Origin of the sequence: Burkholderia sp. BCC0398 (assembly GCF_902833245.1) — a bacterium.
In the GTDB taxonomy this organism is placed as follows: domain Bacteria; phylum Pseudomonadota; class Gammaproteobacteria; order Burkholderiales; family Burkholderiaceae; genus Burkholderia; species Burkholderia sola.
The window spans coordinates 514,534-572,204 of record NZ_CADFEM010000001.1 but is presented as its reverse complement, the minus strand read 5'-3'; the positions used below and the strand labels follow the sequence as shown (position 1 = coordinate 572,204).

At 67.3% G+C, this 57,671-nt stretch carries 44 protein-coding genes and 1 tRNA gene (1 of these 45 running past the window's edge); 26 read left to right on the top strand and 19 right to left on the bottom strand.

What is annotated here, in order from left to right; translation table 11 throughout:
• Both dxs and folE2 read left to right on the top strand, forming a co-directional pair.
• Positions 1-261, top strand: the 3' portion of a protein-coding gene (gene dxs / locus HWX76_RS02500) for a 1-deoxy-D-xylulose-5-phosphate synthase (protein WP_176015435.1). Its footprint begins 1,644 nt before the window's first position; 261 of the gene's 1,905 nt are visible here — the last part of the coding sequence; its start codon lies beyond the left edge, outside the window; its stop codon occupies positions 259-261.
• A 153-nt stretch (positions 262-414) separates the two neighbouring features.
• Positions 415-1,224 carry a GTP cyclohydrolase FolE2 gene (gene folE2 / locus HWX76_RS02495; protein ID WP_050011334.1) on the top strand — a complete coding sequence of 270 codons (810 nt, stop codon included), beginning with the start codon at positions 415-417 and terminating at the stop codon, positions 1,222-1,224.
• An 89-nt stretch (positions 1,225-1,313) separates the two neighbouring features.
• Here folE2 and tsaD read toward each other — a convergent pair whose 3' ends face one another.
• Positions 1,314-2,354 carry a tRNA (adenosine(37)-N6)-threonylcarbamoyltransferase complex transferase subunit TsaD gene (gene tsaD / locus HWX76_RS02490; RefSeq protein ID WP_050011333.1) on the bottom strand — a complete coding sequence of 347 codons (1,041 nt, stop codon included), beginning with the start codon at positions 2,352-2,354 and terminating at the stop codon, positions 1,314-1,316.
• A 121-nt stretch (positions 2,355-2,475) separates the two neighbouring features.
• Here tsaD and HWX76_RS02485 point away from each other — a divergent pair, with 121 nt between their 5' ends.
• From HWX76_RS02485 to HWX76_RS02455, 7 genes are all read left to right on the top strand, one after another.
• The gene (locus HWX76_RS02485) at positions 2,476-3,705 is read left to right on the top strand and encodes an NAD(P)/FAD-dependent oxidoreductase (RefSeq protein WP_279612882.1); all 1,230 of its coding nucleotides are present in this window, start codon (positions 2,476-2,478) and stop codon (positions 3,703-3,705) included.
• 105 nt (positions 3,706-3,810) lie between these two features.
• Positions 3,811-4,023: a 30S ribosomal protein S21 gene (gene rpsU, locus HWX76_RS02480; protein WP_006479415.1), complete on the top strand. Its 213-nt coding sequence runs from the start codon at positions 3,811-3,813 to the stop codon at positions 4,021-4,023.
• Between the two features lie 194 nt (positions 4,024-4,217).
• A complete protein-coding gene (locus tag HWX76_RS02475; protein WP_050011331.1) occupies positions 4,218-4,664 on the top strand; it encodes a GatB/YqeY domain-containing protein in 447 nt (148 codons plus the stop codon).
• Positions 4,665-4,734: 70 nt separating this feature from the next.
• The gene (dnaG, locus tag HWX76_RS02470) at positions 4,735-6,609 is read left to right on the top strand and encodes a DNA primase (RefSeq protein ID WP_124553982.1); all 1,875 of its coding nucleotides are present in this window, start codon (positions 4,735-4,737) and stop codon (positions 6,607-6,609) included.
• Between the two features lie 88 nt (positions 6,610-6,697).
• Positions 6,698-9,115: an RNA polymerase sigma factor RpoD gene (gene rpoD, locus HWX76_RS02465; protein WP_080334133.1), complete on the top strand. Its 2,418-nt coding sequence runs from the start codon at positions 6,698-6,700 to the stop codon at positions 9,113-9,115.
• Between the two features lie 138 nt (positions 9,116-9,253).
• A tRNA-Ile gene (locus HWX76_RS02460) sits at positions 9,254-9,332 on the top strand.
• Positions 9,333-9,640: 308 nt separating this feature from the next.
• Positions 9,641-11,191 (top strand): phospholipase D family protein, encoded by a 1,551-nt coding sequence (locus HWX76_RS02455; protein WP_176015433.1) that lies wholly within the window; start codon positions 9,641-9,643, stop codon positions 11,189-11,191.
• 7 nt (positions 11,192-11,198) lie between these two features.
• On the opposite strand, the gene HWX76_RS02450 is transcribed toward HWX76_RS02455, so the two are convergent.
• Positions 11,199-12,680 carry a PLP-dependent aminotransferase family protein gene (locus HWX76_RS02450; protein ID WP_089489140.1) on the bottom strand — a complete coding sequence of 494 codons (1,482 nt, stop codon included), beginning with the start codon at positions 12,678-12,680 and terminating at the stop codon, positions 11,199-11,201.
• Between the two features lie 237 nt (positions 12,681-12,917).
• On the opposite strand from HWX76_RS02450, the gene HWX76_RS02445 reads away from it, so the two are divergent.
• Positions 12,918-13,568: a pyridoxamine 5'-phosphate oxidase family protein gene (locus HWX76_RS02445; protein ID WP_089489141.1), complete on the top strand. Its 651-nt coding sequence runs from the start codon at positions 12,918-12,920 to the stop codon at positions 13,566-13,568.
• 142 nt (positions 13,569-13,710) lie between these two features.
• Here the strand turns inward: HWX76_RS02445 and HWX76_RS02440 are convergent, their stop codons facing one another.
• The 11 genes from HWX76_RS02440 to HWX76_RS02390 form a co-directional block, all read right to left on the bottom strand.
• On the bottom strand, positions 13,711-15,546 hold the full coding sequence (locus tag HWX76_RS02440) for a S53 family peptidase (RefSeq protein ID WP_124679689.1): 1,836 nt from the start codon (positions 15,544-15,546) through the stop codon (positions 13,711-13,713).
• Between the two features lie 628 nt (positions 15,547-16,174).
• On the bottom strand, positions 16,175-16,513 hold the full coding sequence (locus tag HWX76_RS02435) for a hypothetical protein (protein ID WP_235356134.1): 339 nt from the start codon (positions 16,511-16,513) through the stop codon (positions 16,175-16,177).
• On the bottom strand, positions 16,510-17,202 hold the full coding sequence (locus HWX76_RS02430) for a response regulator (protein ID WP_176015432.1): 693 nt from the start codon (positions 17,200-17,202) through the stop codon (positions 16,510-16,512). The genes HWX76_RS02435 and HWX76_RS02430 overlap by 4 nt, the downstream gene beginning before the upstream one ends.
• A gap of 101 nt (positions 17,203-17,303) precedes the next feature.
• Complete coding sequence (locus HWX76_RS02425; protein WP_050011323.1) at positions 17,304-18,734, bottom strand: efflux transporter outer membrane subunit; 1,431 nt, start codon at positions 18,732-18,734, stop codon at positions 17,304-17,306.
• 4 nt (positions 18,735-18,738) lie between these two features.
• Positions 18,739-21,882: an efflux RND transporter permease subunit gene (locus HWX76_RS02420; protein WP_176015431.1), complete on the bottom strand. Its 3,144-nt coding sequence runs from the start codon at positions 21,880-21,882 to the stop codon at positions 18,739-18,741.
• 20 nt (positions 21,883-21,902) lie between these two features.
• A complete protein-coding gene (locus HWX76_RS02415; protein ID WP_050011321.1) occupies positions 21,903-23,063 on the bottom strand; it encodes an efflux RND transporter periplasmic adaptor subunit in 1,161 nt (386 codons plus the stop codon).
• A 401-nt stretch (positions 23,064-23,464) separates the two neighbouring features.
• Positions 23,465-24,076 carry an ankyrin repeat domain-containing protein gene (locus HWX76_RS02410; protein WP_176015430.1) on the bottom strand — a complete coding sequence of 204 codons (612 nt, stop codon included), beginning with the start codon at positions 24,074-24,076 and terminating at the stop codon, positions 23,465-23,467.
• A gap of 79 nt (positions 24,077-24,155) precedes the next feature.
• The gene (locus HWX76_RS02405; RefSeq protein WP_124630541.1) at positions 24,156-25,691 is read right to left on the bottom strand and encodes a catalase; all 1,536 of its coding nucleotides are present in this window, start codon (positions 25,689-25,691) and stop codon (positions 24,156-24,158) included.
• Positions 25,692-25,926: 235 nt separating this feature from the next.
• Positions 25,927-27,414: an efflux transporter outer membrane subunit gene (locus HWX76_RS02400; protein WP_124630540.1), complete on the bottom strand. Its 1,488-nt coding sequence runs from the start codon at positions 27,412-27,414 to the stop codon at positions 25,927-25,929.
• 13 nt (positions 27,415-27,427) lie between these two features.
• Positions 27,428-29,017 (bottom strand): MDR family MFS transporter, encoded by a 1,590-nt coding sequence (locus HWX76_RS02395; protein ID WP_089489147.1) that lies wholly within the window; start codon positions 29,015-29,017, stop codon positions 27,428-27,430.
• Positions 29,010-30,128 carry an HlyD family secretion protein gene (locus tag HWX76_RS02390; protein WP_089489148.1) on the bottom strand — a complete coding sequence of 373 codons (1,119 nt, stop codon included), beginning with the start codon at positions 30,126-30,128 and terminating at the stop codon, positions 29,010-29,012. The genes HWX76_RS02395 and HWX76_RS02390 overlap by 8 nt, the downstream gene beginning before the upstream one ends.
• Before the next feature lie 91 nt (positions 30,129-30,219).
• Between HWX76_RS02390 and HWX76_RS02385 the strand changes: the two genes are divergently transcribed.
• The gene (locus HWX76_RS02385; RefSeq protein ID WP_050011315.1) at positions 30,220-31,056 is read left to right on the top strand and encodes a CerR family C-terminal domain-containing protein; all 837 of its coding nucleotides are present in this window, start codon (positions 30,220-30,222) and stop codon (positions 31,054-31,056) included.
• A 33-nt stretch (positions 31,057-31,089) separates the two neighbouring features.
• Here HWX76_RS02385 and HWX76_RS02380 read toward each other — a convergent pair whose 3' ends face one another.
• The gene (locus HWX76_RS02380; protein WP_176015429.1) at positions 31,090-33,480 is read right to left on the bottom strand and encodes a mechanosensitive ion channel domain-containing protein; all 2,391 of its coding nucleotides are present in this window, start codon (positions 33,478-33,480) and stop codon (positions 31,090-31,092) included.
• 339 nt (positions 33,481-33,819) lie between these two features.
• Entirely contained in the window at positions 33,820-34,779 is a 960-nt protein-coding gene (locus HWX76_RS02375) for an LLM class oxidoreductase (RefSeq protein ID WP_050011313.1), read from the bottom strand.
• 1,213 nt (positions 34,780-35,992) lie between these two features.
• Here HWX76_RS02375 and HWX76_RS02370 point away from each other — a divergent pair.
• The 4 genes from HWX76_RS02370 to HWX76_RS02355 all read left to right on the top strand — a co-directional run bounded on the left by HWX76_RS02370 (position 35,993) and on the right by HWX76_RS02355 (position 39,594).
• On the top strand, positions 35,993-36,901 hold the full coding sequence (locus tag HWX76_RS02370) for an NAD-dependent protein deacetylase (RefSeq protein ID WP_176015428.1): 909 nt from the start codon (positions 35,993-35,995) through the stop codon (positions 36,899-36,901).
• On the top strand, positions 36,898-37,539 hold the full coding sequence (locus tag HWX76_RS02365) for a DUF938 domain-containing protein (protein WP_050011311.1): 642 nt from the start codon (positions 36,898-36,900) through the stop codon (positions 37,537-37,539). The genes HWX76_RS02370 and HWX76_RS02365 overlap by 4 nt, the downstream gene beginning before the upstream one ends.
• A gap of 97 nt (positions 37,540-37,636) precedes the next feature.
• Entirely contained in the window at positions 37,637-39,049 is a 1,413-nt protein-coding gene (gndA, locus tag HWX76_RS02360) for an NADP-dependent phosphogluconate dehydrogenase (RefSeq protein WP_089489151.1), read from the top strand.
• Between the two features lie 200 nt (positions 39,050-39,249).
• Positions 39,250-39,594 carry a DUF4148 domain-containing protein gene (locus HWX76_RS02355; RefSeq protein ID WP_069618486.1) on the top strand — a complete coding sequence of 115 codons (345 nt, stop codon included), beginning with the start codon at positions 39,250-39,252 and terminating at the stop codon, positions 39,592-39,594.
• 110 nt (positions 39,595-39,704) lie between these two features.
• On the opposite strand, the gene HWX76_RS02350 is transcribed toward HWX76_RS02355, so the two are convergent.
• Entirely contained in the window at positions 39,705-40,025 is a 321-nt protein-coding gene (locus tag HWX76_RS02350) for a hypothetical protein (RefSeq protein WP_011694691.1), read from the bottom strand.
• Between the two features lie 416 nt (positions 40,026-40,441).
• On the opposite strand from HWX76_RS02350, the gene HWX76_RS02345 reads away from it, so the two are divergent.
• Entirely contained in the window at positions 40,442-41,176 is a 735-nt protein-coding gene (locus HWX76_RS02345; RefSeq protein ID WP_124553995.1) for a peptidoglycan DD-metalloendopeptidase family protein, read from the top strand.
• Between the two features lie 78 nt (positions 41,177-41,254).
• Here the strand turns inward: HWX76_RS02345 and HWX76_RS02340 are convergent, their stop codons facing one another.
• Positions 41,255-41,893 carry a Pr6Pr family membrane protein gene (locus HWX76_RS02340; RefSeq protein WP_089489725.1) on the bottom strand — a complete coding sequence of 213 codons (639 nt, stop codon included), beginning with the start codon at positions 41,891-41,893 and terminating at the stop codon, positions 41,255-41,257.
• Positions 41,894-42,121: 228 nt separating this feature from the next.
• On the opposite strand from HWX76_RS02340, the gene HWX76_RS02335 reads away from it, so the two are divergent.
• From HWX76_RS02335 to HWX76_RS02315, 5 genes are all read left to right on the top strand, one after another.
• Positions 42,122-42,658, top strand: a complete 537-nt coding sequence (locus HWX76_RS02335; RefSeq protein WP_050011307.1) for a cytochrome b — start codon at positions 42,122-42,124, stop codon at positions 42,656-42,658.
• Positions 42,659-42,815: 157 nt separating this feature from the next.
• Positions 42,816-43,184, top strand: a complete 369-nt coding sequence (locus HWX76_RS02330; protein ID WP_050011406.1) for a DUF2946 domain-containing protein — start codon at positions 42,816-42,818, stop codon at positions 43,182-43,184.
• 81 nt (positions 43,185-43,265) lie between these two features.
• Positions 43,266-45,398, top strand: a complete 2,133-nt coding sequence (locus HWX76_RS02325; protein WP_176015427.1) for a TonB-dependent copper receptor — start codon at positions 43,266-43,268, stop codon at positions 45,396-45,398.
• A 221-nt stretch (positions 45,399-45,619) separates the two neighbouring features.
• Complete coding sequence (locus tag HWX76_RS02320; protein ID WP_124553997.1) at positions 45,620-46,714, top strand: triacylglycerol lipase; 1,095 nt, start codon at positions 45,620-45,622, stop codon at positions 46,712-46,714.
• 3 nt (positions 46,715-46,717) lie between these two features.
• A complete protein-coding gene (locus HWX76_RS02315; protein ID WP_176015426.1) occupies positions 46,718-47,752 on the top strand; it encodes a lipase secretion chaperone in 1,035 nt (344 codons plus the stop codon).
• A gap of 30 nt (positions 47,753-47,782) precedes the next feature.
• Here the strand turns inward: HWX76_RS02315 and HWX76_RS02310 are convergent, their stop codons facing one another.
• Entirely contained in the window at positions 47,783-49,306 is a 1,524-nt protein-coding gene (locus HWX76_RS02310) for a PLP-dependent aminotransferase family protein (protein ID WP_050011303.1), read from the bottom strand.
• 108 nt (positions 49,307-49,414) lie between these two features.
• Here HWX76_RS02310 and HWX76_RS02305 point away from each other — a divergent pair, with 108 nt between their 5' ends.
• The 5 genes from HWX76_RS02305 (at position 49,415) to HWX76_RS02285 (ending at position 55,645) form a co-directional block, all read left to right on the top strand.
• The gene (locus tag HWX76_RS02305; RefSeq protein ID WP_050011302.1) at positions 49,415-50,527 is read left to right on the top strand and encodes an ABC transporter ATP-binding protein; all 1,113 of its coding nucleotides are present in this window, start codon (positions 49,415-49,417) and stop codon (positions 50,525-50,527) included.
• 76 nt (positions 50,528-50,603) lie between these two features.
• Positions 50,604-51,650 (top strand): ABC transporter substrate-binding protein, encoded by a 1,047-nt coding sequence (locus HWX76_RS02300; RefSeq protein WP_176015425.1) that lies wholly within the window; start codon positions 50,604-50,606, stop codon positions 51,648-51,650.
• A gap of 111 nt (positions 51,651-51,761) precedes the next feature.
• Positions 51,762-53,018 carry an ABC transporter permease gene (locus HWX76_RS02295; protein WP_176015517.1) on the top strand — a complete coding sequence of 419 codons (1,257 nt, stop codon included), beginning with the start codon at positions 51,762-51,764 and terminating at the stop codon, positions 53,016-53,018.
• A gap of 37 nt (positions 53,019-53,055) precedes the next feature.
• Entirely contained in the window at positions 53,056-53,892 is an 837-nt protein-coding gene (locus HWX76_RS02290; RefSeq protein WP_050011405.1) for an ABC transporter permease, read from the top strand.
• Positions 53,893-54,226: 334 nt separating this feature from the next.
• The gene (locus tag HWX76_RS02285) at positions 54,227-55,645 is read left to right on the top strand and encodes an MFS transporter (protein ID WP_124630533.1); all 1,419 of its coding nucleotides are present in this window, start codon (positions 54,227-54,229) and stop codon (positions 55,643-55,645) included.
• Between the two features lie 62 nt (positions 55,646-55,707).
• Here the strand turns inward: HWX76_RS02285 and HWX76_RS02280 are convergent, their stop codons facing one another.
• The gene (locus tag HWX76_RS02280; RefSeq protein WP_050011299.1) at positions 55,708-57,441 is read right to left on the bottom strand and encodes a S53 family peptidase; all 1,734 of its coding nucleotides are present in this window, start codon (positions 57,439-57,441) and stop codon (positions 55,708-55,710) included.
• Positions 57,442-57,671 lie beyond the last annotated feature (230 nt).

The window sequence follows — 57,671 nt, the reverse complement described above, 5'->3', positions numbered from 1 at the left end:
ACGCACGACTACGTCGTCACGGTCGAGGAAGGCTGCGTGATGGGTGGCGCGGGCTCGGCCTGCGTCGAAGCCCTGATGGAGAGTGGGGTTATCCGACCCGTACTACAATTGGGCCTCCCTGACCTGTTCATCGATCATGGCGACCCCGCGAAGCTGCTGTCGCAATGCGGCCTCGACGGCGCGGGCATCGCGAAATCGATTCGCGAACGCTTTCTGAATCCGGCGGCCGATGTCGCCGGTCAGGCGAAGCGCGTCGCGTAAGCTGACGCCGCCCGTGGGCGGCGTCGGTGCGACTGGCGCAACCGGTCTTCATTGATGCGGAAAACATGGGCCTGCGGGCCCATGTTGCTTTTCCGGCCGCCGCATGATGCGGCGTGCGCGTCGTCGGACGCGCGGCTTACAAGGATTGAACAAATGAACCAGATGAATCCCGCCTTCGTGATGCCCGACGTGCAGAGCACGGTGGATATCCGTCAGATCCCGATTCAGCGCGTGGGCGTGAAGGCGGTTCGGCATCCGTTGACGGTGCGTACCGAAAGCGGCGACGTGCAACCGACGGTCGGTGTCTGGAACCTCGACGTCCGTCTGCCGGCCGATCAGAAGGGCACGCACATGTCGCGCTTCGTCGCGCTGCTCGAAGAGAATCGCGCGCCGCTGACGGTCGAGCGCTTCCGCGCGATGCTCGCATCGATGCTCGTGAAGCTCGAAGCCGAGGCCGGCCGCATCGAAGTCACGTTCCCGTACTTCGTGAACAAGACGGCGCCGGTGTCCGGCGTGCAGAGCCTGCTCGACTATGAAGTGACGCTCACGGGCGAAAGCCGCAACGGCGACACGCGCGTGTTCCTGAAGGTGCTCGTGCCGGTGACGAGCCTGTGCCCGTGCTCGAAGAAGATCTCGCAGTACGGCGCGCACAACCAGCGCTCGCACGTGACGATCGATGCGGAGCTGGCCGCCGATCTGCCGGTCGAGGCGCTGATCCGCATCGCGGAAGAGGAAGCGTCGTGCGAACTGTGGGGGCTGCTGAAGCGTCCGGACGAGAAGTTCGTCACCGAGCGTGCCTACGAGAACCCGAAGTTCGTCGAGGATCTCGTGCGTGACGTCGCGCAACGTCTCGATGCGGACGAGCGCGTGATCGCGTACGTGCTCGAAGCCGAGAACTTCGAGTCGATCCACAATCACAGCGCGTATGCGCTGATCGAACGCGACAAGCGGCACGCTGCATAACGTCGCGGCGTTTTGTCGCGCCCATGACGAAGGCCGCTCGGAACCGAGCGGCCTTTTCGTTTTCTGTCTGGGGCGTCGCGTGGCGCGATTCAGCTTGCGAGCGACGCGAGATCCCAGCGCGGCTTCACCGTGAATGCGTAATCGGCATTCGCCTGTTCAGGCCAGCGGCCGAGCCGCAGCGCGCCCGCGAGCGCGATCATCGCGCCGTTGTCGGTGCACAGTGCGAGATCGGGGTAGTGCACGTCGAAGCCGCGCTTGGCCGCGGCCGCCGACAGGGCCGCGCGCAACTGGCGGTTCGCGCCGACGCCGCCCGCGACCACGAGGCGCTTGAGCTTCGTCCGCTTCAGCGCGGCGAGCGATTTCGCGACGAGCACGTCGACGGCCGCATCGACGAAGCCGCGCGCAAGATCGGCCTTCGCGCGTTCGAGTGCTTCGCCGTCGAGCTTCGCCGCTTCGAATTTCTTCATCTGCGTGAGCACGGCCGTCTTCAGGCCGCTGAAGCTGAAGTCGAGATCGCCCGAATGCAGCATCGGGCGCGGCAGCACGACCGCGCCCGGCGTGCCCGTTTCGGCGAGCTTCGATACTTCGGGGCCGCCCGGGTAGCCGAGGCCGATCAGTTTCGCGGTCTTGTCGAACGCTTCGCCGGCCGCGTCGTCGAGCGTTTCGCCGAGCGTCTCGTACACGCCGACGTCGGTCACGCGCATCAACTGCGTGTGGCCGCCGGAAACCAGCAGCGCGACGAACGGGAACGGCGGCGGCGCGTCGACCAGCAACGGCGACAGCAGGTGGCCTTCGAGATGATGGATGCCGACGGTCGGCTTGTTCCACGCGAGCGCGAGCGCATTCGCGATGCTCGCGCCGACCAGCAGCGCGCCGGCGAGGCCGGGGCCTTGCGTGAACGCGATCGCGTCGATGTCGTCGCGGCGCGTGCCGCTTTGCGCCATCACTTCCTCGAGCAGCGGCAGCGCGCGGCGGATGTGGTCGCGCGATGCGAGCTCGGGCACGACGCCGCCGTATTCGCGGTGCATCGCGATCTGCGAATGGAGCGCGTGCGCGAGCAGGCCGCGCTGCGTGTCGTAGAGCGCGAGGCCGGTTTCGTCGCAGGAGCTTTCGATGCCGAGAACGAGCATGGGTGAGGGCAGGGCGCGCCGATTCGGACGCGCCGCGGGTAGGTCGACGTAACCCGAAATTATAGCAGGCGGGGGCTCGCCGCCGCCGCGGGCGGCCCGGGCCCGAGGCCGGGCAGGTACAATCCGCGCCATGGAAACTTATGACATCGCCGTGATCGGCGCGGGCGCCGCCGGCATGATGAGCGCCGCGGTCGCCGGGCAGCTCGGCCGCCGCGTCGTGCTGATCGATCACGCGCCGCGGCTCGCCGAAAAAATCCGCATCTCGGGCGGCGGCCGCTGCAACTTCACGAACCTGTACGCAGGGCCCGACAACTACCTGTCGTCGAATCCGCATTTCGCGCGCTCGGCGTTGGCGCGCTATACGCCGCGCGACTTCCTCGGGCTGCTCAAGCGCCATCACGTGACCTGGCACGAAAAGCACAAGGGCCAGCTCTTTTGCGACCACGGCAGCGACGCGATCATCGACGTGCTGAAGCACGAGTGCGACGCGGGCGGCATCGCGTGGCGCCGGCCCGTCGTCGTCGACGCGGTGCGCCATGCGCCGGCCGACGGCTTTACGCTCGACACGCAGCAGGCCGGCCCGATCGGCGCACGCGCACTGATCGTCGCGACCGGCGGCCTGTCGATCCCGAAGATCGGCGCGACCGACTTCGGCTACCGGCTCGCGAAGCAGTTCGGCCACAAGCTCGTCGATACGCGGCCCGCGCTCGTGCCGCTGACGTTCGCGCCGCAGGACTGGGCGCCGTTCGCGCCGCTGTCCGGCGTATCGCTCGAAGTGCGCGTATCGACCGGCGGCAAAAAGCGCGGCGGCGAATTCGTCGAGGACCTGCTGCTGACCCATCGCGGGCTGTCCGGGCCCGGCATCCTGCAGATCTCGAGCTACTGGCAGCCCGGCGATCCGATCCGCGTCGACCTGCTGCCGCAGCGCGACACGGTGGCCGACCTGCTCGACGCGAAGCGCACGTCGAAGCGCCAGATCGGTTCGCTGCTCGCCGACTGGGTGCCGTCGCGCCTCGCGCATGCGTGGCTCGATACGCATCGCGTCGCGGCCGACGCGCGGCTCGCGGACCTGCCCGACAAGACGCTGCGCCAGATCGGCGACGCGCTGTCCGGCTGGACGCTGACGCCGAACGGCACCGAGGGCTACAAGAAGGCCGAAGTGACGAAGGGCGGAGTCGATACGCGCGAGCTGTCGTCGGCGACGATGATGAGCGCGCGCGTGCCGGGGCTCTTCTTCGTCGGCGAGGCGGTGGACGTGACGGGCTGGCTCGGCGGCTACAACTTCCAGTGGGCATGGGCGTCCGGCACGGCGGCCGGGCAGGCCGCGGCGGAGTATGCGCGAGGCGCCTGACGCGCCGGCCGGCACGGTTCTGGCGGGGGTGGGGTCCGTGCCTTTGACCCATCGCTCTGCTATACTCGGTAGTCTTTCCCTGCAAACCTTTATTCGTGTCGGATCATGACGATCATTCGCGTTAAAGAGAACGAGCCGTTCGAAGTTGCAATGCGTCGCTTCAAGCGCACGATCGAGAAGAATGGTCTGTTGACCGAGCTTCGTGCGCGTGAGTTTTACGAGAAGCCGACCGCAGAACGCAAGCGCAAGAAGGCCGCTGCGGTGAAGCGTCATTACAAGCGTATTCGCAGCCAGACACTGCCGAAGAAGCTGTACTGAACGATTGGGCGCCGCGCGGTTCACTGAGCGGCGCACCGGCGACTCCGTGCGATCGGGTCCGGTCGCGCAGCCGATCAGGCGGCGAGTCGCCGATGCCGGATTCGAGCAACCCGCTTGAGACACTGTCCCAAGCGGGTTTTTGTGTTGACGCCCATTTGCGGGCGTCGGTTTCACGTTTCCATCCCGGGTGAAAGATGAGTTTGAAAGAGCAGATCAGCGAAGACATGAAGGCCGCGATGCGCGCGAAGGAAAGCGAGCGCCTGGCAACGATTCGCCTGCTGATGGCCGCGATCAAGCAGCGCGAAGTCGATGACCGGGTCACGCTCGACGACGCGGGCATCACGGCCGTGATCGACAAGATGATCAAGCAGCGCAAGGATTCGATCAGCCAGTTCCAGGCGGCCGGCCGCGACGATCTGGTTGCGAAGGAGCAGGCCGAGCTGGCCGTGCTGGGCGGCTACATGCCCGCGCAACTGTCGGACGCCGAAGTGGCGGCCGAGGTCCAGGCGGCGGTCGCGCAAACCGGCGCAGCCGGCCCGCAGGACATGGGCAAGGTGATGGGCGTGCTGAAGGGCAAGCTCGCCGGCCGTGCCGACATGACGGCCGTTTCCGCGCAGGTCAAGGCCGCGCTCACGAAGTAAAACCCGTTCCCGGCGCGCCCAGCGATGCGTGCGCCGGGCGTCGTATTGTCTTTTTTCGCTCGATCCCACGGTGATTCCGCATTCGTTCCTGCAGGATTTGCTGAACCGCGTCGATATCGTCGACGTGGTGGGCCGGTACGTGCAGCTCAAGAAGGGCGGCGCCAACTTCATGGGGCTGTGCCCGTTCCATAACGAGAAGAGTCCGTCGTTTACCGTCAGCCCGACCAAGCAGTTCTATCACTGCTTCGGTTGCGGTGCGCACGGCACGGCGATCGGCTTCCTGATGGAACACGCGGGGCTCACGTTCCCGGAAGCCGTGCAGGAACTCGCGCAATCCGTCGGGCTGACCGTGCCGCACGAGCCGTCGATGCGCGGCGGTGGGGGCGGAGGCGGGGGCGGCGACTATCCGGCGCCCGTGTCGAAATCGGTGGCGACCGCGCTGTCCGACGCGATGACCGCGGCGTGCGACTACTACCGCAAGCAGTTGCGCGGCGCGACCGTCGCGATCCAGTACCTGAAGAACCGGGGCCTGACCGGCGAGATCGCCGCGCGCTTCGGTCTCGGCTATGCGCCGGACGGCTGGCAGAACCTCGAAGCCGCGTTCCCCGACTATCGCGACGAGTCGCTTGTCGAGGCGGGGCTCGTGATCGTCAGCGAGAAAACCGACGCGCAGGGTGTCGCGCGCCGCTACGACCGGTTCCGCGAGCGGATCATGTTCCCGATCCGCAACGTGAAGGGGCAGGTGATCGGTTTCGGCGGCCGCGTGCTCGGCAGCGGCGAGCCGAAGTACCTGAACTCGCCGGAAACGCCGCTGTTCAACAAGGGCAGCGAGCTGTACGGGCTGTTCGAGGCGCGGCTCGCGATTCGCGAGCGCAAGTACGTGCTGGTCGTCGAAGGCTACATGGACGTCGTCGCGCTCGCGCAGCTCGGCTTTCCGAACGCGGTCGCGACGCTCGGTACCGCGTGCACGCCGATTCACGTGCAGAAGCTGCTGCGACAGACCGACACCGTCATTTTCAGTTTCGACGGCGATTCGGCCGGGCGGCGCGCGGCCCGGCGCGCGCTCGAGGCCTGCCTGCCGCATGCGGGCGACAACCGGACGATCCGGTTCCTTTTTCTGCCGACCGAGCACGATCCGGACAGCTACGTGCGCGAGTTCGGCGCGGACGCGTTCTCCGAGCAGGTCGAACGCGCAATGCCGCTGTCGCAATTTCTGTTGAACGAAGCCATTGCCGGCAAGGCGCTCGATCAGCCGGAAGGCCGCGCGAAGGCCCTGTTCGATGCGAAGCCGCTGTTGCAGGCGCTGCCCGCGAACGCGTTGCGCGCGCAGATCATGCACATGTTCGCCGATCGCCTCGATATCCCGTTCGAGGAGGTCGCGGCGCTGTCGGACGTCGATACGCGTATCGCGGCGCCGCCGCGTCAGGCGCCCGCGCGCAGCGAGCGGCGTCGCGTGACGGACAGCGAAAAGCGCGCGCTGCGCACGCTGGTAATGCATCCGCGCATCGCATCGCAGCTCGACGACGAACAGATTGCGACCCTGCGCGCGCTGCCGCGCATCGGCGAATTGTTCGCGGAAGTTGTCGATCATGCGCGTGCGCTGGGCGACGGCGCGGAGTTCCGGCTGCTGTCGGATGTCCTGAGGACGTCCTCGAATGGGGCGACTTACGAGGAAATCTTCCGCGAAATTCTGGACTATGATGAAAACGTCCGCGATTTGCTGTTACAGAATCCGGAAGACGAGACGGTGCCCGAACGGCAGCGTGAGCAGGAGCGGATTGCGGGGGAGGAGCTGCAGGCAGCTGTGCTCAAGATGCGCTACGACGCCTGCTGCGACCGGCTGGACAGGCTGGCGCGGCAATCCACCTTCACCCCCGAGGAACTGGCCGAATTGACGGAATTGAACCAGCAGCGAACCGACATGAAGCGTCGGCTCGGGCTGTAGGCGGCCGGGGCGCTTAGAGAGGGCTCCCCAGCGTGCTATAATATAAGGTTTCCAGCGGTTTGTTTTCCAAGCAGAGGCGAGAATCGCGATGGCAAAGACGACAGGCGGAAAGAAAGCAACGGGCAAGGGCTCGACGGAGCCGACCAAAAAGGTCACAGCGGCCAAGTCTGCTTCTTCCACCAGGACAACGTCTTCAGCCACGTCAGCCCCTGCAGGAAAGAAAACCGCGGCCGGCACTGCTCAGGCTGCGCCGGCGCCGGCAGCCAGAACACGGGCTGCCGCCAGACCCGACTCCGGGCCGGCCAAGCCGGCGGCGAAGCGGGCAAGTGCGAAAAGCGCAAGGGACACGACTGCCGACGCGGACGAAACGGCAGTACGTACTACTCATGCACCCACGGTTCAACCGGCTGTCGTCCAGCAGCCGCGAGTCGATATAGCCGGTACGGCGAACTCCATGACCAAAAAGCTGAACGAAGTATCCGTCGAAGACGACGCAAATCAGAGCGACGAGCAGCCCGCAGCCGCGGCTGCACCGGGCAAGTCCAAGGTGCGCGATCGTCGCGCCAAGGAAAAGGCGCTGCTGAAGGAAGCGTTCGCGACGAGCACGCCGGGCACGGCCGAGGAGCTCGAAGAGCGCCGCGTGAAACTGCGCGCGCTGATCAAGCTCGGCAAGGAGCGCGGCTTCCTCACGTACGCCGAAATCAACGACCACCTGCCGGACAACTTCACCGAGACCGAAGCCCTCGAGGGCATCATCGGCACGTTCAACGACATGGGCGTGGCGGTTTACGAGCAGGCGCCGGACGCGGAGACGCTGCTCCTGAACGACAACGCGCCCGCCGCGTCGTCGGACGATGAAGTCGAGGAGGAAGCGGAAGTCGCGCTGTCCACCGTCGATTCGGAATTCGGCCGCACGACCGATCCGGTCCGGATGTACATGCGCGAGATGGGCACGGTCGAGCTGCTCACGCGCGAAGGCGAAATCGAGATCGCGAAGCGGATCGAGGACGGCCTGCGCCACATGGTGATGGCCATCTCCGCGTGCCCGACGACGATCGCCGACATCCTCGCGATGGCCGAACGCGTCGCGAACGAAGAGATCCGCGTCGACGAGCTCGTCGACGGCCTGCTCGATCCGAATGCTTCGGACTCCGCCGATACGGACGGCTTCTCCGCGAAGGAAGCGGAAGCCATCGAGAACGAGGATGAGGAAGCCGAAGAGGAAGAGGAAGAAGAGGAAGAGGAGGAAGACGACGGCGCCGCGCAGGCATCGGCGAACGCCGCCCAACTCGAAGCCCTCAAGCGTGCGTCGCTCGAGAAGTTCTCGCAGATCAGCGAGTGGTTCGACAAGATGCGCCGCGCGTTCGAGAAGGAAGGCTACAAGTCGAAGGCCTACCTGAAGGCGCAGGAAACGATCCAGACCGAACTGATGACGATCCGCTTCACCGCGCGTACCGTCGAGCGTCTGTGCGACACGCTGCGTGCGCAAGTGGACGAAGTGCGTCAGGTCGAGCGTCAGATCCTGCACATCGTCGTCGACAAGTGCGGCATGCCGCGTTCGGAATTCATCGCACGCTTCCCGGGCAACGAGACGGATCTCGACTGGGCGGAGAAGATCACCGCGGAAGGCCATTCGTACAGCGCGGTGCTGTCGCGTAACGTCCCGGCGATCCGCGAACAGCAGCAGCGCCTGCTCGACCTGCAGGCGCGCGTCGTGCTGCCGCTGAAGGACCTGAAGGAAACCAACCGCCAGATGGCGGCCGGCGAACTGAAGGCACGTCAGGCGAAGCGCGAAATGACCGAGGCGAACCTGCGTCTCGTGATCTCGATCGCGAAGAAGTACACGAACCGCGGCCTGCAGTTCCTCGACCTGATCCAGGAAGGCAACATCGGCCTGATGAAGGCAGTGGACAAGTTCGAATACCGTCGCGGCTACAAGTTCTCGACCTATGCGACGTGGTGGATCCGTCAGGCCATCACGCGCTCGATCGCGGACCAGGCGCGCACGATCCGTATTCCGGTTCACATGATCGAAACGATCAACAAGATGAACCGCATCTCGCGGCAGATCCTGCAGGAAACCGGTCTCGAGCCGGATCCGGCCACGCTCGCCGAGAAGATGGAGATGCCGGAAGACAAGATCCGCAAGATCATGAAGATCGCGAAGGAGCCGATCTCGATGGAAACGCCGATCGGCGACGACGACGATTCCCATCTCGGCGACTTCATCGAGGACACCAACACGGTCGCGCCGGCGGATGCCGCGCTGCATGCCAGCATGCGCGACGTCGTGAAGGACGTGCTCGATTCGCTGACGCCACGCGAGGCGAAGGTGCTGCGGATGCGTTTCGGTATCGAGATGAGCACCGATCACACGCTCGAGGAAGTCGGCAAGCAGTTCGACGTCACGCGCGAGCGGATCCGTCAGATCGAGGCCAAGGCGCTGCGCAAGCTGCGTCACCCGAGCCGTTCCGACAAGCTGAAGTCGTTCCTCGAAGGGAACTGATTTCCAGCGTCTCTGCCACGAACGCCGCCGGTGTCCGCATGATGCCGGTGGCGTTTGTTCCCTCTGTCGTCTTTGTTGTTACAATGCCGGCCCGGCCTCGTTGCCGGGGTGGCGTGTAGCACGCTTTGCTTCTCGTCTGGGCCCCTAGCTCATGCTTGGTTAGAGCAGCGAACTCATAATTCGTTGGTGCCGGGTTCGACTCCCGGGGGGCCCACCAGATTCGCTTCCACGGTTGTCCGGGGAAGCCGCGAAACCCGCGATGCCGCACGGCGTCGCGGGTTTTTCTTTGGGGTGCGGGACGCATGTGTCGACCGTATTGAACGCGTTCGCGCCGGCGCCGCCTGTCGCATCTTCGCCACCGCGGAAACACGGAAAGCGTGCGGCCCCGATATCAATCGAAGTATGCTGTGGCGCGATCCGGTCGCACGCTGCTCCGTCGCGCGCGCACCGATGACCCGCGCCGCGCTCCGTCCGGCAGCCAGAACAAACACAATCCGACTTCGCCCGACAGTGGGGGCGGCCAACATGATCATGCTGCGTTCGTGGGGTGCGATTCTGTCGTTGTTGATGCTTGTCGCGTGCGCGAGCCTGCCGCCGCAGGCCGACCGCGCGCCGACGTATGCATTCACCGATACCGACGATACGCGCCTCGGCGCGGCATTTCGCCAGCAGGCTGCCGCGCATCCGGGGCAGGACGCGTTTCATTTGCTGACCGATCCGGTCGACGCGCTGGACGCGCGCGTGCTGCTCGCCGACCGCGCCGATCGCTCGCTGGACCTTCAGTACTACATCTGGCACGACGACCTGACCGGCCACGAACTGGCCGATGCGGTCATGCGTGCGGCCGATCGCGGCGTGCGCGTGCGCGCGCTGCTCGACGATCTCGGCACCAACGCGGACGACCGCAAGCTGCTCGAGATCAGCGCGCATCCGAACATCGAGATCCGGCTGTTCAATCCAGTGGCCACGCGCCGGTTCAAGAAGATCGGCACCGTATTCGAGTTCTCGCGCGTCAACCGGCGCATGCACAACAAGGCGATGATCGCGGACAACCAGGCGGCGATCGTCGGCGGTCGCAATATCGGCGATGAATATTTCGGCGCATCGTCGATGCTGGAATTCGGCGATCTCGACGTCGTCGTTCACGGCCCGGTCGTGAAGGACATCTCGACCGAATTCGATACGTTCTGGAATTCGCCGTATGCGTATCCGGTCGATACGCTGGTCGGGCACGATGCGGCGCCGGGCGGGCTCGACCGCGAGCGCGAACGGTTGCGCGACTACCTGAGGGCGATGGAAGACAATCCGTACGTGCTCGAGGCACGCCAGCGGCTCGACCGGATCGTTCACGGGCAGGGCACCGAATTGTCGTGGGGGCATGCGACGGTGCTGTACGACGATCCGTCGAAGATCGTGCACCCGCCGAAGGACCGCGACGGGCACCTGATGCCGCAGTTGCGTGCGCTCGCGTTGCAGCCGCAGCACGACCTGCTGATCGTGTCGCCGTATTTCGTGCCGGGCAAGGATGCCGTCGAGCGGCTGCGCGCGCTCGTGGCGCGCGGCGTGCGCGTGACGGTGCTGACCAATTCGCTCGCGTCGACCGACGTGGCGGCCGTGCATGCCGGCTACCGCCGCTATCGAAGCGATCTGGTGAACGCGGGCGTGCGGCTTTACGAGCGCCGGCCATCGGGCGACAAGAGCATTTCGAAGCAGGTCATCATCGGCTCGTCGCGTGCGTCGCTGCATGCGAAGACCTACGTGTTCGATCACACGAGCATTTTCATCGGGTCGATGAATCTCGATCCACGCTCGCTGAACCTCAATACGGAGATCGGCCTTTACTGCGAGAGCCCGGCGATCGCATCCCAGGTGGCCAACGATCTGGAAGCGCGGCTCGACCAGATCGCATGGCGCGTGGAAGCGAGAACCGACGCGGCTGGCAAAGGGCGGCTCACGTGGGTTCAGACGGACGCGGACGGGAAGGTCACCGAGATCGACCACGAGCCGGAGGTATCCGCCGGGCGGCGGATGGAAGTGTGGTTCCTCGGGCTGTTTCCGATCGAATCGCAACTGTGAGCGATGCTCAGCGCCGCGCGCGGCGGTGCTCGTCGATGACGGCTGCGAACTGCATCGCGGCTGTCTCGATCGTCGCGTCGCTCAGCCCTGAATAGCCGAGCACGAAGCCGTTGTAGCGGCGGCCGTTGCCGCGGCGGCCGTCGCCGATGCAGTAGCTGCTCAGCGGTTGCAGCAGCAAGCCATGGGCGGCGGCAGTGCGCGCGACGTCGGTATCGTGCAGCGGCATCGCGAGATCCGCGGAAAGATGCATGCCGCCCGGGCTTTCCCGCACGCTCAGCGACGTGCCGAGATGGCGGGCGAGCGCCGCTTCGAGGCTGCTGCGCCGGTCCGCATAGCGCGCCCGCATCTTCCGCAGATGCCGCGCAAATAGGCCGGTATCGATGAATTCAGCCATCGCCAGCTGGTCGGCCGGGTGGCCGCGATGGACGAGTTCGCGCAGCGTTCGGGTGAAGCGTTCGACCAGCACCGGCGGCACCACCATGAAACCGAGCCGCAGCGCCGGAAACATCGTCTTGCTGAACGTGCCGAGATAGCACACCGGCGCGTCCGCCTGTAGGCCCTGGATCGCGGGCAGCGGCTGGCCGCCGCGACGGAACTCGCTGTCGTAGTCGTCCTCGATGATCCACGTGCCGCATGCACGGGCATGCTCGACGAGCGCCGCGCGCCGCCGGGGGCTCATCAGCGTGCCGAGCGGGTACTGGTGCGACGGTGTCGTATAGATCAGCCGGGGCGGGTGGGTGCGCCACTGCGCGTCGGTTGGCGCCATGCCCTCGCGATCGACCTCGATCGGCACGGGAGTCAGGCCGGTCGAGCGGAACGCAGTCCTCGCGCCGTTGTAGCAAGGGTTCTCGAGCCAGCCGTATTCGCCGGGATTCGCCAGCATCCGCGCGCACAGTTCGAGGCTGCCCTGCGTGCCGTCGGTGATGAATACCTGCGCCATGTCGCAGCGCACGCCGCGCGACACGCGAATGTACGCGGCCACCGCGCGCCGCAATTCGGGCAATCCTTCGACCGGACCGTACGCCAGCCGGGCGGGCGTGATGGTCTTCCATGCGCGCTCGACGCAGCGGCGCCACTGGGCAACCGGGAATTCGTCGAGGGACGGGAGGCCGGGAACGAACGGCAACATGCGTTCGGGCTCGGGATCGGCGTTCTCCAACCCTTGCACGCGCGCCGACAGGTGAACCGGCGCAGGGCCGTCTTCCTGTCCGGCGCCCGGGCGGCCGCATCCGTCCCATCGCGTGATCGTGCCGTTGCGCGTGGCCGCCACGAAGCCTTCCTCGGCAAGACGCTCGTACGCATAGACCGCGGAATTGCGCGCGATGCCCAGCTCGGCCGCGAGCACGCGGGTCGACGCGAGCCGCGTGCCGGGCGGAAGCTGCCCGTCCAGCAGCATGTCGCGCAGGCTCCGGTAGAGCGCTTCCTGCTGGCTATGGGTTGTCGCGCCGTCCTGTCTGGCAAGCGATGAGATGAGCAGCGCGAGATCCATGGGCTGGTTCCAGAAATTTTCCTTGTGCTGGTTCTTTCGAAGACGCGTCGCGCGTCGTATCGTTCATGCTTGCGCGGCGCAGGCCGGTTCGCACACATGGCTGGCGATCGGCGCAACTCGCGGTGTGCGCGTATTTTGCTCGATTCGGCGCGCGACTGTCGATGGGCGGGGCAACCACGCGCTGAGACACGGATACGGCACGATGCCGATACAATTCATTTCGCAGTACAGATATATATGAGCAACCAGACCACTCTCTCTTCCACGCCGCGCACGACCATTCGCCGTCTGCCTGAACTGGCGAGTCGCGATCGCACGATGCTCTACCGCATCGTGGACGACGCGTACGTCTGTCACATCGCGTTCGGCGACGGGCAGAACACGCACTGCATTCCGACCGCACACTGGAGGACGGGCGATGCGCTCTATATCCACGGGTCCAACGGCAGCCGAATGATCAAGGCGCTGTCGGTCGGCGCGCAGGCTTGCGTCGCGATGACGCTGCTGGACGGTCTCGTGCTGGCCAGGTCCGCCTTCAACCATTCGATGAATTATCGATCGGCGGTGATCTACGGGCCGTTCGACGTGGTCGAAGGCAGTGAGGAAAAACTCGCCGCGCTGGATGCGTTGATGGACAAGATCGCGCCGGGCCGCAAGCATGAAGCGCGGCCGGGCAATTCGAAGGAAATCAATGCGACCAGCGTGCTGCGGATTTCGATGGCGGAAGCGGCCGTGAAAATCAGCGATTCGCTGCCGTCCGACAAGGAAGAGGATCTCGGGCTGGCGGTGTGGGCCGGGATCCTGCCGCTGAAGACGATACGCGGCGCGCCGGTGCATGCGGGCGGCACCGTGCCGGTGCCGGATTATGTCCGGGACTGGGCCGATTGAGCGGCGCGGCGGGGCTCGCATCGGAGAGGCGAGATGACGCCGCATGCAGAAAACCCGCGATGGCTTCGCAGCCTTCGCGGGTCGTCAGACGCGGTTGCGTACGATACGTCGCGCTTGCGCAACCGCAACGGTCAGCGACTCATCAGCGCGCGAAATCCGACGTGCTCTGGATGAACGCGTTCAGCTTCGAGATGTTCACGCTGCCGAAGCCCGTCGTCGCATCCCAGCCGGCCTTCGCCTTGTAGCCGTAGGTGCCGCTGCCGTTGTTGCCGGACGTGACGTCGTGCAGCAGCGCCGCGTTGGTCGGGAAGTACTTGTAGATGCTCGACGCGGGGAACCCGAGCGCATTGTTGTTGGCCGACTGCAGCCGCGCCCAGATGCCCGTGAAGATCGGCGCGGCGAGGCTCGTGCCGCCTTCGTTGTTCAGGTACCCCGAGCCCCACAGCGTGTCGGACGTCTGACCGTTCACGACGAGAATCGCACCCGTGCGCAGGTCGGCGTCGAAGCCGACGTCGGGCAGCGCACGCTTGGTCGAGCCGGTGAGGGTCGACGATTGCCACGTCGGCGCGGCCTCGTACTTGCTGTACCCGCCGCCCGTCGACCACACGGTGCCCGACTGCCAGCTCGGATCGTTCCAGACGATTTCGCTGTTGTACGCATTGGTCGACGTATTCGTGAACAGCGTCGTGCCGCCGACCGCGATCACGTACGGCGACGTGGCCGGCTCGCTCACCGTGTAGGTCGAGCGCGACGGCTTGCCGCTCGCGCATTCGTACGCGCCGTGATCGCCGGCGGACACCGAGAAGGTCTGCCCTTGCGCGACCGCCTGCTTGAAGATGGTGTCGTCGGTCGCCTGCGAGCCGGTACTGTACGCGGACGATTCGCACACGCCGAGCGATACGTTGATCACCTTCGCGACGTTGTCGGTCACGGCCTTGTTGTACGCGGCGGTGATCGCGGTGAGCGTCATCGACGGCGCGACGTAGAACACGACCTGCTTCACGCTGCCGCCGGCCGTGCCGACGATCGACTGGCTGTCGAGGTTCCACTCGACGGTGCCGTCGGTGTCGGTGTACGAGCTGCCGGCCGGGCCCGTCTTCACGATGCTGCTGCTGATCGTGCCGAGGCCGTTGTTCGCGGCGAACGTATTGAGGTCGCTCACCGTCTGCGACAGATCGCCTTCGGAGATGATGCCGACCGTGGTCTGCGAAGCCGTCGGCGTGCCGTCGCCGCCGTAGATCGACGAGAACTCGGTAGGGTTGTGCGGCACCGCCGACGCGCCGGCCGGGATCGTCAGGTTGCTGGTGTTGCCTTGCGGCGTGCCGCCCGCGCCCGTATGCACGAGCTCGACGTTCTGCAGGCCGAGCACCGCGCCGACGACGTTGCCGATCGCGTTCGGCACTTGCGCGGCGTCGGTGTTCGCATAGACGCTGCGGCCGTTGCGCGTGAAGCGCTTGAGGGTCGTGCGGAATGCGGACTGGACGGTCCCCGCGGTGCCGGACGCGGAGACCAGCAGCCGGTTCGGCGCGACCACGATATTCACGAAGCCGGCCTTGCGCAAGTGGGCGACGACGGACGCGACCTGCTGGTCGGTCGGTGCGTATTGCGCGGCGAATTGCGCAGGCGTGAGGAACTGCCGGTAGTGCGGCGAGCCGGGCGTGTGCAGGTCGCGCAGGTATTGGTCGAGCTGGGCTTCGTTGCGCAGGTTCAGCCCGAGCACGATGTCCACCGATTCGCCGGGCGCCATGTCGATAGCCGACGCGGCAGCGGCTGCCGTGCTCGCGGCGGGCGCGCCGGCCGTGCCGGCTTCGTTCTGCTGCACGAGCGGCAGGAACCCTTTGGTGCGCGTTTCCGTCCAGCCGGCCGCAGGCGCGGCATGGGCGGTCGCCATGCCGAACGAAGCGGCGGCGGCCGCGGCGGCGAGTGCGAGATTGACGGCGCGAATGTGCTTTTGTTTCTTGTTTGCAACCTGATTCATTTGAATTACCCCTCCGGTTGAACAACGAACGGCACGAACAACAACGGTCGACAGCGGTGCGGGTCATGCACCGCCGTTTTCTGTCGCATACGGGCGGATGGCACGGACGCGACAGGGCCTTTCGCCCGATCCGGAAAGCGGGTTTTCTCCGGAGGCGAAATACGGAAAACGCGGTAACGGGAAGGCTGCGCCGCAGGGCGGGGCAGTCGCGCCGGAGTCGGCGCGGGCGGGATTGCTAGAGCAACAGCTTCGGTGTCCTGCTCATTTGATTCGGTCCTTCGGCCCGCTGCCGGATGGCAGCCGTCCAGTGAAATGCATCGGGATACTGCACGCGCCGGCGGACGAACGAATCATTCGGCGGCGCGTACTTCGGTGCAGCGGAAGCGAAAAAATGTGGAGCGGAATCGATTACGTGGCGGGCAATCCGTCGGATTGCTTGCATCGGACGGTATCAAGAACGAAAGCGCGATGTCAAACTTTTTCTGATTATATGAAACAAAATTAAATCGAATAAGGCGCAATGATTTTGAAAGATCGGCGGCATTTTGTAATGTTCGAAACCGGTAACGCAGGTAATGCCGAAAGCGACTCGCCGATCCTTTCCGATGCGTGTTGAAACGGCCGTTCGTTATCGAGGAAATGTTCGAATCGCCGGCGCCTGTCGTTCGGCCACCTGAAGGTCTTCGACGCACCGGAACAGCGCGTCGACATGCTGAAGCAGCGCGTCGTGAGAGGCAGCGTGCGCATCGGTGGCGAGCACCTTGATGGCGTCGAGCCGGGTTTGGAGTTCAGTGAGCTGGGTGCGCGTGACGCGGTTGCGGCCGGCGACGGGGGCTGCCGCATCAGGTGGATTCGTCGATTGCATTGGATGAGTCATCTCATTGAAGTGCTCGATGAAGCGCGCGAGGTCGGCCGGGCAGCCGTCGCGGGAAACCGTGCGCGCCGACCGATCGCCGGCCACGATCACTGCGCGCCCCGCAGCCGGTAGCCGACGCCGCGCATCACTTCCGGCATGCCCGGTGCGCCGGCCTGTTCGAGTTTCTTGCGCAGCCTGCAGATGTGGCTGTCGACCGTGCGTTCCAGCGCGCTCACGTCGGCCATGCACGCATCGAGCAACTCGCCGCGCGTGAACACGCGGCTCGGCGATCTCGCCATGTGCGCGAGCAGCCGGAACTCCGTCAGCGTCAGCGTGATCGGCACCTCGGTGTCAGCCGTGCGCACGCGGGCCAGATAGCTGTCGGTATCGATCTCCAGGTCGCCGACGCGCAGCATGCGCTGGGCCGGCGGCGCGGCGGACCGGCGCAGGATCGCGCGCAACCGCGCGACGACCTCGGCCGGGTTGAACGGCTTGACGATGTAGTCGTCCGCGCCGGCGTGCAGCGCCTGCAGCCGGTCGAGGTCGCGATCGAACGCGGTGACGACGACGACGGGCGTGTTGTCGCGCCGCCGCAGCTCGGCGAGCACGTCCCAGCCGTTTTTCTGCGGCATCTTCACGTCGAGCAGGATCAGGTCGGGCTTCAGGTGCGGCTGCATGTCGAGCACCGCTTGGCCGTCGGCGACTCGGCAGGTGCGAAAGCCGTCGCGTTTCAGGTACGCATCGAGGATGTCCGAGATGTCGGGCTCGTCTTCTGCAATCAGTATCAGGGAATTCGTCATGGAGTGTGCCGTGCGATGTCGAACAATCGGGGCGGCCCATTGCCGGGCGCGGGGCGCGCCGTTCTGCCACGCTGCTGCGCGGGCGGAGCGGCGCCGTTCGTTCAGTTCTGCACCACGTGCTTCGACGGTGCGACGTCCTGGTCCGTCAGGCCGCCGCCGAGGGCCTTGTACAGCGCAACGGCATTGCCGAGCTCGCTGCGGCGCAGGTCGAGCAGCGCCTGCCGTGCCGCATAGAGCTGCCGCTGCGAATCGAGCAACTCCAGCCGCCCCTCGACACCGGCGCGATAGCGCAGATTCGACAGGTCGGTGCGGCGCTCGGCCGAGCCGACCACGCGCGTCTGCGCGTCGATCTGGCGGCCGAAGGTTTCGCGTCCGGCGATGCCGTCGGCCACTTCGCGGAACGCGGCCTGGATCGCGCGTTCGTATTCGGCGACCGCGCCGGACTTGCGCACTTCCGCGAGGCGCAGCTCGGCACGCAGCCGGCCGCCCTGGAAGATCGGCACCGTGACCTGCGGCGCGAAGCTCCATACGCGCTGCCCGCCGTCGAACAGGCTGCCCATCGCGGGGCTGAGGAAGCCGATCGACGACGTCAGCGACAGGCGCGGGAAGAACGCGGCGCGCGCGGCGCCGATGTCCGCATTCGCGGCGACGAGGTTTTGTTCGGCCTGCTGGATATCCGGGCGACGGAACAGCAGTTCGGACGGCAGGCCGGCCGGCAATTGCGTCATCATCGGTTGCTGCTGAAGCGGCAGCGGCTCGGGCAGATCCTTCGGCAGTTCGGCGCCGACCAGCACGCGCAGCGCATTGCGCGCCTGCTCGACGGCGCGCGTGCGCGCTTCGAGATCGGCCGTCGCGCTCGCGACCTGGCCTTCGGCCTGCGCGATGTCGACGCCGCTCGCCTGATGCGCTTCCTTCAGGCGGCGCGCGAGATCGAGCGACTGCCGCCAGTCGGCGAGCGTGCGCTCGGACAACTGGCGTTGCTCGTACGCGAGGCGTTCCGCGAAGTACGCGTCGGCCACGCCGCCGACGAGCGAGATCTGCACCGCGCGGCGGCCGTGATCGGTCGCGAGGTAGCGTGCGAACGCGGCATCCGACTGCGACTTCACGCGGCCGAACAGGTCGATCTCGAACGCGCTGATGCCGACGTTCACGCCGTACTGGTTCTGCGTCGTGCCGAACAGCGGCGGATTCGACTGCGTGTCGTCCGACGTACGCTGGCGCGTGAAGTTCGCGCCGGCGCCGATCGACGGCAGCCGCGCGGCGCGCTGGATGCCGTACTGCGCCTCGGCGGCCTCGACGTTCAGCGCCGCCACGCGCAGGTCGCGGTTGTTGTCGAGCGCGAGCTCGATCAGGCGCTGCAGGCGGCGGTCGCCGAACATCGTGCGCCAGCCGAGGTCGGCGGCATTCGCGTCGAGATCGGCGGCCGCGGCGGCGGTGTAGGCCGTCGGCACCGGCATCGAGGGTTTGACGAGCGTCGGCGCGAGCGAGCAGGCCGACAGCGCGAGGACGAGGGGAAGAATAAGCAATCGCATGGCATCAACCTTCCTGTCCGTGAGTCGGGGCGGCCGGCTGCTTGCGGGACGTCCGCCATGCGCCGATGCGCTCCTGGATGCTCATCACGAACACAAAGAAAACAGGGACGAAGAAAATGGCCAGGACCGTCGCGGTCACCATGCCGCCGAACACGCCGGTGCCGATCGCATGCTGCGTCTCGGCGCTGGCGCCGGTCGCGATCATCAGCGGCACGACGCCGAGGCCGAACGCGAGCGAGGTCATCAGGATCGGGCGCAGGCGCAGCTTCGACGCCTGCACGGCTGCCTCGATCAATCCCTTGCCTTCCTCGCGCAACTGCTTCGCGAACTCGACGATCAGGATCGCGTTTTTCGCGGACAAACCGATCACGGTGATCATCCCGACCTTGAAGAACACGTCGTTCGGCAAGCCGCGCAGCAGCACCGCGCCGATCGCGCCGATCAGGCCGAGCGGCACCACCAGCATCACCGACAGCGGAATCGACCAGCTTTCGTACAGCGCGGCGAGCACCAGGAACACGACGATCATCGACAGCACCATCAGCATCGGCGCCTGCGACGCCGACTGGCGTTCCTGCAGCGACTGGCCGGTCCACTCGACCGCGAAGCCCGGCGGCAGTTGCGCGGCGAGCCGTTCCATCTCGGCCATCGCCGCGCCGCTCGACTGGCCGGGGGCGGCGGTGCCCGAGATCCGTGCGGACGGATAGCCCTTGAAGCGCACCATCTGCAGCGGCGTGTCGGCCCACACCGGGCGCACCACCTCGGACAGCGGCACCATGCCGCCGGCCGCGTTGCGCACGTACAGCTTCATCACGTTGTCGATCTGCATGCGCGCCGGCGCGTCGGCCTGGATGATCACCTGCTGCATGCGGCCTGCGTTCGGGAAGTCGTTCACGTAGGTCGAGCCCATCGCAGTCGACAGCGTGTCGCTGAGCGTCGTGAACGACACGCCGAGCGCCTGCGCCTTCGCGCGGTCGATCTCGAGGCGGATGCTCGTGCCGGCCGGCAGGCTGTCCGGGTACACGCCGGTCACGACCTTGCTTTGCGCGGCGAGTTCGAGCAGCTTGACTTCCGCTGCCTTGAGCGCGGCCGTGCCCTGGTTCGCGCGGTCTTCCAGACGCATCGAGAAGCCCGAGCTGTTGCCGAGCTCGTCGATCGCCGGCGGCAGCAGGCTCATCACCGTGCCTTCGGTCACGCCGGCCATCGCCTGCTGCGCGAGCATGCCTTCCTCGAGCGTCGATGCGCCGCCGCGGTTCTTCCAGTCCTTCATCACGGACCAGTTGATCGCCGCGTTCGGACCCTGGCCCGAGAAGCCGTAGCCGATCACGGAAATGCTCGACTGGATTGCCGGACGCGAAGCAAGATGCTTCTCCAGCGTGTTGACCACGTCATGCGTGCGCTCGGCGGTAGCGTCCGCGGGCAGCAGAAAGCTGGTGATGAAGTAGCCCTGGTCCTCGTCCGGCAGGAACGACGACGGCAGGCTGCGGAAACCGAACACCAGTGCGCCCGCGATTGCGACGAACACGAGCATCACGCGGCCGGTGCGGCCGACCAGGCGGCCGACGCGCGTCTCGTACCAGGTCGTCAGGCGATCGAAGCGGCGGTTGAACCAGCCGAAGAAGCCGCGCTTTTCGTGATGGCCCGGTGCGAGCGGCTTGAGCATCGTCGCGCACAGGGCCGGCGTGAGCGTCAGCGCCAGCAGCGCGGAGAACAGGATCGACACGGCCATCGACAGCGTGAACTGCTTGTAGATCACGCCGACCGAGCCGCTCGCCATCGCCATCGGCAGGAACACCGCGGTCAGCACCAGCGTGATGCCGATGATCGCGCCGGTGATTTCCTTCATCGCCTTCGACGTCGCGTCCTTCGGCGACAGCCCTTCCTCGGCCATCAGGCGCTCGACGTTCTCGACGACGACGATCGCATCGTCGACGATGATGCCGATCGCGAGCACCATGCCGAACATCGTCAGCACGTTGATCGAGAAGCCGGTCAGCAGCATCACCGCAAAGGTGCCGAGCATCGCGACCGGCGCGACGATGGCCGGGATCAGCGTATAGCGCACGTTCTGCAGGAACAGATACATCACGAGGAACACGAGCACCATCGCCTCGAACAGCGTGGCCAGCACCTTCTCGATCGAGATCTTCACGAACGGCGACGTGTCGAGCGGGATCGAATAGCTCATGCCAGACGGCATCGACTTGCTCAGTTCAGCCATGCGCGTGCGGATCGCGTCTGCGGTCTTCACCGCGTTGGCGCCCGGTGCGAGCTGGACGCCGGCGAGGGTGGCCGGCTTGTTGTTCTCGCGGCTCACGAACATGTAGTTTTGCGAACCAAGTTCGACGCGCGCGACGTCGCCGAGCACGACCTTCGAGCCGTCCGCGTTCGCGCGCAGCACGACCTTCGCGAATTCCTCCGGCGTCGTGAGCTGACCTTGCGCGGTCAGCGGCACGGTCACGCGCTGGCCCGGCAGCGCGGGCAGCGCGCCGAGGCTGCCCGGCGCGATCTGCACGTTCTGCTGGCCGATCGCGGTCGTCAGGTCGTTCATCGACAGGCCGAAATTGATCAGCTTCTGCGGATCGACCCAGATGCGCATCGCGCGCTCGGAGCCGAATTGCAGCACACGCCCGACGCCGTCGATGCGCCGCAACTCCTCGGACACGCTGCGCGCCATGTAGTCGGCGAGCGCGCCTTCGTCGAAGCGGCCGCTGTCGGAGCGCAGGCCGATCAGCATCAGGAAGCCGGACGATGCGGATTCGACGATCAGCCCGTTCTGGCGCACCGCGGCAGGCAGGCGCGGCTCGATCGACTTGATCTTGTTCTGCACGTCGACCTGCGCCATCTCAGGATTAGTGCCGGGCTTGAACGTGACGGTGATCTGCGCGCCGCCGGACGTGTCGGCCGACGATTCGAAGTACAGCAGGTTCTTGACGCCGGACAGTTCGCGCTCGATGAGGCTCAGCACGCCGTCGTTCATCGTCTGCGGCGTGGCGCCGGGATAGGTTGCGGTGATCGTGACGGACGGCGGCGCGACCGACGGATAGCGCGCGACCGGCAATTGCGGGATCGCGATCAGCCCCGTCAGGATGATGAAGAGCGCGATCACCCACGCAAACACCGGGCGTCGGATAAAGAATTCAGCCATGGCTGGAGGCTCCTCGTGACTCAGTGCGCGGACGCGGTGGCGGCCGCGTCAGGCGACTTCCAGTCGGTCGCGGCCGCCGGCGCGCCGTCGGTCAGGCGTTCCATGCCTTCGACGACGATCTTCTGGCCGGCCTGCAGGCCCGACTTGATGCGGTAGCTGCGGTTCGTCAGTTCGCCGACCTCGACCGCCTTCAGGTGCGCGATGCCCTTTGTGTCGAGCACCCACACCTGCGGCTTGCCGCCGGCGCGCACGATGGCCTGCTGCGGCACCATCACCGCGTTCGCGTAGTGCGCGCGCGGAATCCGGGCACGCACGTACATGCCCGGCAGCAACTGGCGCTTCGGGTTGTCGACCAGCACGCGCAGCAGCACGTCGCCGGTGCCCGGATCGACGTTGACGCCCGAGAACAGCATGCGGCCCTTCACGTCGTAGCGGGTGTCGTCGTCGCGCAGCACGTCGACCGGCAGGCCGTTGCGGTCCGACGCTTGCGGCTGCGACGCGAGCGCGCCGCGCAGCGCTTCGAGCGACGCGGCCGGCTGGCGCACGTCCACGTACACCTGGTCGATCTGCTGGATGCGCGCCATCGGCTGGCTGTCGCCGCTCGACACCAGCGCGCCTTCGGTCACGAGCGCCTGGTCGATGCGGCCGGCGATCGGCGCTTCCACGGTCGCGAACTTCAGGTCGAGCTGGCGGCGCGCGAGCGTCGCGCGGGCCTGCGCGACGTCGGCCGCGGCCTGGTCGCGTTGCGATACGGCGTCGTCGTACACTTGGCGGCTGATCGCATCGGCCTCGACGAGCGGCTTGAAGCGTGCGGTCTGCACCTTCGCGCGTTCGAGCGCGGCCTGTGCCCGCTGCAGCGACGCGGCGGCGGTATCCATCTCGGCCTTGAACGGCGCCGGATTGATCTGGAACAGCGGCTGGCCCACGCGCACTTCGGTGCCTTGTTCGAACAGCCTGCGCTGCACGATGCCGCTCACCTGCGGCCGGATCTCGGCCACCCGCACGGCCGCGACGCGGCCCGGCAGGTCTTCGGTCACGTCGACGCGCATGGCGGTCACGGTCATGGCCGCGACCGGAGTGGCCGGTGCGGCGGCCTGCTGCTCGGCCGGCCCGCAACCCACCAGCATCGCCGCCACCAGCGCGCATACGGCGCCGTGGCAGCATCGTTTCTGATTCTTCATAGCGACTCCAGGAAGCGCAGGCAGCCCACTGCCTGCTTTGACGGGGCGGAGTGTGCTTGGATTAGTTGGGGGCTTTGATGCGGAAAGATGGAGATTCGATGGAGGCGGCGAAAGGCGCCGAAAGGAGGGGGAGCCGAAGCGGAACGCCCGGACGAACAGGGGGCGGCGCGGTGTTCATGCGCGCGGTGTTTCGGCTCGATGCGCGCGTCGGTTCGCGTTGGTGTTTAAAGATCGAGCCGGCAGGGCGGCCGGGCGGACTGGTCGACGAGGCGGTGCGTCTGCGCTGGCTGGCGACGACGGGACCGCTGGGCGCACACGTGCGCGACAGGGCGTGGGCATCGCGTGATGGCGACGCGGATGGAGGTCAGCGAATGGGTCGCGCCATTTGACGCGTAGTCGCGCTACTGTTTTGCGCCGGCCTTCCGCAGTGCGTCCGCGGCATACATGTTGTCGTGCGTCAGCGCGAGCTGAAGCAGCGACTGGCCGCGCCGGTCGACATGGTTCGGATTCGCGCCATGCGCCACGAGCAGCGGAATCAGCTCGAAGCGGTTGAACAGCGTCGCGAACCCCAGCGCGGTTTCGCCGGCGCCGTTCGTCTGGTCGATCGGGCAGCGCGTGTCGATCAGGCGTCGCGCGATGTCGGGTTCGTTCCTGAACAGCGCACCCATTAGTGCGGTGTTGCCGTGACGATCGCCGGCGCACGCATCGGCGCCGACCGACAACAGGTAGTCGAGCGCCGCGGGCTGGCCGTCGTACGACGCGAGGATCACGGCCGTGTAGCCGTGGCTGTCGGTCGCGTCGACCGGATAGCCGGCGTCGTGCAACGCGCGCAGGATATCGACGCGGCCGACGCGCGCCGCGTCGAACCAGTCGTCGTCATAGCGGCGCAGCGCGGCAGGGTCGGCCTTGCCGTACGTCGGCCGGTCGGGCAGGTGCGCGCAGCCGGCGAGCGCGGCCAGCGCGAGCGCCGCCGCGGCCGCGCGAATCGCGTGGGTGAAGCGTTCGGTTCGCATGGGGAAGTCCTGATGAAATGGCCGGGCCGACGTGGGCGGCGCGAGCGCACACGTCGGCAGCGACCGGAGCCGCGAGGGATCAGTTGTCGCTCAGCTTCGCCGCGAGCGACTGCACTTGCTGGACGTTCGCGTGAACGGCTTGCGCGAGACGCGTGCCGTAGTCGGCGTCGGCCTTGTAGAAGTACGACAGCATCGCGTACTGGTTCTGCGCGTTCTTCACCTGGCCGAGATCGCCGGACAGCGCGGTGACGAGGTCGTCCTTGTCCTGCTGCGACAGGCTGCGGTAGTACTCGCCGGCCTGACGGAACGGCAGCTTCTTGCGGATCGCTTCCTGCTGCGTCGTGCCGCTGAGCGCCATGCGGACCGACTTGTACTGCGGATCCTGCGCGAGTTCGTTCAGCGTCGACGGTTCGTAATTGACCTCGCCCTTGCGGTCGCCGGCATTCATCTTGCCGTCCTGGTTGTTGTTGACGACCGGCACGACCGGGCGGTTGATCGGCAGATCCATGTAGTTCGCGCCGAGCCGGTACAGCTGCGTGTCGGCGTACGCGAACAGGCGATCCTGCAGCATCCGGTCTTCGGACGGTTCGATCCCCGGCACGAGCCGCGACGGCGCGAACGCCGATTCCTCGGTCGACTGGAAGTAGTTGTCGGGCACGCGGTTGAGCGTCATCGTGCCGATCTTGCGTTCAGGTACGCCGGTCCACACCTTCGTGTCGTCGAGTGCGTCGAAGTCGAAGCGGTTCAGGTCCTTCGGCGTGAGCACCTGCACGTACAGGTCCCACTTCGGGAAATCGCCCTGTTTCAGCGCGCCGTACAGATCGTTCGTCATCAGGTTCCAGTCGCGACCGATCGATGCGGCGATTTCTTGCGGGCGCAGGCCGTGCACGCCTTGCTGGCTCTTCCAGTGGAACTTCACGTAATGCACGTCGCCTTGCGCATTGACGAACTTGAATGCATGCACCGCGAAGCCGTCCATGTGGCGATACGAATCGGGCATGCCTTCGTCCGTGTACAGCCGCGTCAGCATGTGGGTCGCTTCGGGCGTGTGCGCGAAGAAGTCGAACGCGAGGTTCGGGTCCTGCACGCCGGTCACGGCGCTCGGTTTGTTCGCGTGCACGAAGTCGGGGAACTTGATGCCGTCGCGAATGAAGAACACCGGCCAGTTGATGCCGACCATGTCCCAGTTGCCCTGCTGCGTATAGAACTTCACCGCGAAGCCGCGCGGGTCGCGCGCCTGCTCCGGCGAGCCGCGATAGCCCATCACGGTGGAGAAGCGCACGAACACCGGCGTGCGGGTGCCCGGCGTGAAGACTTTCGCTTTCGTCAGGTCGGAGATGTCGGCGCTCGGCACGAACTCGCCGAACGCGCCGGTGCCGCGCGCATGCACGACGCGTTCCGGAATGCGTTCGCGATCGAAGCGCTGCAGTTTCTCGATCAGCGCGGAGTCCTGCAGCAGTACCGGGCCGGCCGGGCCGGCCGTTTGCGAATTCTGGTTGTCGCCGACGGGCGCGCCGGTGTCGCGCGTGAGTTCGGCGGCGTACGGAGAGGCGGAGAGTGCGACGCAGATCGCGGCGACTGCGTGCCGCAGCACGCGATGGGAAGATGAGGACATGACGATGGAACTCCTTGAATCCGATCGGTGGTGGGGAAGCCGACTGAATTAGAAGAGATCGTCAGACGATTGGCTAATTGATATTCGATATGTTTTCGATAGCCGTGGGGCGATGCGGTGCGAGCCTGTTTGTTGCGCAAGAAACCAAGCCGTATTGTTGCGCGCGCAATGAGTTATTGCCGGATTGTTTCGATGAGGATGATGTATCGGCCGTGCATGATTTTCGGCCGCGCAGTCAACCGGCGCTTGCCTGCCATCCGAGCCCGAGGCTCTTCTGCACCGACACATAGTCCTTGATCAGTTCGGCCTGCCCGGCGATCACGTTCTGCTGCGCGGACAGCGCTTCGCGTTGCGTATCGAGCAGGTCGATCATCGACGCGACGCCCGCGCGATAGCGCTGGTCCATCAGCGTGCACGAATGCACGGCCGACGTCTGCACCTTCGTCAATGCGACGACGTGCTCGCGCTGATGCCCGTAACGCTGCAGTGCGGTATTGGCGTCCTGCAACGCACCGAGCACGGCCTTCTGATAATTCGCTTCCGCTTCGTCGCGCGACGCTTCGGCTGCGCGCACCGCGCCGCGCGTACGCCCGAAATCGAGAATGTTCCATTGCAGGTATGGTGCGCCCACCCAGGTGAAATTCTGCTTGCGGAACAAATGGCCGGGGTCGGTCGCGCTGAAGCCGAGATCGCCGAGCAACGTCACCTTCGGGAAATAGTCGGCGACGTGTTCGCCAATCTGCGCATTGCTCGATGCGAGCCGGCGTTCGGCCGCGCGGATGTCGGGGCGCTGTTTCAGCAGCGTGGCCGGATCGCCGATCGCGACGCTGCCGGGCAGCGTCGGCAATGCGGCGTCCAGAGTCGACAGCGCGGCGTCCAGCGCGCCCGGCGCGCGGCCCGTCAGGATCGCGAGCCGGTCGAGCGATTCGGTCACCTGGGCATCGAGCGGGATCAACGACGCGCGGGTGTTCTCGACCTGCGTGGTCAGCCGCTCGATGTCCGCATCGGCCGCGACGCCGCGCGCGCGCCGCTGCCGCGTGAGTTCGAGCATCTGCTGCTGCAATTGCGCGGTGCGCCGCGACAACGCAAGCCGTTGCTGCTGGTCGCGCAGGTCGACGTACGCATTCGCGACTTCGGCCGCGATCGACACCTGCGTGTCGGCGAGATCGGCATCGACGGCCTCGGCTTGCGCGGACGCGGCTTCGACCGCGCGGCGCGTGCCGCCGAACAGGTCGATTTCCCACGTCGCGTCGAAGCCCGCCGAATAGAGTTGCAGCGGGCCCGCGCCGCCGAGCGACGGCGACGTGCTGCCTGGTTGTTCCGAGCCGTTCGACGGCAGCAGCGAGCCGAGCGCGCCGACGTCCGGTTCGCGCATGCGGATGGCCGCGACGGTGGCCGACGATTTCGGCATCTGCGCGGCGCGCTGTTGCGAGAGCTGCGCGCGCGCCGCGCGCAAGCGCGCTTGCGCGGCGTGCAGGTCGGGGTTGTACACGAGCGCGGCAACGATCAGCTCGTCGAGCTGGCGATCGTTCAACGCGTGCCACCACGCGCTCGGCGCGGGCGCGGCGGTGTCGACGCCGGTGGCAGGCGCACGCACGAAGGTCGGCGCATCCGGCGCGGCGGGCGCGCCGCGATAGTCGGGGCCGACCGTGCAGCCGGCGAGCAGGCACGCGGCCACGCACAGGGTGAGCACGGGGCGGCGGGGCAGGGAGAAGGATTTCATCGCGTATGACGGGTCAATGGCCGGACGACATCGGTTGCGGGCCGCGCGGCGGCGTTCTCAGCAGCAGCGCGAGCGGCACGCAGGCGAGCAGCGCGAGGCCCAGCAGATAGAAGGTTTCTGAATAGGTCATGACGACGGCCTGGATCTGGATCTGCCGCGCGAACTGGCCGAGCGCGCGCATGTTCGAATACGCGAGATCGCCGGTGTGCGCGAACCAGTTGGCCGCATAGGCCGACAGGCGATCCTGACCGATCAGCGAGTTCGCGCTCACCGATTCGCGCAGCACGGCCGTATGGAAGGTCGTGCGGCGGTCGATCACGGTGCCGATGATCGCGAGCCCGATCGAGCCGCCGAGATTGCGCGCCATGTTGTAGAGCCCGGCCGCGTCGCCCGAGTCTTCGCGCGCGACGGCCGCCATCGACGCCTGGTTGAGCGGCATCATCGCGAGCATCTGCGCGAGGCCGCGGATCAGTTGCGACCACACGAAATCGTGGCCGACGCTCTGCGCGGTCAGGCTGATGTCGAGCATGCAGCTCAGGCAGAACAGCAGCAGCCCGGTGATCACGAGGATGCGGAAATCGACCTTGCCGAGCAGGCGCGGCAGGATCGGCATCACCAGAAAGGCCGGCAGCCCCGACAGCAGCATGATCGCACCGGCCTGTTCCGCGTTGTAGCCGGCGACGATCGCGAGGAACTGCGGTAGCAGGTAGGACACGCCGTACAGCCCGGCGCCCACCGCGGACACGATCACGATCACGCTCGCGTAACGCGGGTTGCGCATCAGCGACAGCCGCATGATCGGCCGCTTCGCGAAGCGCTGCGACAGCGCGATCAGGACCATCCCGACGAACGACACGACGCTTAGCGTGACGATCATCTGCGATTCGAACCAGCGTTCGCGCTGACCTTCCTCGAGCACGACGGTCAGCGAGCTCAGGCCGATCGCGAGGCCGAGGATGCCGAGCCAGTCCGCGTTGAAGAACGCACTCCATTGCGGGCGGTCCGACGGCAGGCCGAACACCAGCAGCGCCATCAGCAGCAGGCACACGGGCAGGTTCAGGAAGAAGCACCAGCTCCAGTTCACGTTTTCCGCGAGCCAGCCGCCGAGCACCGGACCGAACAGCGGCCCGAGCAGCACGATCAGGCCGAACAGCGTCATCCCGACCGGCAACTGCGACAGCGGCAGGCGGGTGCGGATGATCGTCTGCGCGGTCGGGATCAGCGCGCCGCCGGTGAAGCCCTGGCCGATCCGGCCGGCGATCATCATCGGCAGCGAATGCGACCAGCCGCACATCATCGAGAACGCGATGAACAGCGCGGAGTTCGTCAGCAGGAAATTGCGCAGCCCGAACACGCGCGTGAGCCACGCGGCGAGCGGGATCATCACGATTTCCGACATCAGGTAGCCGGTCGAGATCCACGTGCCTTCGGTGCCGGTCGCGCCGATTTCGCCCTGGATCTGCGGCAGCGCGGAATTCGTGATCGAGATGTCGAGCGTCGCCATCAGCGCGCCGAGCGCGCCGGCCGCGACCGCGATCCAGTCGGTCACGCTCGCGCGGCTTTCGTGCGGCGGCATGGGTATCGTGGCGGGCGTATCAGCCATGATGCTGCTCGTCGCGCACCGAGCGCGTATCGACGTCGACCGTCACCGACAGCCCGGGCAACAGCATGCGTTGCGCGCGAGCGTTCGCGGCGAGGCGGATGCGCACCGGCACGCGCTGGACGATCTTCGTGAAGTTGCCGGTCGCGTTCTCCGGCGGCAGCAGCGCGAACTGCGCGCCGGTGCCGGGCGCGAAGCTGTCGACGACACCGGACAGCGGGCCGTCCGGCAGCGCGTCGACGTGCAGCTCGACGGGCTGGCCGATGCGCATGTTGCCGATCTGCGTTTCCTTGAAATTCGCGACGAGATAGATCGAATCGACCGGCACGACGGTCAGCAGCCGCGTGCCGGGCTGCACGTATTGGCCGACGCGCACCGTCCGGTCGCCGACGCGGCCCGCGAGCGTGCTGCGCACGATCGTATTGTCGAGGTCGAGCTGCGCCTGCGCGGCGCTGGCCTGCGCGGCCTCGAGCTGCGCGCGCGCCTGCTGGAGTTGCGCGGTGAACGACGCGATCTGCGTGCGGGCGGCGGCGATGGACGCGTTGTTCGCGGCGAGCGTCGCCGCCGCCTGGTCGCGCGTGCTCTTCAGGTCTGCCACGCGTTCGTGCGTTTCGGCGCCGGTCGCCGCGAGCGGCGCATAGCGCGTGTATTCGTCGCTCGCATGCTGCGCGTTGATGCGCGACACCTTCGCCTGCGCGTCGACCTGGTCGAGATTCGCGCGCTGCTGGCTGATGTCGGCCTCGGCGCGCGCGATATCGGCGCGACGGGCGTCGACGGTCGCCTGCGCTTGCGCGAGCGCCACCTGGTACTGGCGGACATCGAGCCGCACGAGCGGATCGCCGGCCTTCACGGGCTGGTTGTCGCGCACGTAGACGTCGGTCACGTAGCCGGCGACCTTCGGTGCGGCGGTCATGCTGTCCGCCTGCAGGTACGCGTCGTTGGTGCTTTCGATGAAGCGGCCGACCGTCCACCAGCGGCCGAGCCACACCGCGCCGCCGACAGTCGCGAGCACGGCGACCGCGAGCAGGACGCGCCGCCTCGTTCCGCCGTTGCGAGGTTTTGTTCCGTTTTCCTGACGATCTGCTTTCTGTGGCGGGTCTTGTGGCGTCGACATGCGGGATCCAATTTATTCCAAGTGGAAGAATTATTCCAGTTGATAAAATTGTGTCAAGTAGAATGTCGATCGAGCGAATGACGAGGAAGGCATGAACGAAGCGAAGAAGCTGCGCCGCACGTCGGCGGGCGGCTACGCGCGCGGCGACGAAACGCGTCAGCGGATCATCGAGGCGGCGATCGAACTGTTCGGCGAACGCGGGTTCGCGGGCGCGTCGACGCGCGAGATCGCCGCGATGGCGGGCGTGAACGCGCCGGCGCTCCAGTACTACTTCGAGAACAAGGAAGGCGTGTACCGCGCGTGCGTCGAGACGATCGCCGAGCACGGCTGGCAGGTGTTCGCGCCGGCGGTCGGCCATGCGCGTGCGATGCTCGACGCCCACGCGAGCGTCGATGCGCTGATCGATGCGTTCATCGGGCTGCTGCGGGCGCTGTCGGACCGAATGTTCACCGCGCCGAAGACGATGAACCAGCGGATGTTCTTCGCGCGCGAGCAAGGCGGCCAGGAACCAGCGAGCGCGAGCGAAATCCTGATGAAGCGCATGCGCAAGCCGCTGAACGACGTGAGCGCGGAGCTGATCGGCCGCATCTCGGGGCGGCCGGCCGACGATCCCGTCACGCGGTTGCGCGCGCTGAGCCTGTTCGGGCAGATCACGGTGTTCCACATCGCGCAGCGTTCGGCGCTGCAGTTGCTCGAATGGGACGCGTTCGAGGGCGAACGCGCGGCGTTGGTGACCGACACGATTGCCGACCAGACGCGCGTGCTGCTCGAGCAATGGCATGCGCAGCGCGATGCGGGGGCCGCTGGTCCGGAAACCGCCGCGAAGCGCGGGCAGGGTGCCGCGGCGAAACGACGTGCGGCGAAGCCGGGGGCCGCACCGCCCGCCGCGAAAAGCACGGCGCGCGTGAAGAAGCCCGCCGCGCGTTGAGCGCCGCCGGTCACCGGCCCCGGGCGATCGCGATCATCCCGGCTTGCGCTCCGCTGCGTCGGGCGACGGCGGCCGGGCCGCCGGTTCGGCGGTATTCTGCGCGTCTGGGCGCGCGTCGTTGTCATCGCTGCCGACGGGTCGCGACCCGTCCGCATAGGCCACGACGCTGCGCTGCGGATTGGCGATCCGAATCCCGCGTTCGAGGAACGTCTCCGCGATCCGCCGGTTGAATTCGCGCTGCACGCTCCAGCGCGCCGAGTCCGTGCACTGGATCTGACCGGCCAGCGCGAGCGCCGCGCCGTCGACCTGGTCGATGCCCCAGTAGCTGAAGTCCGACAGGATGCCGTCGTGGTACTTCGGATCGTCGCGCAACGCGGCGCCGATTTCCTTCAGCGTCGCGATCGCGCGCTCGACGTCCTCGCCGTACGCGATGCTGACCTTGACGGCCGCGTTGCCGAGCCCGCGATTCGTGTTGTTGACGGTCGTCACCGAGCTGAACGGAATCGTGTACAGCGACCCGTCGCCGGCGCGCAGCCGCACGGTGCGGATCGACAGGTATTCGACCGTCCCCGACACGCCGGCGAGCGTGACCCAGTCGCCGACCTGCATCGCGTTTTCCATCAGCAGGAAGATCCCGGTGATGAAATCCTGCACGAGCTTCTGCGAGCCGAAACCGAGCGCGACGCCGAAGATGCTGGCGCCGGCCAGCAGCGGGCCGACGTTTACGCCGAGTTCGCTGAGGCCCGTCAGCACGACGACGAGCGCGATCATCACGAACAGCAGCGAGCGCAGCATCGGCAGCAGCGTGCGCAGCCGCGCGGCGCGCACCAGGTTGCCTTCGCGCGTCCAGCGTTGCAGCCGGCGCTCGATCGCGATGTTGGCCGCTTCCCACACGACGAGCGCGACGATCGCCGCGATCGCGATCGTCACCAGCGCGGACGCGAGCCGGTGGCCGATCGTGCCCGTCTCGAATGCGCGGAAGATCGGCACGCCCCAGATCTGCAGTAGCAGCACGACGGTCACGACGCCGATCGCGCCCGACACGATCTGGCGCAGCAGCGGGTAGTAGCGGTATGCGTGCAGATGAACGAGCGTGCGATCGTCGTCGCGGCGCTGGAACAGCCGCGCGAGCGCACCGAACACGACGATCGACACCATCCGCATCGCGATCATCACGGCGATTGACCGGCCGCCGAGCGCGATCAGTACGCGGTAGCCGTTGTGGACGTCGAGCGCCCACACGAACCACAGCGCCATCACGATGAAGACCGATACGGGCGCCCACGCGTCCGCGAGCGCGTTGCCGACGACGGTGAAGGTCGGACGATCCGCGCCGGCGGCGCGGATGCGTGCCGCGACCGGCCGGCGGCACTGCAGGATCAGCACCGAGATCATCACGTGCCCGACGAGCGCGACGGCCTTCAGCAGCGCGACATGGCCGGCTTCGGTCAGGCCGAAGTTCGCGGCGATCTCGACGGCCGCCGTGCATGCACCGACCACGATCACGATCCGCGCGATCGAGCGTTGCGCGAACGCGGCCCATGCGTCGCTGATATGCAGCAGCCGCAACTGCCGCGCGTCGGGCTGGAAGAACAGCCGGCTGACGATCGTGACGAGCCGGCAGATCACGTAGGTGTCGATCAACGCTTCGAGCGCGGCTTCGATCGGCGTGTCGGCTTCGACGAGCAACGACATCGTCAGGCTCGCGACGCCGACGAACACGAGCAGCGGTACCGCGCGCAGCGCGAGACTGATGAGTGCGCGCGGCATCCGGTTCAGCAGCGTGGTGTGCCGGCGGGCGTGGCCTCGGCTTTGCGACGGCGGGGGCGCGTGGTCCTCGTCCGATGCGGCGGCATCGGGCGCCGCGCGGCGCGCGGCCACCGCGGCCAGTGCGCGTCGCAGCAGCCGCTTCGCGAGCCATTCGACGACGAGCGCAGGCAGCAGCACCGCGAGGAGGATGCCGAGCGTGCGCGTCAGGTTCGCACGCTCGTCGGCGCGCACGAGCTTGTCGCGCCACCAGCTTCCCACCGAACCGATATCGAGCAGCGAGCGCAGCGACTCCTGCAGCGCGTTGCCGATCTGCGCGGCCCATCGCGAGCCCTGACGGACGAGCATCGAGGCGAGCCCGTTCGACGTGAGCGCGGCCGGCGCCGCGGCAGCCGATGCGCCGCTGGCTGCCGGCGCCGCGCTTGCCGGCACGGCGGGTGCGCTCAACGCGCCGACGGCCGCGATCGCGCGCAGCGTCGTTTCGACCTGCGCACGCTCGCGCGGGTTTTCGAGCACATTCAGTGCCTGCCGCGCCTCTTGCGGCGTCAGTGCGGGCGCGGCGCCGGAGGCGGCCGACGCGGCGGCCGGTGCGGGAGCGGCCGCGTGAGCGGCCGAGACGACGGCGGCGAGCAGCCAGCCGAGGAGGATATGTCGCATGGAATGGGCATGCGGGTGCGTCTCGTCACGCGGCCCGCCAGGCTGAACGATGGACGGAAGTTAACATGATCGCGATCGAAACCGAATAGTTCCGTCGTCGACGAGTTGAATCGGGCATGAAGGCGCCGGCACGGGCGTCGGCGGCACATGCCGGCAAGCCGTGTGCCGGATACGGACGGTCGACCGTCCGATATCGACAGGAACGTCATGTTGGCCCGGTCGTAAGGCGTCTGTAACGCGCCGTTGCCGATTCCTGTCAGGGATGCGCCGTTGCGGGAGCATTCGCCCGGCCACGATCAGCGCTCGCGTCGCATCATGTGAATTTGGATTCCTGATGAATCACGCTTGTTCGTCGTGAAAGACCGGCAACACATGCTCGGCGATTTCCTCGACGACGTCGCGCACCGGCCGGTCCGATCCCGGATTCAGCGTGACATGGTGCGTCCCGGCCGCGCGCATGTCCCGCAGGATATCGACCAACGCGCGGCGCCCGGTCGCATAACCGAGCGGCAGCGCGGTGGCGGGCGTATCCGGATGCGCGGCGAGATCGAGCCGCATCGATACGCCGAACGCGCGAAATTGCGGCGACGCGAGCCGCTCGACCGCCGCGCGCCACATCGAATAGCGGGCGCGCTGCGTATCCGGATCGCGGTGATACGTCATCCAGCCGATCGAATGCCGTGCGATCCAGTCGACGCTCTGTCCGCCCGAGCCGACCGCCAGCATCGGCACCGCATCGCCGTCGCGCGGCAGCAGCGTGAAGGCGGGCGCATCGGGTGGCGTCTGGTCGGGCAGCACGCGCGACGGCATGCCGAGCGCGGCCGCGACGACGTCCCAGTGCGCGCGATAGCGGTCGCGCCGGGTTTCCGCGTCGACGCCGAACGCCGCATATTCGGGTGGCCGGTCGCCGGAGCCGAGCCCGAGGATGAAGCGCCCGCCCGACAGCGTCGCGACCGACAGCGCGCCTTTCGCGATATGCAGCGGATGACGCAGCGGCAGCACGATCGCGCCGCTGGCGAGCGCGATCCGGCGGGTGCGCGACGCCAGTGCGCCGAGCAGTACCCACGGGTCGAGGTGGCCGACCGGGTCCGGATAGTCGGCGCTGTTCAGCGGCACGTCGCGAATCCACAGCGCGCGAAAGCCGAGCGAATCGGCCAGCGCGGCGAGTTCGAGTTGCTCGTTGAAGTCCGCGACGATGTGGCCGCCGCGAAGCAGCGGAAGCGTGAGGCCGATCGACAGCCGCCCGGACGAGAACACGCGATGCGCGACATCGGGAGGGGCGGAAGCGGGTGGGGTCATGTCGGGTCCTTGGCGGCGAGGCAGCGGAAGCATGCGGGCGCTCCGTGTCCGAATGCTAGCGTGTTTGCGCGATGCACGAGCGGGACGGCGCAAACCCCGCGCTATCCGCTTCGCAACGCGAGACCCGGGCGGAACGCCGCGCATTGCGACGCGCGGTTGTCGCGATCGGTGCCGTAGAACAGCATGCGGTAGTCGATATCCGGCCCGTGCTTCGTGTCGGACAGGCAGCGAGTTCGGGTTCCGGTCGGGCGGTGGTGCGCCGCGGGAAAGGGCAAGTCCGGGCGCACGCGCGCCGCCGATCGTGGGGCGATTGTAAGGCGACTGGCCGCCCTGCAACGCGCCAACCCGACGATACCGACGCCACCGCCGGTGCGTTTCAGTTTCGAAACATTCGCGCTTTCTGACGGGGCACGATGCCTGCCCGCGGCCCCTGATGTGCCCGCGCGGCCTTGCGGCATGAAGCATGGTGCGCTCCTTGCATGGTTGTATGCGCCGTGAGCGCGATTGCAGGTGCAGTTGGCCCGGCAATCGCTTCAGTGGGTCGGATGTATCGAAGACGGGGACAAGAGAATGAAAAAAGACCGAAACGCAACATGCCGTGTTGCAAACATGAATCGCCGACCTGCCAGGGTATTCGCTTCGCCGCTGATCGCGGCGACGTGAGCGAGCGGCTTTCCGTTCCATCCGAACGATCGGGTTCGTTCTGAACGACGGCGTGCATGGGTGACGCGCGCGTCCGACCAATGTCGGTCGGCCGTCCAGGATGAACCGCGAACGCTGGCGGATGGCCGCGGCCCGGATCCCGAATCGTCATTCCATGGCGCAACGCACCCCGTCGCGCGGCGAATGCGTTTGCACGCCGCGCATGACATCGGCGTGACGAGCGCGACGAACGGGATCGGGTCGGGAAAGCCGATGACGCGCCGATGGGCGCGGCAGTGCGGAACACGTGAAGTCCGGGGGAGCGTCCGTCGATCGCGGTATGACGGACGTCGCAACATTGTGCTGTCAGTTGATCCACTACCCCGATGGATCAATTGTTTGAAGCGCCCGTCGCCGAGCGGCGATGGGCGTCTTTTTGCGTGCTGTTGCGTGTCGCGGCTAGCCGCGGCGGCAGCCCGCCCGATCGCACGGCGTTCTGTATCATGTGCTGGCGCGCGTGGCCGCCCGTGCGGGCGCACGACCTGCCCGCGCGACCGATCACGTTGCCAACATGAACGACACAGCCTTGCCCGACTCCTCCATCGCCGACGTCGATCCGGCCGCGCTCGATGCGCTGCACGCGTTCGTCGAGCGTCATCCGCGCCTGTTCGTACTGACCGGCGCGGGCATCAGCACCGATTCCGGCATTCCCGGCTACCGCGACCGCAACGGCCAATGGATGCGCTCGCCGCCGATCCAGCTCCAGGAATTCCTCGGCTCCGATGCCGCGCGGCGCCGCTACTGGGCGCGCAGCATGATCGGCTGGCCCGTGGTCGGCCGCGCGCGGCCGAACGGGTCCCATGTCGCGCTGGCGCGGCTCGGCGGCGCGGGCCGGATCGAGCGTCTCGTCACGCAGAACGTCGATGGCCTGCATCAGCGCGCGGGCAGCGACGACGTGATCGAGCTGCATGGCGGCATCAACGGCGTGACCTGCCTCGACTGCAGCGCGCATCATGCGCGGGCGACGATCCAGACCGTGCTCGAAGCCGACAATCCCGAGCTGCTGGGCGCGCAGGCCGAGCCGGCCGCGGACGGCGACGCGCATCTCGAATGGGCCGCGCTCGATACGTTCCGCATCCCGGCGTGCCCCGCGTGCGGCGGCCTGCTGAAGCCGGCGGTGGTGTTCTTCGGCGAGAACGTGCCGCGCGAGCGCGTGGCGCTGGCGTCGCAGGCGCTCGACGCAGCCGACGCGCTGCTCGTCGTCGGCTCGTCGCTGATGGTGTATTCCGGCTACCGGTTCTGCGTGTGGGCGCAGGCGCAGCACAAGCCGGTTGCCGCACTCAATCTCGGCCATACGCGCGCCGACCCGATGCTGACGCTGAAGGTCGAGGCGCGCTGCGCACCCGCGCTCGACGCACTGGTGACGCGGCTGGGGCTCGGGCGCAACAGCAACAGCGACACTGCGGAGCGTGCATCGTGACCGGCGCCGCTTCTTCTCACGATCCGTCCGCGCGGCTGTCGGCGCCGGCGGCCGAACGCAATCGCGGGCCGATCCTCGACGTGCTCCGCCGCGTGCTGCCGGCGACCGGCAGCGTGCTCGAAATCGCGAGCGGCACCGGGCAGCACGTCGTTCACTTCGCGCAGGCGTTGCCGGGCCTGCACTGGCAGCCGAGTGATCCCGACGCGCACGCGCGGCGTTCGATCGCCGCGTGGGTCGCGCATGCGGGCCTCGCGAACGTCGCCGGGCCGCTGGCGTTCGACGTGCGCGACACGCCGTGGCCGGTCGCGGCGCTCGACGCGATCGTCTGCATCAACATGATCCACATCTCGCCGTGGGCCTGTACGGAAGCGCTGTTCGCGGGCGCGTCGCGCGTGCTGCGGCCGGGCGGCGTGCTGTTCCTGTACGGCCCGTACCGTCGCGAAGGCCGCCATACGGCGGCGTCGAACGAGGCCTTCGACCGGCAGTTGCGCAGCCGCGACCCGTCGTGGGGCGTGCGCGATCTCGAGACCGTCGTCGCACTCGGGCTCGATCGCGGGCTCGACTGCATCGAGGTCGTCGAGATGCCGGCGAACAACCTGAGCGTCGCATTCCGGCGCCTGCCGCACGCGGAGCAATGACACGCAAGCGGGCAGCGCCGCCGGGTTTCCACTATCCTTTCGCCTGTGCGCGCGGCCCGGCTCGGGTCGCGCCCCGTTTTTTCCGGAGAATTGACTAATGGGCAAACAAGCAATCGGTGTGATCGGGCTCGCGGTGATGGGCCGCAATCTCGCACTCAATATCGAGAGCCGCGGTTACGCGGTGTCGGTGTTCAACCGCAGTCGCGAGAAAACCGACGAACTGATCGCCGAATTCCCCGGCCGCAATCTGGTGCCGACCTATACGCTCGAGGAATTCGTCGCGTCGCTCGAAACGCCGCGCCGGATCCTGATGATGGTGAAGGCCGGGGAAGCCACCGATGCGACGATCGCATCGCTGAAGCCGCTGCTCGAGAAGGGCGACGTGCTGATCGACGGCGGCAATACGCATTTCACCGACACGATCCGCCGCAACCAGGAACTCGCGCAATCGGGGCTGCATTTCATCGGCACCGGCGTGTCGGGCGGCGAAGAGGGCGCGCTGCGCGGCCCGTCGATCATGCCGGGCGGCCAGCGCGACGCGTACGATCTCGTCGAGCCGATCCTCAAGCAGATCGCCGCGAAGGCGCCGTCGGACGGCGAGCCGTGCGTCGCGTACATGGGCCCGGACGGGGCGGGCCACTACGTGAAGATGGTCCACAACGGCATCGAATACGGCGACATGCAGCTGATCGCCGAAAGCTACTCGGTGCTGAAGGACGTCGCGGGCCTGACCAACGACGAACTCGGCGCGGTGTACACCGAATGGAACCAGGGCGAGCTCGACAGCTACCTGATCGAGATCACGTCGAAGATCTTCGGCAAGAAGGACGAAGAGACCGGCAAGCACCTCGTCGACGTGATCCTCGATCGCGCCGCGCAGAAGGGCACCGGCAAGTGGACGAGCCAGAACGCGCTGGATCTCGGCGTGCCGCTGCCGCTCATCACCGAATCGGTGTTCGCGCGCGTGCTGTCGTCGCTGAAGACGGAGCGCGTCGCCGCCAGCAAGATCCTGTCGGGCCCGGCGGCCGCGCCGTTCGACGGCGATCGCGCCGCGTTCGTCGAAGCAGTGCGCCGCGCGCTGTACCTGAGCAAGGTGATCTCGTACGCACAGGGCTTCGCGCAACTGCGCACGGCGTCGGAAGAATACGGCTGGAACCTCGATCTCGGAACGATCGCGAAGATCTTCCGCGCGGGCTGCATCATCCGCGCGCGCTTCCTGCAGAAGATCACCGACGCCTACGCGAAGGATCCGGCGCTCGCGAACCTGCTGCTCGATCCGTACTTCAAGGACATCGCCGCGAACTATCAGACCGCGCTGCGCGACGTCGTGGTGGCCGCGGTGAAGGCCGGCGTGCCGGTCCCGGCGTTCGCGTCGGCGGTCGCGTACTTCGACAGCTATCGTTCCGAGCGGCTGCCGGCGAACCTTGTGCAGGCGCAGCGCGACTTCTTCGGCGCGCACACGTTCGAGCGCACCGACAAGCCGGGCAGCTTCCACGCGAACTGGGCCTGACCGGCGAGCGGGGGCAGCATTGTTGCGAAAATCTATGCTCTGAATAGGGTTTTTCCATCCCGGATGCCAGCATTGTTGGCTCCGGGGAAACAGTGTTTTCGTTCTTTCATGGTTTTCCCTAGGTGCTGCCGGGACTAAACTCTGTTCCATCGCTGCAGACATGGTGTGTGCGGCGGAGCAAAAAAATCCCGGAGGTAATCATGAAATCGCTGATCGCAACGTTCGCTGCTGCTGCCGTCCTCGCTGTCCCCGCCGTCTCGTTCGCTCAACAGAACGCGCCCGTCACCCGTGCCCAGGTGAAGGCCGAACTGGTTCAACTGCAACAGGCCGGCTACAAGCTGGGCAGCGACCGTACGAACTACCCGGAAGGCATCCAGGCCGCTGAAGCGCGTGTGAACCCGCAACAGAACGTCGCCGCCGCCGATACGACCGGCTACGGCGCACAACCGGCCGCCGGCCAGGAATCGGGCGTACCGGCTGCTGCCAAAACCGGCTGGCAAGTCAAGCGCATCGCTGACGGCGCACCGGTCTACAAGGGTCGTTAATGGTACGGCCGCGCTGGCGACCGCATCCGACCCCCTGTCGTACGAAAGCCCGTCGTTCCGCATAGCGGAACGACGGGCTTTTTCATTGGCGGCGCGCAATGCGCCGTCGTTCAGTGCAGCGGGCGTCTGCCGCGCCCGATATCGCGGAACAGCGCTTCCGCCGGTTCCAGCACCTGCAGCCACGTTTCGTCGTAACCGCTCAGCGTGTCGAGCGCGTCGCGCAGCCGTTCGATCGCGAGGACCGGCAGCTCGACGCTGTGACGCGTGGCGCCGGTCAGGTGCGTGACGCTCGCCAGCTGGACGAGCGCATCGGCCGCTTCGGCGACGTCGGTCGCGAACAGCAGGTGCCGGTTGAGCAATTCGACCAGACCGCTGGAACCGGCGAAATCGTCGGCGTCGAGCTGCACGGAGAGAAACGTCGCGTTATTCATTGTCATGGTCCTCGTTGTCGTTGGATCGCGCTGCGCATCACCGAGTATAGGCGGCGATCGAAGCGGACAATATGACGCCGCCGATACGGCAGGCGGCGGTGCGCCTCCGCGACAAACCGCGAGCAGCCACTGGGCGGCCCGCCCGGCCCGGCCAGCAGGCCGCCGGCGCCCGTGCGACGCCGCAAGATTGTTTCCGGATCGGGCAACTGTCGGAGCCTTGACCGCGACAAATGGTATCTTTGCCGATCGGGACGACGCGAAAAAGGGCCGATGAGCGCTTCGCACCACGTTCCGCTGTGGAAACTGACGGCCGCGAAAGCGGTCGGATACTGATTGATCCGGCCGTTCGGCCGGACATCGTGCGTCGCGCGCCGGGGGGCGGTGGGCGGCGCAACGACGCAAATCCGGGAGGACCCTTGAGAGAAACTATTCCCATCCACGGCGCGCTCACGCGCTGGCTGCCGCAGGCGGCGCTCGTCGCCGCGGCCATCGCGCTGACGGGCTGCACGATGACGCCGTGGACCGACAGCTGGCAGCCCACGCGCCAGCCGGCGTCCACGTCGGTGGCGACGCCGGGCGTGATTGCCGGTTATTACCGCGTGAACCCCGGCGATACGCTGGCGGGCATCGCGAACGCTTACGGGCAACGCGTGCAGGACGTCGCCAACTGGAACCGCATGGCGCCCACGGACGCCGTGTCGCCGGGCCAGGTATTGCGGGTCGCGCCGCCGCAGGCCGCGACTTCGTACGGGCAGCCGCCCGCGGCGGCCGCCCAGCCGGGCTCGCTCGCATGGCCGGCCACGGGCGTCGTCGCGACACCGTTCTCGGCCGGCAAGACGCGCGGCGTCGTGATCGCCGCATCCGGGCCCGACCATTCGGTGCGGGCCGCGGCAAACGGGCGCGTCGTGTACGCCGGCACCGGCGTCAAGGCATACGGTCCGCTCGTGATCCTGAAGCACGACAACGGGCTCATCACGGCCTACGGGCACAACGGCAAGCTGCTCGTCAACGAAGGCGACGCGGTGCGTCAGGGCCAGCCGGTCGCCGAAATGGGCGCCGACGCGAGCGGTCGTTCGACGTTCGAATTCGAAGTCCGCCAGAACGGCAAGGTCGTCGATCCGATGAACTTCCTGCCGCGCAACGGCGGCTGATCGTCGGCATCGCCACGTGTGCGCCGGGCGGCGCACACGTTCCCACCTTTCTCCCCCGCCTCTTTCACCTTTCCGCCTTCATCCTTCCTTAAGCGTCGCGCTGCCAGACTGTCTCGCATGATTACCGAGCCAGCAAATGCACAACGCGAGCGCCACCGCGCCGAGCGCGATCAGCGAACACTGGATCGCGACGGGCAGGTAGCCGTGCGGCCGCGGATCGACGAACGGGTAGGGGTACCAGTTCTCCACCGCGCCGCGCACGAGCGTATAGCCGAGATAGACGACCGGAAAGCCGAGCCACGCGAACGCACTGCGGCGCGGAATCGGCGAGCGCGGTTCGACATACAGCCAGTCGCACAGCATCACGAGCGGTACGATCCGGTGCAATACCCAGTTGTTGAACGCCGGCGTGACGTGGAGCAGCGCATCGAGCCGCGCAAGCAGCAGCTCGTAGACGATCGCGGTGATCAGCACGTACAGCACGGCCGCGCCGCGCATCGATTCGTAGCGGGCCGAGCCGGGGCGCGCGATGCGCCACAGCCCCGCGGCCAGTATCGCGGCCGCGTAGAGGCTGCTCAGTTGCGTGAAGTAGCTGAGGTAGTTGCCGAGATGGAAGCTTGGCAGGCGCCAGTAGTCGGCGACGCTGTGCAGCGTGGTGGACACCGCGAGCAATGCGGCGATCAGCCGGTAGGCCGCAACGAAGAACGCTTTGCTCATGATGCCCGCGCGCCGTCGCACCAAAGCTTCATCGTGCCACAGCCGCCCGCCCGCGCGATGCGGATTTTCCATAGGGCAAGCCGTCACGCGGCGCGCGCCGACGATTCATCGGTTATTTGACCGCGCCGTGCAAAACTGGACGCCCGTGCGGCTACAATCGCCACAGCTTTGCCGGGCGCAGGCCGTTTGCAATGGGCGCCCCTCCCCGAATACGACACGAGACGAAGCATGAAAAACATCCTCGCGAAACAGACGCGCTACAGCTCGCCCGCGATCTTCTTCCACTGGGCCATCTTCCTGCTGGTTGCGCTGGCCTACCTGGCCATCGAGATCCGCGGACCGAAGGGCAGCGACAGCCGGGCGTTCTGGATGAGCGTGCACCTGACGGCCGGTACGTTCGTCCTCGTGCTGTCGGTGCTGCGCGTGCTGTGGCGCGTCGTCAGCCGCGTGCCGGAACCGATTCCGCAGACGACGCTGCTGCGCTGGCTGTCGAAGCTCGCACATTTTGCGCTTTACGCGTTCGTCATCGCGCAGCCGCTGCTCGGCATCATGACGATCAACATGGGCGGCAAGCCGGTGTCGCTCGACTGGCTCGGCGTGTCGTTCACGCTGTTCGGCCCCGACAAGGCGCTGCGGCCGACGATCAAGGAGGTGCACGAGCTGATCGGCAATGCGTTCTACTTCGTGATCGGCCTGCATGCGCTGGCCGCGCTCTACCATCATTTCATCCGGCGCGACGACGTGCTGCGCCGCATGATGCCCTGATCGTCCGGCTGCCGGCACGCGCAGCACGCGGGGGCGCATGGTTGTGTTGACAACCATGCGCCCCCGGTTCGTTTACCGTGCGCCCGCACTGGTCATCACGTTGAACATTCTGTAACATCGCGGCTGTTTTTTACATTCCGCTGACTCGTTGCCGTACATGCTGCACCGACATCGTCACCTGACTGCCTGGCTTGGCCTGCTCGCGATCTGGATCGCGATCGCGGCGCCGCTGGTGTCGCAGTGGCGTATCGCCCATGCGGCCACGCCCGAGGCGATCGTCTGCAGTACCGAGCATGGCGCGCATCGTCCGTCCGATGCGCGCGGCATGCACGATCATGCGCTGCATCTCGACGCGTGCGGCTACTGCGGTTTCTTCGCGCATAGCCCGGCCATCGGCGCGCCTGCCGCCGTGTCGGTCGACTCCCTTCCCGTCGTTTCCGTTTCCGCCGCCGCGTCGCCTGCCGTCGCGGCGCGCGGCGACCGTTATCCGCGCGCCTATCCGCGCGCACCGCCCGAGCGCGCCTGACGCGTTTCTTCCGTTCTTATCACCGCCGATATCCGTGCGACCGTCGAGGCCGCGTGGAGGGCGTCACTCGGGCTTTCGATCATGACCAACTTCCAGTTGCGTGCGCCGCGTGCGCCACGCAATGCCGGTGCGCGGCCTTTGCCGCGCATGCTGAAACTCACCGTTCGCGCGCTGGCCGTCGGCGCGCTGACCGCGGGCGCTGCCGCAGCCGACACCGCGCATGCTGCCGGTGCGCCGACGGGCGAGGCGGCCATGCTGTTGCCGCCCGTCGAAGTCGTCGCGTCGCCGCTGTCGCCGCCGCTCGTCGTCGTCACCGATCCGAAGGCGCCGCGCCAGCCGCTGCCCGCCAGCGACGGCGCCGATTACCTGAAGACGATTCCGGGTTTCACGTCGATCCGCAGCGGCGGCACGAACGGCGACCCCGTGCTGCGCGGGATGTTCGGATCGCGGCTGAACATCCTCGCGAACGGGATGCCGACGCTCGGCGCGTGCCCGAACCGGATGGATGCGCCGACGTCGTACATCGCGCCGGAAAGCTATGACAAGGTCACCGTCGTGAAGGGGCCGCAGACCGTGCTGTACGGTCCGGGCGCGTCGGCCGGCACCGTGCTGTTCGAACGCGTGACGCCGCGTTTCGAGCGCTCCGGCATGCGCTTCGACGGCAGCCTCGTCGGCGGATCGTTCGGCCGCAACGACCAGAACCTCGACCTGACCGCCGGCACGCCGGACGTCTATGGCCGCGTCACCGCGAACCACGCGCATTCGCAGGACTACCAGGACGGCAACGGCCACACCGTGCCGTCGCAGTGGGACAAATGGAACGCCGATGCCGCGCTCGGCTGGACGCCCGACGACCATACGCGTGTCGAGCTGACCGCCGGCACCGGCGACGGCTATGCGCGCTATGCGGGCCGCGGGATGGACGGCGCGCATTTCCGCCGCGAGACGTTCGGGCTGTCGTTCGACAAGCGACATCTCGGCGACGTGCTCGACCGGATCGAGGCGCGCGTGTACTACAACGAAGCCGATCACGTGATGGACAACTATACGTTGCGGCAGCCCGATCCGACGAGCAGCATGCCGATGCGGATGGCCGCGGACGTGCGGCGCCGCACGGTCGGCGCGCGTGCGGCCGCGACGTTGCGCTTCGGCGACGACGTCAAGCTCGTCACGGGTGTCGATGCGCAGTCGAACCGGCTCGATTCGCGTTCGTCGATGGGGCGGCAGAACTACCGAAACCAGCCGTGGGATGCGCAGGCGACGATGTGGAACGCGGGCGTGTTCGGCGAACTGACGTGGTATGCGAGCGACGTCGCGCGCGTGATCGGCGGCGCGCGCGTCGACTATGCGAGCGCAGGCGACAAGCGCGCGATGACGCCCGGGATGATGACGAGCAAGCCGAATCCGACGTTCGACGACGATCGGATGAAGGTGCTGCCGAGCGGCTTCGTGCGCTACGAGCGCGATCTCGCGTCGCTGCCCGTCACATGGTACGCGGGGATCGGCCACGCAGAGCGTTATCCGGACTACTGGGAATTGTTTTCCGCGACGCGCGGGCCGGCCGGTTCGGTCAACGCGTTCTCGGCGGTGCAGCCGGAGAAAACCACCCAGCTCGACGTCGGCGCGCAATACAAGAGCGACCGCTTCGATGCGTGGGTGTCCGCGTACGCGGGCTATGTACAGGACTTCATCCTGTTCAACTATGCGGCCGGCATGATGGGCCCGACCACGCAAGCGACCAACGTCAACGCGCAGATCATGGGCGGCGAAGCCGGCGTGTCGTGGCGGCCGGTCGCGCCGCTGCGCGTCGAGACGTCGCTCGCGTATGCGTGGGGGCGCAACGTGGCGAGCGGCGATCCGCTGCCGCAGATGCCGCCGCTCGAAGCGCGCATCGGGCTCGAATACACGCGCGGCGCATGGTCGGCGGGCGGCCTGTGGCGCATCGTTGCGCCGCAGCATCGCTATGCGCTGAACGAGGGCAACGTGGTCGGCAAGGACTTCGGCCCGAGCGCCGGATTCGGCGTGTTGTCGCTGCATACGCAGTACAACGTCAGCAAGACCGTGCAGATCTCGGTCGGCGTCGACAACGTGCTGAACAAGGCCTACACCGAGCATTTGAACCTCGCCGGCAATGCCGGTTTCGGCTATCCGGCGAACGCGCCGGTGATGGAGCCGGGGCGTACCGCATGGGTGCGCGTGAGCGCGAAGCTGTAGCGTGCATCGCGCGTGTGCGTCGCAGCATGCGCGTGCCTGGACGCCGCACCGCCCGAACGGGCGGCGCGCGTCAACCGATTAGAGAACCGTATCTAGTCGGGGCGCAAACGTTCGCGAGTCGTGCTTCACTCCCGCATTCGACCCGCGCGGTGCGCGCAATGCGGCGTGCGTGTCGATCCGGTGTCATTCGCACCGGCAGCACAATAATCAGGAGAACATGCATGGCCAGATCGATGCGTTCCAGGGTAATGGCAGGGGCAGTGGCATGCGCGATGAGCGTCGCGCCGTTCGCGGCGTCGACCGCGCTGACGACGCTCGCGACGACGCACACGGCGATGGCGGCAACCGCGCCCGCCGACGACTATGCGACGACGCGCTATCCAATCATTCTCGTGCACGGGCTGACCGGCACCGACAAGTATGCGGGCGTACTCGACTACTGGTACGGCATCCAGGAAGACCTGCAGCAGCATGGCGCGACCGTCTACGTCGCGAACCTGTCGGGCTTCCAGAGCGACGACGGCCCGAACGGGCGCGGCGAACAACTGCTCGCTTACGTGAAGACGGTGCTCGCGGCGACCGGCGCGACCAAGGTCAATCTCGTCGGGCACAGCCAGGGCGGGCTGACGTCGCGCTATGTCGCGGCCGTCGCACCCGATCTCGTCGCGTCGGTGACGACGATCGGCACGCCGCATCGCGGCTCCGAGTTCGCCGACTTCGTGCAGGGCGTGCTCGCATACGATCCGACCGGGTTGTCTTCGACGGTGATCGCCGCGTTCGTCAATGTATTCGGGATCCTGACGAACAGCAGCCACAACACGAACCAGGATGCCCTCGCTGCACTGAAGACGCTGACGACCGCGCAGGCCGCCGCCTACAACCAGAACTATCCGAGCGCGGGCCTCGGCGCGCCAGGGAGCTGCCAGACCGGTGCACCGACCGAAACCGTCGGCGGCAACACGCATCTGCTGTATTCGTGGGCCGGCACGGCGATCCAGCCGACGCTTTCCGTGCTCGGCGCGACGGGCGCGACGGACACGAGCACGATTCCGGTGATCGATCCGGCGAACGCGCTCGATCTGTCGACGCTTGCGCTGTATGGAACCGGCACGGTGATGATCAACCGCGGCTCGGGCCAGAACGACGGGCTCGTATCGAAGTGCAGCGCGCTGTACGGCAAGGTGCTGAGCACGAGCTACAAGTGGAACCACATCGACGAGATCAACCAGTTGCTCGGCGTGCGCGGCGCGTATGCGGAAGATCCGGTCGCGGTGATCCGCACGCATGCGAACCGGTTGAAACTCGCGGGCGTGTGATCGATGGCGGCACGTGAAGGGCGCGCGCCGCTGGCGCGGCGCGCGGCGATCTATGGTGTCGTGGGGCTGGCGGCGATTGCCGGCGTCGCGATGTGGAGCGCGGCGGGATCGCATCGCGGCACGGGCGCCGCGGGTGACGTGCCGGATGCGTCCGCGACGAGCCGCGTGGCGGCCGCTGCGCCGCAGCCGGCCGTACCGGCGAGTACGGACCTGCCGACGTCGCTCGCCGGTTCCAGCGCGCCGCGCCTGCCGCTCGATGCAGGCGGCCATCTTGCGAAGTCGCGCGCGGTGCGCGATTTCTTCGACTATTGCCTGACCGCGCAGAGCGACCTGAGCGCGGTGGCGCTCGATGCGTTCGTCGTGCGCGAGATCGCCGCGCAGCTCGACGGCACGGTCGCGCAGGCCGAGGCGCTCGACGTGTGGCACCGGTATCGCGCGTATCTCGATGCGCTCGCCAAATTGAGCGATGCCGGCGCGGTCGACAAGTCCGACCTGGGCGCGTTGCAGCTCGCGCTCGACCAGCGCGCGTCGATCGCCTATCGCACGCTCGGCGACTGGAGCCAGCCGTTCTTCGGCGCGGAGCAGTGGCGGCAGCGCTACGACCTCGCACGATTGAAGATCACTCAGGATCGCTCATTGACCGATGCGCAGAAGGCCGAGCGGCTCGCGGCGCTCGAGCAGCAGATGCCGGCCGACGAACGCGCGGCGCAGCAGCGGGTGGACCAACAACGCGCCGCGATCGACCAGATCGCGCAATTGCAGAAGCACGGCGCGACGCCTGACGCGATGCGCGCGCAACTGACGCAGACGCTCGACCCCGAGGCCGCCGCGCGCGTTGCGCAGATGCAGCAGGACGACGCGTCGTGGCAGGGCCGTTACGCGGACTATGCGGCGCAGCGTGCGCAGATCGAATCGGCCGGCCTGTCGCCGCAGGATCGCGACGCACAGATTGCCGCATTGCGGCAGCGTGTGTTCACGAAGCCCGGCGAAGCCGTGCGCGCGGCGTCGCTCGATCGCGGCGCGGGCAGCGCGCATTGACGAACCGCGCGCCGCCGTGTGCGGCAGGCTTCACGCGGCGCGCGTGATGTTCCGCGGCAGATGTTGCTCGATGGTATCGGCGAGCGTGTCGAACGCGGGGCGAATGCCTTCGTGCGCGACGCATGCATAGCCGAGCAGCAAACCCTGCCGCGCGGTGTCGAGGCTGCTGTAGTAGCTGGTGAGCGGGCGCACGATCACGCCCGCGTCGAATGCGCTCTGCGTGACCGCGCGATCGTCGCACGCGTCGGGCAGGCCGAGCACCAGATGCAGGCCGGCCTCGTCGCCCATCACCGGCAGCGCGTCGCCGAAGCGCGCGCGGATCGCGTCGATCATCAGTTGCCGGCGCTCGCCGTACAGCGTGCGCATTCGTCTGACGTGCGAAGTGAGGTGGCCGTCCATGATGAATTCGGCGAGCACGGCCTGCTGCATCAGCTGGCCTTCCCGATACAGCTCCGACAGCCCGGTGCGGAAGGTGTCGACCAGATGCTCGGGCACGACCATGTAGCCCATCCGCAACCCCGGGAACAGCATCTTGCCGAGACTGCCGACGTAGATCACGCGGCCCCCCTCGTCGAGTCCCTGCAGCGACGCGAGCGGGCGGCTGCCGTAACGGAATTCGCTGTCGTAATCGTCCTCGATGATCCAGCAGCGGTGCTGGCGCGCATATTCGAGCAGCATGCGGCGCCGCGCGAGGCTCATCACCATCCCGAGCGGGTACTGGTGCGACGGCGTGACGAGCACGAGCCGCGGCGGATGCTGCATGTCGCTCGCGCGCGGGTCGAGCCCTTCCTGGTCGACCGGCACCGGCGCGAGCGTGAGGCCGGCCGCCTGCAGCACGCTGCGCACGCCCCAGTAGCACGGTTCCTCGACCCACGCGCGATCGCCGATGTCGGACAGCAGCCGCACCGCGAGATCGATCGACTGATGAATACCGGTCGTGATGATCACCTGGTCCGGCGAGCATTTGACCGAGCGTGCGACGCGCAGGTAGTCGGCGAGCGCGCGCCGCAGCGGCCGGTAGCCGCCGCCCGGCGCATAGGTCAGCAGCTCCGGATTGGCTTCCTTCCACAGTCGCGCCTGCAGCCGGCTCCACGTGCGGCTCGGGAATTCCGACACGTCCGGCACGCCCGGCATGAACGCCCCCCACTGGCGCCGCGACACGCCCGCATGCTCGACCAGTTGCCGCCCGCGCATCGACAGGCTGCGCTGCGCGTCGGGCGGCGGCGGTTCGCCAGTGGCCGACGCCGGCGGCGCGGCGCCCGGCACGCGGATCGCGGCGGCGTCCGGCCGCGTGTCGGCCACGTAGGTGCCGCTGCCGGTCGTCGTCAGCACGTAGCCTTCGGCCGTCAGCTGGTCGTATACGTGCAGCACCGTATTGCGCGCGATCGACAGGTCGCCCGCGAGCGTGCGCGAACTCGGCAGCTTTGTGCCGGGCCCCAGTTCGCCGGTCAGGATGGCCTGCTGCATCAGTTGCAGCAGTTGCCGGTACATCGGTTCGGGCGAACTGCGGTCCAGACGGGCGGACAGCCAGTCGGCGAGGATCACGGTATCCAAAGTGGTCCTACTAGGAATATTGAAATGGTTCCCTAGTATAGAACCGTGCGGGCCGTATAGTGGGTCCATCTCAAAAACGTTTTGTTGCGCAGCAAGGGGACAGCCACGATGAAGTCCGATGATGTGATCGTCAGCTTTCGCGGCGTGCGGAAGACCTACGACGGCGAGACGCTGGTCGTCAAATCGCTCGACCTCGACATCCACCGGGGGGAATTCCTGACGCTGCTCGGGCCGTCCGGCTCGGGCAAGACGACCTGCCTGATGATGCTGGCCGGCTTCGAATTCCCGACCGGCGGCGAGATCCGCCTCGACGGCGAGCTGCTGAACAGCGTGCCGCCGCACAAGCGCAACATCGGCATGGTGTTCCAGAACTACGCGCTGTTTCCGCATCTGACGGTCGAGCAGAACGTCGCGTATCCGCTGACGGTGCGCAAGCTGCCGGTCGGCGAGCGCGCGGAGCGCGTCGCGCATGCGCTGAAGATGGTGCAGATGGAACGCTTCGCGAAACGCTATCCGGCGCAACTGTCGGGCGGCCAGCAGCAGCGCATCGCGCTGGCCCGCGCGCTCGTGTTCGAGCCGAAGCTGGTGCTGATGGACGAGCCGCTCGGCGCGCTCGACAAGCAGCTGCGCGAACACATGCAGTACGAACTGAAGGCGCTGCATGAAAAGCTCGGCGTGACCTTCGTGTACGTGACGCACGACCAGGGCGAGGCGCTGACGATGTCCGATCGCGTCGCCGTGTTCGACAAGGGCATCGTGCAGCAGCTCGACACCGTCGACCGCCTGTACGAATCGCCGTGCAACGAATTCGTCGCGAACTTCATCGGCGACAGCAACCGGCTGCGCGGCACCATCGCGCGCGTCGACGGCGAATTCTGCGAATTCCGGCTCGACGACGGCACGAAGCTCGTCGGCCGCCATATCGGCGAAGCCGCCGAGGGCGCGCCGGCCGTCGCGTGCATCCGCCCCGAGCGCATGAGCCTCGCCGCACATGGCTCGAACGGCGCAAACGGCGCGAATGGCGCCGCCGCCAATTGCGTGAGCGGCGAGGCGCGCAGCCTCATCTATTTCGGCGATCACGTGCGCATGCGCTGCGCACTGCCCGGCCAGGACGAATGTTTCGTGAAGGTGCCGCTCGGCACCGGCGCGCTCGACGCGTTCTCGCCCGGCGCACCGGTCTCGCTTGCATTCTCGCCCGAACACCTGCGCGTGTTCGCGTGAGCATGGTTTACCCGGTTTTCCGCAGCACGTCGTCAACAACAATGCCCACTTCCACCACGAGAGGAGAGGAACCATCATGAAACGAGCAAGCTTTACCGCGCGCCGTACGGCGCTCGCGCTGGCACTGGTCGCGTTTGGCGCATCGGCCAGCGCTGCCGAACTCACGGTCGTCAACTTCGGCGGCGCGAACGGCGACGCGCAGAAGGCCGCGTTCAACCAGCCGTTCGAGAAGGCGACCGGTAACAAGGTCACGGCCGTCGAGTACAACGGCGAGCAGGCGAAGGTGAAGGCGATGGTCGAGGCGAAGCACGTCAACTGGGACGTGGTCGAAGTCGAATCGGGCGACCTGAACCGCGGCTGCGACGAAGGGCTGTACGAGAAGCTCGACTGGTCGAAGATCGCGAAGAAATCCGACCTGATTCCGGAAGCGCCGCAGGTATGCGGCGTCGGGTTCTTCGTGTGGTCGACCGCGCTGTCGTACAACGCGGACAAGCTGAAGTCTGCGCCGACCGGCTGGGCCGATTTCTGGAACGTGAAGAAATTCCCCGGCAAGCGCGGGATGCGCAAGGGCGCGCGGTACAACCTCGAATTCGCGCTGATGGCCGACGGCGTCGCGACGAAGGACGTCTACAAGGTGCTCGGCACGAAGGCCGGCCAGGATCGCGCGTTCAAGAAGCTCGACGAGCTGAAGCCGTACATCCAGTGGTGGGAAGCGGGCGCGCAGCCGCCGCAGTTCCTCGTCGCCGGCGACGTCGTGATGTCGACCGCGTACAACGGCCGCATCGACGCCGCGCAGAAGGAAGGCAAGAACCTGAAGGTCGTGTGGAACGGCAGCATCTACGACCTCGACTACTGGGCGATTCCGAAGGGCTCGCCGAACAAGGCGCTGGCCGAGCAGTACATCGCGTATTCGCTGACGCCGAAGCCGCAGCAGGCGTATGCGCAGCACATCGCGTACGGCCCGACGAACGTCGCCGCGATCAAGGCGCTCGATACGAAGACGCTCGCGAACCTGCCGAACTCGCCGGCCAACGGCAAGAATGCGGTACTGGAGGACATCGGCTTCTGGACCGACCACAGCGACGAGCTCGAACAGCGCTTCGCCGCGTGGGCAACGAAGTAAGCGGTCAGGCGTCCTCACGGGTGTCGTGATGCAACCGGCCGCGCGACGCGTCGATCGCGTCGCGCGGCATTCCGCCGGAACGTGCCCGGCCGGAGAGAACTCTTGAATACGATGACGATCGCGCCTTCCTCGCCGTCGACCGCCGCGCTCAAGCGCGAGCTGAAGGCCGCCGAGTCCCGCAAGCGCACGATGGCGCTGCTGCTGATCGCGCCGCTCGCGATTTTCCTGCTGCTGATTTTCGTCGTGCCGATCGGCACGCTGCTCACGCGCGCGGTGCAGAACCCGGAGATCGCGACCGCGTTGCCGAACACGGTCGCCGCGCTGTCGGGCTGGGATCGCAAGACGCCGCCGGCGGATGCGGCCTATGTCGCGCTCGCGGCCGACATGACGAAGGTGGCCGACAGCGAAGCGATGGGTGCGCTCGCACGGCGCCTGAACACCGAGATTCCCGGCTATCGCTCGCTCGTCGCGAAGACGGCGCGCGCGATGCCGCTGAAGGGCGACAATGACGCGGCGCTGACGCCCGCGCAGACGCGCGCGAAATTCATCGATCTCGATGCGCGCTGGGGCGACGTCGCGTACTGGCAGTCGATTGCGAAGAACGGCAGCCAGGTGTCGCCGTTCTATCTGCTCGCCGCGCTCGACCACAAGCAGGACGGCTTCGGCCACATCGTGCAGGCCGACCCCGACCAGTCGATCTACGTCGCGATCTTCGGCCGCACGTTCGTGATCGGCGTGGCCGTCACGCTGTTCGCGCTGCTGCTCGGCTATCCGCTCGCGTACTGGATCTCGACGCTGTCGGAACGGCGCGCGAACCTGGTGATGATCCTCGTGCTGATTCCGTTCTGGACGTCGGTACTCGTGCGCGTCGCCGCATGGATCGTGCTGCTGCAGAGCGAAGGGCTGATCAACACGGCGCTGCTCGGCAGCGGGCTGATCTCGCATCCGCTGACGCTGCTGTTCAATCGCGTCGGCGTGTATATCTCGATGACGCACATCCTGCTGCCGTTCATGATCCTGCCGCTCTACAGCGTGATGAAGTCGATTCCGCCGACCTACCAGCGCGCGGCCGTGTCGCTCGGCAGCCATCCGTTCGCCGCGTTCTGGCGCGTGTACGTGCCGCAGACCTATCCGGGCGTCGGCGCGGGCGCGCTGCTCGTGTTCATCCTCGCGATCGGCTACTACATCACGCCCGCGCTGCTCGGCGGGCCGAACGACCAGATGGTCAGCTACTACGTCGCGTACTTCACGAACGTGACGATCAACTGGGGCATGGCGTGTGCGCTCGGCGGGCTGCTGCTCGCGGCGACGCTCGTGCTGTATGCGGTGTACGGGCGCTTCACGCGCACCAACGTGAGCCTCGGCTGAGCGCCGGGCACAGGGAAACGGGAAGGGGATGCCGACCATGAAACTCGCCAGGCCGCTGTTCGCGCCGCACATGTCGTTCGTCGAGCGCGCGTGGTACGTCGCGCTGCGCGTGCTCGTCGTGCTGACGCTGCTGTACCTGATCCTGCCGGTGCTCGCGATCGTGCCGCTGTCGTTCTCGTCGAGCACGTTCCTCGTCTATCCGATCCCGGGTTTCTCGACGCGCTGGTACGAGAACCTGCTCGCATCGGACGAATGGCGGATGGCCGCGAAAAACAGCTTCATCGTCGCGCCGTCGGCGACCGTCGTCGCGACGGTGCTCGGCACGCTCGCGGCCATCGGCCTGACGAAAGCCGACTTCCGCGGCAAGGGGCTGCTGATGGCCGTGCTGCTGTCGCCGATGATCGTGCCGGTCGTCGTGGTCGGCGTCGGCATGTACCTGTTCTTCGCGCCGCTCGGGCTCGCGAATACCTACACGGGGCTGATCGCCGCGCATGCGGCGCTCGGCGTGCCGTTCGTCGTGACGACGGTGGCCGCGACGCTGCAGGGCTTCAACCATAACCTCGTGCGCGCGAGCCTGTCGCTCGGCGCGAACCCGGTTACGACGTTCTTCCGCGTGACGCTGCCGGTGATCGCGCCGGGCGTGATGTCGGGCGCACTGTTCGCGTTCGCGACGTCGTTCGACGAAGTGGTCGTCACGCTGTTTCTCGCGGGCGCCGACCAGACGACGCTGCCGCGCCAGATGTTCACGGGCATCCGCGAGAACATCAGTCCGACGATCGCTGCGCTCGCCACGATCCTGATCATCTTCTCGACGAGCCTGCTGCTCGCGCTTGAATGGCTGCGCGGCCGCAATGCGCGGCGTGCGGTGTCGTGACCTGGTCGACCTGACGTGATGGCGCGACGGCGTCGCCGGCAGCCGCGGCCGGGCCGGCCCCCGGCGCCGCACGACGACGCTGCGCGCGAGCCCGACGGGCCGCCCGGCAGCCGCCGGATCGTCGATCGTTGTGCACTCAACGATGCCGCGCGCCAGGCACGGCATCCCGAAAGCTTTCGTTTCGCTGACTGACGAAGCGGCCGCCTGCACGTTCGATGCGGCTCTGCAACAATACGGATCGCGGCAACGCGCGCGCCGGTCTTGCCGTCCGGTACGCCCGCCGCCGCGCCGCTCAATCCGCGACGCCGCGCGTCGCTCGTCAGCCGAGCCCATCTTGTCCGAAATCGCTTCCCCCACCGGCGCGCACGAGCCGGCCGTCAACTGGCGTGCGATGTCCGCCGTGCTGCTGGCCGTCGCGCTCGCGACGCTCGACACCGCGATCGCGAACACCGCGCTGCCCGCCATCGCGACCGACCTGCATGCGTCGCCGGCCGCGTCCGTGTGGATCATCAACGCGTACCAGCTCGCGATGGTCGCGACGCTGCTGCCGTTCGCGTCGCTCGGCGACATCGTCGGCCACAAGCGCGTGTATGTCGCCGGGCTGGCGGTGTTCACGCTGGCGTCGCTCGGCTGTTCGCTCGCGTCGACACTGCCGATGCTGACGGCCGCGCGCATCGTGCAGGGCTTTGGCGCGAGCGCGATCATGAGCGTCAACGTCGCGCTGATCCGCGGTCTGTTTCCCGCACACCGGCTCGGGCGCGGCGTCGGCTTCAACGCGCTCGTCGTCGGCGTGTCGTTCGCGGTGGGGCCGACGATCGCGTCGCTGATCCTGTCGGTGGCCGCGTGGCCGTGGCTGTTCGCGGTGAACGTGCCGCTCGGCGCGTTCGCGCTCGCGGTGGCGATTCCGTCGCTGCCGCAGACGGCGCGCGGCAAGCATGTATTCGATCCGGTAGCCGCGCTGTTCAACGTGATCACGTTCGCGTCGCTGATTTTCGCGCTCGGCGAATTCGCGCAGCGCGGGCCGCTCTCCGTCGTGTTCGCCGCGGCCGCGGTGGCATTCGCATTCGGCTGGCTGCTGATCCGCCGCCAGGCCGGGCATCCGGCGCCGATGCTGCCGGTCGACCTGTTTCGCCGGCCCGTGTTCACGCTGTCCGCGCTGACCGCCGTCTGCGCGTTCGCCGCGCAGGGGCTCGCGTTCGTGTCGCTGCCGTTCTATTTCGAAACCGTCCTGCATCGCAGTGCGGTCGAGACGGGATTCCTGATGACGCCGTGGTCGGCGATCGTCGCGCTCGCCGCGCCGATCGCGGGGCGGCTGTCGGACCGTTATCCGCCCGGGCTGCTCGGCGCGATCGGCCTCGCGTTGCTGAGTGCGGGGATGGTGTCGCTTGCCGCGCTGCCGGTGTCGCCGGGCGTCGTCGACATCGGCTGGAGAATGATGCTGTGCGGAGCGGGCTTCGGCTTCTTCCAGTCGCCGAACCTGAAAGCGCTGATGTCGAGCGCGCCGCCCGAGCGCAGCGGCGGCGCGAGCGGGATCATCGCGACCGCGCGGCTGATCGGGCAGGCGACGGGTGCGGCGCTGGTTGCGCTGTCGTTCGGGATCGCGGGCCGCCACGGGCCGACGCTTGCGTTGATGCTCGGTGCGGGTTTCGCGGGTGCGGCGAGCGTCGCGAGCGGGCTGCGGCTGTTCGCGCCGTCGCATCGGGCCGGCGCGCCGGTCGTGTCGGAACGCGTGGAGGAGCCGGCGACGGAGTAGCGCGGGGCAGTTACAACCGGCGCGCGGCAAGCCATCGCCGCGCGCCGGTCTTCATGCATCGCTCAGAACCCGCCCGACTTGATCAACTGGTTGAGGTTCGCGATGTTCAGGCTGCCGAAGCCGGTCGTCAGATCCCAGCCGGTGGCCGCCGTATAGCCATACCCCTGATAGCCGTTGTTGCCCGACACGACGTCATAGCGCACGAGCGACGGATGCGACGGAATGTCCGCATAGAAGTTGCCGGCCGGGAAGCCGAGGCCCGTGCCGTTCGCCGCGAGCAGACGCGCCCAGAAGCCCGTGAAAATCGGCGCGGCGAGGCTCGTGCCGCCGATCTGCTGCAACTGGCCGTAGTTGTAGATGTACGCGCCCGTGCTTTGCGCGGCGTCGAACGCGACGTCCGGCAACCGGCGATTGCTGCCCGACTGCCACGACGGCGCGGGCAGAATCGTGCTGACGCCGCCGCCCGTCGCCCACAGCTTGCCGTTCGAATCGAGCCCTTCGTTCCACACCGTCTCGTTCGAGAACGCACCCGCCGACGTCGTGTAGAGCGTCGTGCCGCCGATCGCGAGCACGTGCGGCGACGAAGCTGGCCACGACACCGTGTAGTTCGAGCCGTCCGGATAGCCGCGGTTGTTGCACTCGTACACGCCTTCGTCGCCCGACGATACCGAGAACGTCTGGCCCTGCGCGGCGGCCGTCGTGAAGATCTGCTCCTCGGCGTCGAGCGTGCCGTCCGCGTCCGCATCGGTTTCGCACCAGCCGAGCGACACGTTGATCACCTTCGCGGTGTTGTCCGACACCGCGCGGTTGAACGCCTGCGTGAGGCCCGTGTTGCCGGCGGCGTTCAGGTCCGCCATGTAGAACACCAGCTTGCCGACCTGGCCGCCGGCCGAGCCGACGATCGACTGGCTGTCGAGATCCCATTCGCCCTGGCCGTCCTGGTCGTCGGAGTAGCTGCCGCCCGTGCCATTGGTCTTGACGGTCTGCGTGGAGACCGTGCCGTAGCCATTGCTCGACGTGAACTGCTTCAGGTCCTGCAGCGTCTGCGACACGCCGCCGATCGTGACGATGCCGACGGTCACGCCGGCCGCGGTCGGCACGCCGGTCGCGTTGTAGAGGCCCGGGAATTCCTTCGGATAGTGGCCCGTCGCCGTGCCGGCCGCGAGCGCCTGCGGCTTCGCCACGTTGCCGATGCGCAGCATCGGCCGTGCACGCGCGACACTTTGCAGCCCGAGCACCGAGCCGACCACGTCGCCGAGCGCGCGCGGCACTTGCGCGGTCGACGTGTTGGCGAACCCCGAGCGGCCCGCGTACTCGAAGTGCACGAGCGACGTGTTGAACGCGGCCTTCACCGTGCCGGCCGTGCCGCTGGCGGAGATCAGCAGCCGGTTCGGCGCGACCTCGACATTCGTGAAGCCGCTCTTGTGCAGATAGTCGACGACCGACTTCACCTGCGCATCGGTCGGCGCGTAGTTCGCGAGGAACTGCTCGTGCGTCAGGTACTGGCGGTAATGCGCGCTGCCGGGCCGGTTCACGTCGCGCGCCAGTTGCTTGAGCTGAGCGGCGTTGCGCAGCTTCAGGCTGACGACGACGTTGGTCGTTTCACCGGCCGCCAGTTCGAGCGACGGCGCCGCACTGCGCGCCATCAACTGCGGGCCGGTCAGAAAGGCCTTCGTATGGGTATCGACCCAATCCGTCGCTGCGTGCGCCGCGGCGGCGGCAAACACGAGCGGTGCCACGCACGCCAGGCGGCGGGGCGACGGAAGGGGAAGGGCAAACCAGGCGTTCCTTTTCATCGGGAGTCCTTTTTTAGGAGAGGCGACGTTACTGGAACCCCCGGCCCTTGTGGGGCCGCGAGCGGTGACGAGCGTAGGGCGTCGATGCCGTTCGGGTAGCTGCCATTTTCCATAGCTGTCAGTTCTGACAACGGGGGGCATCACTGCACGCGTGGCGTCGTGCGCGACGGTAATGGCGGAGCCGGTGAGCGGAACCGGTTCGCGGCACGGCGGCGCGACAATGCGCGTCG

Excerpts from the sequence above, each read along its gene's own strand:
- folE2 (WP_050011334.1), top strand. The coding sequence starts at position 415 with ATGAACCAGATGAATCCCGCCTTCGTGATGCCCGACGTGCAGAGCACG.
- tsaD (WP_050011333.1), bottom strand. The coding sequence starts at position 2,354 with ATGCTCGTTCTCGGCATCGAAAGCTCCTGCGACGAAACCGGCCTCGCG.
- rpsU (WP_006479415.1), top strand. The coding sequence starts at position 3,811 with ATGACGATCATTCGCGTTAAAGAGAACGAGCCGTTCGAAGTTGCAATG.
- HWX76_RS02475 (WP_050011331.1), top strand. The coding sequence starts at position 4,218 with ATGAGTTTGAAAGAGCAGATCAGCGAAGACATGAAGGCCGCGATGCGC.
- rpoD (WP_080334133.1), top strand. The coding sequence starts at position 6,698 with ATGGCAAAGACGACAGGCGGAAAGAAAGCAACGGGCAAGGGCTCGACG.
- HWX76_RS02455 (WP_176015433.1), top strand. The coding sequence starts at position 9,641 with ATGATCATGCTGCGTTCGTGGGGTGCGATTCTGTCGTTGTTGATGCTT.
- HWX76_RS02450 (WP_089489140.1), bottom strand. The coding sequence starts at position 12,680 with ATGGATCTCGCGCTGCTCATCTCATCGCTTGCCAGACAGGACGGCGCG.
- HWX76_RS02445 (WP_089489141.1), top strand. The coding sequence starts at position 12,918 with ATGAGCAACCAGACCACTCTCTCTTCCACGCCGCGCACGACCATTCGC.
- HWX76_RS02440 (WP_124679689.1), bottom strand. The coding sequence starts at position 15,546 with ATGAATCAGGTTGCAAACAAGAAACAAAAGCACATTCGCGCCGTCAAT.
- HWX76_RS02430 (WP_176015432.1), bottom strand. The coding sequence starts at position 17,202 with ATGACGAATTCCCTGATACTGATTGCAGAAGACGAGCCCGACATCTCG.
- HWX76_RS02425 (WP_050011323.1), bottom strand. The coding sequence starts at position 18,734 with ATGCGATTGCTTATTCTTCCCCTCGTCCTCGCGCTGTCGGCCTGCTCG.
- HWX76_RS02420 (WP_176015431.1), bottom strand. The coding sequence starts at position 21,882 with ATGGCTGAATTCTTTATCCGACGCCCGGTGTTTGCGTGGGTGATCGCG.
- HWX76_RS02415 (WP_050011321.1), bottom strand. The coding sequence starts at position 23,063 with ATGAAGAATCAGAAACGATGCTGCCACGGCGCCGTATGCGCGCTGGTG.
- HWX76_RS02410 (WP_176015430.1), bottom strand. The coding sequence starts at position 24,076 with ATGCGAACCGAACGCTTCACCCACGCGATTCGCGCGGCCGCGGCGGCG.
- HWX76_RS02405 (WP_124630541.1), bottom strand. The coding sequence starts at position 25,691 with ATGTCCTCATCTTCCCATCGCGTGCTGCGGCACGCAGTCGCCGCGATC.
- HWX76_RS02400 (WP_124630540.1), bottom strand. The coding sequence starts at position 27,414 with ATGAAATCCTTCTCCCTGCCCCGCCGCCCCGTGCTCACCCTGTGCGTG.
- HWX76_RS02395 (WP_089489147.1), bottom strand. The coding sequence starts at position 29,017 with ATGGCTGATACGCCCGCCACGATACCCATGCCGCCGCACGAAAGCCGC.
- HWX76_RS02390 (WP_089489148.1), bottom strand. The coding sequence starts at position 30,128 with ATGTCGACGCCACAAGACCCGCCACAGAAAGCAGATCGTCAGGAAAAC.
- HWX76_RS02385 (WP_050011315.1), top strand. The coding sequence starts at position 30,220 with ATGAACGAAGCGAAGAAGCTGCGCCGCACGTCGGCGGGCGGCTACGCG.
- HWX76_RS02380 (WP_176015429.1), bottom strand. The coding sequence starts at position 33,480 with ATGCGACATATCCTCCTCGGCTGGCTGCTCGCCGCCGTCGTCTCGGCC.
- HWX76_RS02375 (WP_050011313.1), bottom strand. The coding sequence starts at position 34,779 with ATGACCCCACCCGCTTCCGCCCCTCCCGATGTCGCGCATCGCGTGTTC.
- HWX76_RS02370 (WP_176015428.1), top strand. The coding sequence starts at position 35,993 with ATGAACGACACAGCCTTGCCCGACTCCTCCATCGCCGACGTCGATCCG.
- gndA (WP_089489151.1), top strand. The coding sequence starts at position 37,637 with ATGGGCAAACAAGCAATCGGTGTGATCGGGCTCGCGGTGATGGGCCGC.
- HWX76_RS02355 (WP_069618486.1), top strand. The coding sequence starts at position 39,250 with ATGAAATCGCTGATCGCAACGTTCGCTGCTGCTGCCGTCCTCGCTGTC.
- HWX76_RS02350 (WP_011694691.1), bottom strand. The coding sequence starts at position 40,025 with ATGAATAACGCGACGTTTCTCTCCGTGCAGCTCGACGCCGACGATTTC.
- HWX76_RS02340 (WP_089489725.1), bottom strand. The coding sequence starts at position 41,893 with ATGAGCAAAGCGTTCTTCGTTGCGGCCTACCGGCTGATCGCCGCATTG.
- HWX76_RS02335 (WP_050011307.1), top strand. The coding sequence starts at position 42,122 with ATGAAAAACATCCTCGCGAAACAGACGCGCTACAGCTCGCCCGCGATC.
- HWX76_RS02330 (WP_050011406.1), top strand. The coding sequence starts at position 42,816 with ATGCTGCACCGACATCGTCACCTGACTGCCTGGCTTGGCCTGCTCGCG.
- HWX76_RS02325 (WP_176015427.1), top strand. The coding sequence starts at position 43,266 with ATGACCAACTTCCAGTTGCGTGCGCCGCGTGCGCCACGCAATGCCGGT.
- HWX76_RS02320 (WP_124553997.1), top strand. The coding sequence starts at position 45,620 with ATGGCCAGATCGATGCGTTCCAGGGTAATGGCAGGGGCAGTGGCATGC.
- HWX76_RS02315 (WP_176015426.1), top strand. The coding sequence starts at position 46,718 with ATGGCGGCACGTGAAGGGCGCGCGCCGCTGGCGCGGCGCGCGGCGATC.
- HWX76_RS02305 (WP_050011302.1), top strand. The coding sequence starts at position 49,415 with ATGAAGTCCGATGATGTGATCGTCAGCTTTCGCGGCGTGCGGAAGACC.
- HWX76_RS02300 (WP_176015425.1), top strand. The coding sequence starts at position 50,604 with ATGAAACGAGCAAGCTTTACCGCGCGCCGTACGGCGCTCGCGCTGGCA.
- HWX76_RS02295 (WP_176015517.1), top strand. The coding sequence starts at position 51,762 with ATGACGATCGCGCCTTCCTCGCCGTCGACCGCCGCGCTCAAGCGCGAG.
- HWX76_RS02290 (WP_050011405.1), top strand. The coding sequence starts at position 53,056 with ATGAAACTCGCCAGGCCGCTGTTCGCGCCGCACATGTCGTTCGTCGAG.
- HWX76_RS02280 (WP_050011299.1), bottom strand. The coding sequence starts at position 57,441 with ATGAAAAGGAACGCCTGGTTTGCCCTTCCCCTTCCGTCGCCCCGCCGC.